Source organism: Saccharomonospora piscinae (assembly GCF_005862235.1).
In the GTDB taxonomy this organism is placed as follows: Bacteria; Actinomycetota; Actinomycetes; order Mycobacteriales; family Pseudonocardiaceae; genus Saccharomonospora; species Saccharomonospora piscinae.
On the sequence record NZ_VCEK01000006.1, the window covers coordinates 170,210 to 218,283 of the forward strand.

At 71.9% G+C, this 48,074-nt stretch carries 25 protein-coding genes (1 of these 25 cut by a window edge); 1 reads left to right on the plus strand and 24 read right to left on the minus strand.

Features of this window, described 5'->3' with window-relative positions; all coding sequences use genetic code 11:
• On the plus strand, window positions 1–146 hold the 3' end of the coding sequence (locus FFT09_RS21445; RefSeq protein WP_138383812.1) for an NAD(P)/FAD-dependent oxidoreductase. The gene continues 1,096 nt to the left of window position 1, outside the view; 146 of the gene's 1,242 nt are visible here — the last part of the coding sequence; its start codon lies off the left edge, out of view; it ends in the stop codon at window positions 144–146.
• A gap of 73 nt (window positions 147–219) precedes the next feature.
• On the opposite strand, the gene FFT09_RS21450 is transcribed toward FFT09_RS21445, so the two are convergent.
• The 24 genes from FFT09_RS21450 to FFT09_RS21565 all read right to left on the minus strand — a co-directional run.
• Complete coding sequence (locus FFT09_RS21450) at window positions 220–1,035, minus strand: hypothetical protein (RefSeq protein WP_138383813.1); 816 nt, start codon at window positions 1,033–1,035, stop codon at window positions 220–222.
• Between the two features lie 534 nt (window positions 1,036–1,569).
• Window positions 1,570–2,892: a lysine N(6)-hydroxylase/L-ornithine N(5)-oxygenase family protein gene (locus tag FFT09_RS21455; RefSeq protein WP_138383814.1), complete on the minus strand. Its 1,323-nt coding sequence runs from the start codon at window positions 2,890–2,892 to the stop codon at window positions 1,570–1,572.
• Window positions 2,892–3,449, minus strand: coding sequence for a GNAT family N-acetyltransferase (locus FFT09_RS21460; RefSeq protein WP_138383815.1), 558 nt, complete (start codon window positions 3,447–3,449; stop codon window positions 2,892–2,894). Before FFT09_RS21460 ends, FFT09_RS21455 begins: the two co-directional genes overlap by 1 nt.
• Window positions 3,446–5,248 carry an IucA/IucC family protein gene (locus FFT09_RS21465; RefSeq protein WP_138383816.1) on the minus strand — a complete coding sequence of 601 codons (1,803 nt, stop codon included), beginning with the start codon at window positions 5,246–5,248 and terminating at the stop codon, window positions 3,446–3,448. The genes FFT09_RS21460 and FFT09_RS21465 overlap by 4 nt, the downstream gene beginning before the upstream one ends.
• Entirely contained in the window at window positions 5,245–6,801 is a 1,557-nt protein-coding gene (locus tag FFT09_RS21470) for a pyridoxal phosphate-dependent decarboxylase family protein (protein ID WP_244231454.1), read from the minus strand. Before FFT09_RS21470 ends, FFT09_RS21465 begins: the two co-directional genes overlap by 4 nt.
• A gap of 53 nt (window positions 6,802–6,854) precedes the next feature.
• A complete protein-coding gene (locus FFT09_RS21475) occupies window positions 6,855–8,705 on the minus strand; it encodes an IucA/IucC family protein (RefSeq protein ID WP_138383818.1) in 1,851 nt (616 codons plus the stop codon).
• 121 nt (window positions 8,706–8,826) lie between these two features.
• Window positions 8,827–10,800 carry an iron ABC transporter permease gene (locus tag FFT09_RS21480; protein WP_138383819.1) on the minus strand — a complete coding sequence of 658 codons (1,974 nt, stop codon included), beginning with the start codon at window positions 10,798–10,800 and terminating at the stop codon, window positions 8,827–8,829.
• A 90-nt stretch (window positions 10,801–10,890) separates the two neighbouring features.
• Window positions 10,891–11,880: an ABC transporter substrate-binding protein gene (locus FFT09_RS21485; protein ID WP_138383820.1), complete on the minus strand. Its 990-nt coding sequence runs from the start codon at window positions 11,878–11,880 to the stop codon at window positions 10,891–10,893.
• Window positions 11,881–11,917: 37 nt separating this feature from the next.
• Window positions 11,918–12,715 (minus strand): ABC transporter ATP-binding protein, encoded by a 798-nt coding sequence (locus FFT09_RS21490; RefSeq protein ID WP_081190481.1) that lies wholly within the window; start codon window positions 12,713–12,715, stop codon window positions 11,918–11,920.
• Between the two features lie 127 nt (window positions 12,716–12,842).
• Window positions 12,843–13,760: a siderophore-interacting protein gene (locus FFT09_RS21495; protein ID WP_138383821.1), complete on the minus strand. Its 918-nt coding sequence runs from the start codon at window positions 13,758–13,760 to the stop codon at window positions 12,843–12,845.
• 576 nt (window positions 13,761–14,336) lie between these two features.
• On the minus strand, window positions 14,337–14,939 hold the full coding sequence (locus FFT09_RS21500; protein WP_244231455.1) for a hypothetical protein: 603 nt from the start codon (window positions 14,937–14,939) through the stop codon (window positions 14,337–14,339).
• 201 nt (window positions 14,940–15,140) lie between these two features.
• Window positions 15,141–15,803 carry a response regulator gene (locus FFT09_RS21505; protein WP_024877355.1) on the minus strand — a complete coding sequence of 221 codons (663 nt, stop codon included), beginning with the start codon at window positions 15,801–15,803 and terminating at the stop codon, window positions 15,141–15,143.
• Window positions 15,803–17,077 carry a sensor histidine kinase gene (locus FFT09_RS21510; RefSeq protein WP_167305423.1) on the minus strand — a complete coding sequence of 425 codons (1,275 nt, stop codon included), beginning with the start codon at window positions 17,075–17,077 and terminating at the stop codon, window positions 15,803–15,805. The genes FFT09_RS21505 and FFT09_RS21510 overlap by 1 nt, the downstream gene beginning before the upstream one ends.
• A 76-nt stretch (window positions 17,078–17,153) precedes the next feature.
• Window positions 17,154–17,888 (minus strand): class I SAM-dependent methyltransferase, encoded by a 735-nt coding sequence (locus tag FFT09_RS21515; RefSeq protein ID WP_138383825.1) that lies wholly within the window; start codon window positions 17,886–17,888, stop codon window positions 17,154–17,156.
• A gap of 127 nt (window positions 17,889–18,015) precedes the next feature.
• Window positions 18,016–19,014 carry a zinc-binding dehydrogenase gene (locus FFT09_RS21520; RefSeq protein WP_138383826.1) on the minus strand — a complete coding sequence of 333 codons (999 nt, stop codon included), beginning with the start codon at window positions 19,012–19,014 and terminating at the stop codon, window positions 18,016–18,018.
• Window positions 19,015–19,022: 8 nt separating this feature from the next.
• Complete coding sequence (locus FFT09_RS21525; protein ID WP_024877351.1) at window positions 19,023–19,886, minus strand: 3-hydroxybutyryl-CoA dehydrogenase; 864 nt, start codon at window positions 19,884–19,886, stop codon at window positions 19,023–19,025.
• Window positions 19,883–20,887: a 3-oxoacyl-ACP synthase III family protein gene (locus FFT09_RS21530; RefSeq protein ID WP_138383827.1), complete on the minus strand. Its 1,005-nt coding sequence runs from the start codon at window positions 20,885–20,887 to the stop codon at window positions 19,883–19,885. Before FFT09_RS21530 ends, FFT09_RS21525 begins: the two co-directional genes overlap by 4 nt.
• The gene (ccrA, locus tag FFT09_RS21535; RefSeq protein WP_024877349.1) at window positions 20,884–22,218 is read right to left on the minus strand and encodes a crotonyl-CoA carboxylase/reductase; all 1,335 of its coding nucleotides are present in this window, start codon (window positions 22,216–22,218) and stop codon (window positions 20,884–20,886) included. Before ccrA ends, FFT09_RS21530 begins: the two co-directional genes overlap by 4 nt.
• A 22-nt stretch (window positions 22,219–22,240) precedes the next feature.
• The gene (locus FFT09_RS21540) at window positions 22,241–23,191 is read right to left on the minus strand and encodes a quinone oxidoreductase family protein (protein WP_081190488.1); all 951 of its coding nucleotides are present in this window, start codon (window positions 23,189–23,191) and stop codon (window positions 22,241–22,243) included.
• 10 nt (window positions 23,192–23,201) lie between these two features.
• Window positions 23,202–24,398 carry an FAD-dependent oxidoreductase gene (locus FFT09_RS21545; RefSeq protein ID WP_138383828.1) on the minus strand — a complete coding sequence of 399 codons (1,197 nt, stop codon included), beginning with the start codon at window positions 24,396–24,398 and terminating at the stop codon, window positions 23,202–23,204.
• A complete protein-coding gene (locus FFT09_RS21550; protein ID WP_138383829.1) occupies window positions 24,395–33,289 on the minus strand; it encodes a type I polyketide synthase in 8,895 nt (2,964 codons plus the stop codon). Before FFT09_RS21550 ends, FFT09_RS21545 begins: the two co-directional genes overlap by 4 nt.
• 22 nt (window positions 33,290–33,311) lie before the next feature.
• Complete coding sequence (locus tag FFT09_RS21555) at window positions 33,312–39,827, minus strand: type I polyketide synthase (RefSeq protein ID WP_138383830.1); 6,516 nt, start codon at window positions 39,825–39,827, stop codon at window positions 33,312–33,314.
• Between the two features lie 26 nt (window positions 39,828–39,853).
• Window positions 39,854–45,112 carry a type I polyketide synthase gene (locus FFT09_RS21560; protein ID WP_138383831.1) on the minus strand — a complete coding sequence of 1,753 codons (5,259 nt, stop codon included), beginning with the start codon at window positions 45,110–45,112 and terminating at the stop codon, window positions 39,854–39,856.
• A partial coding sequence (locus FFT09_RS21565; protein WP_208544490.1) for a type I polyketide synthase occupies window positions 45,109–48,074 on the minus strand: 2,966 nt, incomplete at its 5' end. The genes FFT09_RS21565 and FFT09_RS21560, both read right to left, overlap by 4 nt.

Genomic DNA, 48,074 nt, shown 5'->3' on the forward strand with positions numbered 1-48,074 from the left:
CGGACGCACCCCTGAGCAGGCCGGTGCGCGTGCGGCGCGGTAGTTACGTGTGCGGCGACCACCGCGACACCCCGTCGATCCAGGGCGCACTCGTCTCCGGCCGCCGCGCCGCGCAGGCCGTCCTCGCCGACCTGGCGCGGCGGTGAGGTCAGGAGGACGGCAGGTGCTTCGCGATCTGCCGTGCCAGCTCGCCGAACTGACACCGCACGATGGAGAAGCTCAGCCCAACTCGTCTTTACCTTCGTAGATGACGGGAAGCCATTCCTGTTCGATGACCAGCGCCAAGCGCCGCTTCGTCTCCCACGTCAGATGTTTGCACACGGGGTCCACACAGGATTTAGCCACTGCCTTGTGCCGTTCGGGAGATTTACATGCGAGTATGGCTAAGATCCGCACTACTAAGAGAACGGGTCGAACATCGACGGTCTTAATGAGATCCACGATCGTCTTGCACACACTCTCTGTAGCCGCACATATTACGGCGTCGTCGAGAGCAAGTCGGTGTTTGCTTTGGCGCCATTCGATGATCTGGCCAGATAGCCATTTTGCTACCCGATCAGGGATCAATGTGGACACTTTGCTGAGCGTCCCCAGATATTCGGCAGTGTTGGCCAGCAAGTCACACCAGAAATGGTCCGCGAGAGCCTTCTTTACTTCTCGTGGAACATAGCCCTCGAGCCGATCGGCGACGTCGTCGAGCGCGCATTCGAACGCTGCCACGCCAAACGCCTCGACCTGATCGAGCGTCGATCCCGACCCCATGGCCTTCCGGAGCTCATCGACCGCACGTCTACGGTCGGGTTGCTGGCCAGAAAGCGATGAGTACTCTGAGTCTCCCAGAGACTGGTGGGAGTTCCGACTCTCGGATGAGCCGGGGATTCCGTCCGGTGCACGCTCGAGGAAAAATTCGTCGTCAGCGAAATTCGCACCGGCTACGCCTTCATGGTCATCGCGATCTCGACTCCAGGCCACACCACGATGCCGTTGGTCATCTTCGGCGAGCAGGTCAACGAGGTCCGCAACGGCTGAGTCCATGCTCGCGGCCTTCTTGGGTAAAGTGGCTCTTCCCCTTGTCTTGCACTTCTCAAACGCGGCTCGCCACCTTCTGTCGGCAGTTCCTCGAAGATCTCGACGCCCCTGTGGGTCAGGGTCTCGAGCGAGACTCACCGCTCCGGTCCAGCCGTGCCAAGCACCTCCGCAAACGCCGCATGCACAGCTGCGACTCTCGGCCTTTTCGCAGCTGGCATAGTGCCCGTCGATCGCAGCCATGTTCCCCCTCGTCGTCGACTCTGATCAATCGATGGTCTTGCCCCTTGTCTAGTAATCCGTACCGCTAATGAGGTGAGACGCGCTCTGTAGATCGCGGTGATGAAAGCGATCACCGGCGTGGTCGATTGACCTCGGCGTGTGGGTGACGCTGGTAGCAGTGGCCGCAACCGGCCCTTCCGAACGGGCCGTCAGAGTTCGGTTCGGGTTGCCTTGAGCATGGCTTCCAGCGGCACAGTAGCTAAGAGCACCCACGCTCCGGGCCCGCCGCCCGCCATTCACCGGATCGGGCGACGTCAGCGCCTACCCCTCGGGGGCCGGGGTGGTGAAGCTGGTGAACGCCGTGTTCTTCGGCAGGCGGAAGACCTCCCGGCCCGCGACCGCGTTGAGGACCGTGGCGTTGCGGTAGGCGCCGATGCCGAGGTCCGGCGCTGCGACGCCGTGGCTGTGCAGGTCGGCGTTCGACACGAACATCCGGCCGGAGACGGCGGGGTCGAGTTCCACCGAATGATCACGCCGCACGCGGTACCGGCCCCGCTGGTCCCGGCGCACGAGCGGTTCGAGCCCGGCGAGGAACCCGGGTGTGCGCTGCCGGTATCCGGTGGCCGCGACGACCAGGTCGGTGCGGTGCTCGAACCGGGTCGCTGTGTCCCGCTGGTGACAGGTCAGCACGACCTCGCCGGTGCGGTCGTCGACGGCCGCGTCCTCGACCGCCACCGCGCAGCGCAGCCGGACCGGAGCGGGGCCGTCGTCCAGCTCCCGCCGGTACAGCTCGTCGTGGATCTCCTCCAGCGTCTCCGCCGAGATCCCCTTGTAGTGGCGCCACTGCCGGGCGACCAGCTCGTCACGCACCGGCTCGGGCAGCCCGTGAAAGTAGTCCACATAGGCCGGAGTGGTCATCTCCAGCACCAGTTTCGTGTAGTCCAGCGGGGCGAACGACTCGGTGCGGGTCAGCCAGTCCACGGCCGGGCCCCCGGCCCGGTTGCGCCGCAGCAGATCGAGCGCGACCTCCGCGCCCGACTGACCGGAGCCCACCACCGTCACCCTCCCCGCTTCGGCCACATCGGCGTCGCGGTCCAGGTAGTCGGCGGTGTGCAGCACCCGCTCGGCGGGGAGCTCACCCAGCGCGTCCGGTAGCGCCGGTTCGGTGCCGATCCCGAGCACGACGTTGCGGGCGGCAGCGGTGTGGACGCCGCCATCGGAACACTCGACCCGCACGAGGAACCGCTGCCGCGTGTCATCCCAGGACACCGAGCACACGCGGTGCCCGAACCGGACGGTGTCCAGTCTCGCCGCCGCCCAGCGCAGGTAGTCCTCGTACTCCCGCCGGGTCGGGTGGAACTGCTCGCGCACGTAGAACGGATACATGCGGTCCACGTCCCGCAGGTAACACAGGAACGACAGCGGGTGGGTGGGCTCGACCAGGGTCACCAGGTCGGCGAGGAAGCTCACCTGGAGCCGCGCCTCGTCGAACATCACCCCCGGATGCCAGCGCAGCTCCGACCGCTGCTCGAACACCACGAGGTCGACGTCGTCCACCCCGTCGGCGAGCGCCGCCAGGCCCAGGTTGAACGGCCCGCACCCGACGGCCACCACGTCGTACTCGGTCTCCGGTGCGCCGCGCATCACGGCCTCCTCCGCTCGTAGGTCAGGACGACGGCCGTCTTGTCCGGCAGGACGACCGTCTCGCCCGGGACGAAACCGGCGCGCCGGAACGCGGTCAGCGACGCGCCGTTGCCCGCGTCCGGCTCGGCGACGACCCGCCGGCACGCGGCGTCGGCCGCGAGCAGGCCGTCCGCGAGCGCGGCCAGCAGCGCCGTGCCGTGTCCGCGCCCGGTGCGCCGCTGCTGGCCGATCGCGAGGTGGACGCCGAGGTCGTGGGCGTCGTGCGTGACGTAGTCGGCGAGCCGGTCCCGTGCCACCCGGTAGACCTCGACGTAGGCGAGATCGGCACCGTCGAGCGCGACCAGGCATGGCAGCGAATGCGTTCCGGCCCGCTGCCGCGCGATCTCGTCGCGCCAGCGCGGCAGCGGCCAGTCCTGTCTCCAGTACCGCGCGACGTGCGGCTCGGTCATCCAGCGCTGGATCAGCGGCGCATCGTGCTCGACCGACGCGACGCGCACCGACCAGGGCTCGCCCAGCCTGGGCAGGGGCGGCGGCCCGACCGCGGGGTGGGCGCTCATCGGGCCTCCGTCCACAGTGGGTTGGGCGCGTCCAGATACACCGACTGCGCGTCCAGCGACGCGAGCACCTCGTCGATGCCGTGCAGGCGGGTCAGCAGGTTGCCCTTGCACGGCAGCGAGCGGGCGTGCAGCCAGCGGCGGGCCAGCCGGTCGCCGTCCGGTCCGGCCTCGGCCAGCGCGGGCAGCGCCGCGCGCAGCCGGTCGGCCAGGACGCCGAGCAGGTCGGGCTCGCTCGCCAGGCCGTCCACGGCGAGGCAGCCCACCACCGCGAACGCCTGATTACGCAGCAGGTAGTACGACAGCCGCTCGTCCACGATCTCGTCGGCCACGACCGCCAGCGTCGACGACTCACCACCCAGCAGGGCGCGCACTCGCGGCTCGTGGGAGGCGGCCAGGTAGTAGCCCTGATTGTCCCGGAACGCCGCCCCGGCGACCCCGCCCCGGTCGTCGAGGCGCACCAGCGTGTTCTGCTGGTGCGCCTCCAGCCCGATCCCGGTGGCGGCGTAGAGGTGGAGCATCGGCACGAGCACCCGGTCGGTGTAGTCGGCGACCCAGCGCCGCGCGTCGCCCCAGGTCGCGACCAGTTCGGCGAGCCTGCTGGGGCCCTCGCCCGGTCGCGGCGCGACCAGCCCGGCCAGGCAGCGCAGGGCGCCGATGCCCTCGGGCACCTCCCGCACCGCGACGTCGAGCCCGGTCACGTCCGGCCCCTGCGGGCGGTCGGGCTCGTCCACGGCCAGCCAGGCCGGGTCCGTGGTGATGGTGAAGCCAGGGTGCGCGGTGGCGGTGGCGGTGGCGTAACCGGCGTCGAGCAAGCGGTTGATCTCCAGACCGCGCCGGAGTTCGGTGCGGGTGGACTCCCGTCTGGAGTTCGTCAGCCGCAGCCCGAGTGAGAGCTTGAGCATCACCTCGGCGTCCGGGCGGTACAGCGTGCGCACGCTGGAGGTCGGCCACCATTCCGGGCCGAGCGGACCGAGCGGTTCCAGCAGGCCCGCCCCGACGAGCGCGGCGATGCGGGGCCGGTTCGGCAGCTCCCGGGCCTGCCACGGATGTGCGGGCACGAGCACCCGCCCGTCGTCGGGTCCGTCCTCGGCGAGGCCCGCGAGCAGGCGCACGGTGTCGCGGCCGCCGAGCGCCGGGGCGCCCACGACGGCGTCGTGGGACACGATCGTGGGGTCGGCGGCGAACCAGTGCAGGCGAAACGACCCGCGCCGCTCGGGTGAGTAGAGCGCGGACTCCCGATCGGAGAGGCCGTCGCGGCTCTTCGGCGCCGGGTGGTTCAGGTGGCCGAGGACGAGGGCCTGCTCGGCGTCCAGAAATCCGTCCACTCCCTCGGGTGGGACGGGATGGTCCCGGCGGTGGGCCACGAACGAGGTGACCCGCCGGACCGATTCGGCCGTGCGCTCGACCAGGTCGGCCACCTCACCGGAGGGCACACCGCCGTGCCGGTCACCGACCCCGGACGCCGCCTCGGCGGCCAGCAGGGCGGTGGCGACCACGGGATCGGCCCGCGCGCCGAGCGGCCCGGCGGGGCCCTCGACGGTCACCGGCCCGAACCGGTGCCACCCGGTCGGCGAGCAGTGCCGCACCTCGGTGACCAGCGTGAGACCGGTGGCGGGCAGGGTGAGCCGCAGCGGGCCCGCCTCGATGCGGCACGCGGTCTCGGTGAGCCAGCAGCGCAGCAACGCCTCCAGGTGCGCGTGCTCCGCGGCGACCCGCGCGTCGGAATCGTGCAGCGGATCACCGTCCCGCGCGGCGTGCGGTGCGGGCTCCCGCCGCCGGCCCGTCCCGGTCGCGGTCATCGCGCCTCCTCCTCGGTCTCGCCAGTCCCGCGCCGTCCCGCGCGCAGCACCCGGTCGATCAGCTCGTCGATGTCGCGCGGCGTGGCCGCGGGGTTGAGCAGGGTGAACTTCAGGCAGACCCGCTCGCGGACGGTGGTCCGGCCGATCAGCGCCTCGCCGGATTCGAGCAGCCTGCGCCGCAGCGCGCCGTTGATCCGGTCGAGCCGGTCCTCGCCGACGTCCCCGGCAGCACCACCGCGGTACCGGAACACCACGGTGGTCAGCTCGGCACCGGCGACTAGTTCCAGCTCGGGCTCGGCCGCGATGCGCCGCTGCGCGTGCGTGGCGAGGTCGTGGCAGACCTCGACCATGCGGCCGATCCCGCCGCGGCCGTGCGCGAGCAGGGTCGCCGCGACCTTCACCGCGTCGGGCCGGCGCGTGGTCTGGAGGCTGCGCCCCAGGAGGCCGTCGTAGCCCGCGTCGCTGTCGTCGGCCGGGTTGAGATAGCCGACGGTGCGCTCCAGCGGCTGGAACCCGCCCGCGTCACCCACCAGCAACGCGCTGGCCGAGGCCGGTTGCCAGCCGACCTTGTGCAGGTCGACGGTGATCGAGTCGGCGAGTTCGATCCCGGCAAGCCGGTCGGCCAGCCGGTCGGAGAACAGGGCTCCGAAGCCGTAGGCGGCGTCCACGTGCAGCCACACGCCGTGCTCGGCGGCGATCTCCGCGAGCTGCGGGAGCGGGTCGACCGAGCCGAAGTCGGTGGAGCCCGCGGTCGCGACGATCGCGACGGGCGTGCCCGCACCCCGCGCGGCGCGCAGCGCGGGGTGCAGCGCGTCGGGACGCATGCGGCGGTGGGCGTCCACGGCCACGGGCCGCACGGCCCGCTCGCCGAGGCCGAGCGCCGCGCACGCCCGGTGGACCGAGAAATGTGCCAGCTCGGAGCACAGCACCACGGGGCAGGGCAACGCGGCCACGCCGTCGTCGCGCACGTCCACTCCGTGCGCGCGGGCGGCGCTGTCCCGCGCCAGCAGGAGCCCGAGCAGGTTGGACAGCGAGCCGCCGGGAGTGAGCACGCCGTCGGCGCTGGTTCCCAGCCCGGCCAGCCTGGTCAGGCACCGCACCACCCAGCGCTCGACCGCCAGCGCCGAACCAGCCGAGTCGTAGGTGTCCAGCGAGGCGTTGCCCGCGCTGGCCAGTGCGTCGGCGGCCACCGCGACGGCCAGCGGGGGCGGTTGCAGGTGCGCCGCCGCATGCGGGTGCGAGAGGTCGATCCCGAACTCGGCGAGCAGCGTGGCGAGCCTGCGCAACGCGGCGTCCGTGCCGATCCCGTTCTCGGGAAGCGTTGGGGGCCCGAGCGCACCGGCAGCCTCAGCCAGCACCTCGGCCGGTGTTCCCCGGGGCGCGGGCCCGCCGCTGCGCCGGGCGGCGCGGGCCGAGGCCAGCGCTCCGGCCAGTGCCGCCACGACCTCGGCCGCACCCGGGTCGGCCCCCGCGAGGATCGAGGGAGGAAACGCACCGGGACGGTGCCCGGTCGCATTCGACGCGCTCTGTGCCGTCTCGACGGTCTGGGGCAAGGGAGGTTCTCCTCGTTCCGGGAGAGGGCGGGCAGGATCGGTACCGCACCTGGTCATGCCAGCGGGTTGGGCAGGGTGCCGTTCGGGTGCAGCGCGTGCCGCAGCGCGCGGTCGCCGTAGCGGGTGACGACGATGCGGTCCCGGTTGAGCGCGTAGCGCGGGATCTCCGGTGAGAGCAGGTCGTACTCGCCGAAGCGGTCGGCCAGCTCGGGATGCCTGCGCTGAACGTCGAGGACGGTCCGGCGCGCCAGGGCCCAGAACCGCTGTTCGGGCACGCCGAGCTGTTCGGAGCACAACGGCGCCAGGTAGCGGAAGTGCCCGACGAACACCTGGTCCAGCACGTGCTGGCGGATCACGAAGGGAGGTTTGCGCGGCAGGACGTGGTCGTGCCCGTCGGGTTCGGGACCGCGTTCGGCCACGTCGGTGTCGGACACGCAGACGTCGTCGACGAAGTCCTTGAGGTAGAGCCGCCGGGGCACCTCGCGCTCGTCGAAGCCGAGCAGGGTGTTCTGGCCGTGCGGGTTGAAGGTCACGCCGTAGCGGTAGAGGACGCGCAGGATGGGACTCAGGACCGTGTCGAACAAGTGGTGCAGCCATTCCTCGGCCGGCAGCCCGGAGGCCCGCACGAGCTCGGCCACGAAGGCCGTGCCCTCGTCGTCGACGTGGAGCAGGGACGCGAAGGTGCGGACGCGCTCTGCCTCGTCGGCATAGCCGAGCGCGGACTCGCGCCAAATGCAGCCCAGCGTCTCCAGGTGCTGGTAGGGAACCTCGTCCACTTGCGACAGATAGGGGTGGCGGACGGTCACCGAGGCCACCTCGCCGAGGAACACCGTGCGCCCGTGCTCGGTCAGCACCGGATCGGCGGCCAGCAGGCCGCGCAGCCACTCGCTGACCACCGGAGCGCCCATCGTGCAGTGCGGCGGGATTCCCCGCCACACCAGGGTGTTGAGAATCTTCAGCGGGAGCTTGACGTCGAAGCGGCCGGGCGTGGTGATGTTGGCCATGGTGCGGATCGACTGGCCCGGCAGATACTCGTCGGGGCTCTCGCCCAGCGGGACGATGCGCCGCTGGGCGACGTCGGCCGCGTGCAGGACCTGCACGACGTGGTCCCACTGCCACGGATGCGCGGGCATCCAGACGAACGCGCCGGGATCGAGTCCGTCGGCCCGCAGGGCATCGGCCCAGTCCGCGCGGACGGCGCCGGGCAGTTCGCGGGCCAGCACCTCGTGTTCGGACAGCTCCGAGGTCCCGCGGAACTCGGCGAGCCCGCGATGCACCGCGAGCCACTGAAGCCGGACGGGCGTGCGCGCTTCGGGTGCGTAGCGGCGGGTGTCGCTCGCCGAGAAGCCGACGCGGCCCTTGTTGGCGACGAGCAGCGTGTGCCCGGTCATGCGGGTGTCCAGTTCGGCGTGGGACAGCTCGCGCAGGCTCGCCGACGTCTCCCCGCCTCGGGCGAGGCGCGCGGCGTCCACGGCGAGCGTGGCTTCGAGCTCGGTCAGATACGTCGCCACGGTGGACGGGTCGGTTCCGAGAGTGCCCGCCGCGTCGATCAGGAACTGCAGCGCGTCCCACGCGGGGCGGGCGGACTCGTCGCCGAGCATCCCGGTGGCCGTCCTCGTCACCGAACCGGGCTCCACGCGCAGCCAGCCGAACGCCCCGGCACGCGCGCGGAATCCGTAGCGCACACCGTTGTCCAGCTCGACGCGGTATTCGCCGTCCTCGGTCTCGACGGCCTCCAGCATGTCCTCGAACGTCCACTCCCCGAGGGCCTTCGCCAGCAGCCGCCGGTTGGCCTCCCGCCAGGCCCGCGCACCGACCTCGGGCAGGTCCGGGACCGGGTGCGCGCCGGAAGCGAAGTCGGGGTCGGGCACGTCCGCACGGGGTTCCGTGGCGAGGTCAGGCATGGCTTCTCCGAGTCGTCGACAACGGCAACGCTCAGAGGTTAGGAAAGCCTTGCCTAATTCACAAGCGGCTGACCGGGTTGTTCCACGTTGCGATCATCACGCTCGGCGACGACGGAGCAGGTCACGCCGTCGCGCTGCGGCGCAGCAGCCAGACCAGGTAGGGAGCGCCGACCAGGGCCGTGACCACACCGACCGGGATCTCCAGCGGGGCCAGCAGTGCCCGGCCGAGCCCGTCGGCGGTGACCACCAGGACCGCACCGAGCACGGCGGTCATCGGCACCAGCCTCGCCGTGGCGGACCCCACGATGCGGCGCGCGAGGTGTGGCGCGACCAGGCCGACGAACCCGACCGTGCCGACCGTGGCCGCCGTGCCCGCGGCCAGCACGGCGGCACCGCCGAGCACGAGCAGGCGCGTGCGGCCCAGCGGGAGCCCGAATGCGCGGGGCAGGTCGTCCCCGAGCGCCAGCATGTCGACCGGCCGTGCGGCCACCACCAGGAGCACGGCGACCACGACAGGAGCGACCAGCCAGCCCAGCACCGACAGATCTCGCGCGTAGGTGCTGCCGGACAGCCAGGTCAGCGCGGCGGAGAGGTTCATCTGCGCGCCGACCACCATCAGATGCACCAGTGCCGTTGCGGTGTACGCGCAGCCGAGTCCGACCAGCACGACCCGGGTGGGGTCGAGTCCGGACCCCCGGCGGGCGAGCGCCACCACCAGCCCGAGCGAGAGCACCGCACCGAGGGCGGCGGCCAGCGGCAGCGCGGCGGCGGGCGCGGTCGGCACGACCAGGATCATGAACACCGCACCCACGGCGGAACCCTGCGTGACGCCCAGCAGGCCGGGCTCGGCCAGCGGATTGCGCACCACGGCCTGCACCGCCGCCCCCGCCACCGCGAGGCACGCTCCCGCCACGACGGCGATGAGAATGCGGGGCAGCCGGTAGCCGAGCATGTCCTGCGACAACTGGTCGCCGCCACCGGTCACCACGGCCGCGATCTGCGACCAGCTCACGTCGACGTCGCCGATGCGCAGGCCCACGACGACGGCCGCGACGAGCGCGGCGACCCCGACGGCGAGGGCAGCGGCGTAGCCGCGCCGGCCCAGCGGACGGGACGTGGCCACGGCCGCTCCGACCTCGGCGTCGCCGGTGATGATCCGCCGGGCCAGGAGCACGAACACCGGGCCACCGAGCAGCGCGGTCACCACCCCGACCGGGAGCTCGCCGTAGCCGGCCGAGGGCGGCAGCACGAGTTGTGCCGCCGCGTCGGCCGCGAGCACCAGCACGGCACCGAACGCCCCGGCCAGGGGCAGTCGCGCGGCGTGTCCGCCGACGCCCAGCAACCGCACGGCGACGGCGGCGATCAACCCGACGAAGGCGACCGGACCCGCCACCGTGACCGCGGCGGCCGACAGCACGACGGCCAGCACCAGCGCGGTGAATCGGGTCCGGCCGACCCGCACGCCGAGTGACTGCGCCGTCTCGTCGCCCAGCGAGATCAAATCGATCGGGCGCGACAGCAGTTGCGCCAGCGGCAGCACGCAGAGCACCAGGACGCCGAGCACGACCGGGCGGTCGAGCCCGGTCTGCAACAGCGACCCCTGACCCCAGAAGTACAGGCCGCGCGTGGAGTTCTCGTCGACGATCTGAAGGAACTCCGCGATGGCCATCCCGGCGAGGCCCACCGTGGCACCGGCGAGCAGCACCCGGCCCGGGGTGAGCACTCCGCCCGCCGTGAGCAGGGAGACCACCACCATCGCCGCCAGCCCGCCCGCGAACGCCACCCCGCCGCCGGTGAGCAGGCCGAGGTCGACCCCGGTGAACGCGACCGCGACGACCGCGAGGTAGGCCCCGGCGTTGATGCCGAGCGTGTCGGGCGCGGCGAGCGGGTTGCGGGTGACGCCCTGGATGAGGGTGCCCGCGACACCGAGCGCGATCCCGGTGACGAGACCCGCCAGCGTGCGCGGAAGCCGCGCCCCCCACAGCACGGCCTCCACACGGGGGTCCGCGTCACCGGTCAGTACGCCCGCCAGCTCGGCGAGCCCCACACCGGAGGCGCCGAGCCCGAGATGGACGAGCGCGACCGCAAGCAGCATGACCGCGGTCGCTCCGCCCAGCAGCACACCGGAGGCTCGCGTCCCGGATCGCCTGTCACCTTTGAGCACGCCGAGATTTTTCCGGACCGATCAGGCGTCGAGGGCCTGGGCTGTCTCGTCCAGCAACTGCATGGCCGACAGCGGGCCGCCGAACAGCCACGTGCCCGGGTCGAGCGCGCGAACCCGGTCCTCGGCGACGAACGGCAGTTCCGTCCACACGGGATTGTCGGCGAGCGCACCGGTGAACGGATCGTCCGACTCGAGTGCCACGTAGAGGAAGGTGGCGTCCTCGTCGACTCGGGTCAGCGCCTCCACTCCCACGGTGGTCATACCCCAGTCGTCCGGCTCTCCGCGCCAGCCGTTGGTCAGGCCGGCCGACTCCAGCAGGGACGCGGACAGCGACTCGCTGGTCATCATCCGGATTCCCGGTGCGCCCTCCGTCGTGTAGCCCTGGGCGAGCGCGAAGGGGCGTCCCTCCGCCTCGGCCTCCGCCAGCGACTCGCTCACCGAGTCGATCTTCGCGTCGAGGTCGGCGAGCACGCCGTCGGCCTCGTCCTGCTTGCCGACCGCCTTCGCCAGCTCACCGAAGTTGGTCCGCATGGTCTCCAGCTGCGGCGACTCCGTCGGCTGGAAGGCCAGCACCGGGGCGATGTCGCGCAGCTGGTCGATGTTGGCGCTGAGCCGGTCGACGTCGGAGACGATCAGGTCGGGATCGAGCGACTTGATCTTCTCGATGCTCGGTTCCTGCCGCGACCCGACCTCGGTCACCCCGTCGGGCAGCTGCGCTCCGTCAGCGGTGACCCAGCTGTCGTAGGACTCCCCGTCGGCCACGCCCACCGGCGTCACACCCAGCGCCAGCAGCTCCTCCGTGTACGCCCATTCGAGGGACACGACCTTGGTGGCGGGTTCGCTCAACTCCACGGGACCGTGGGCGGTGGCGACGCTGATCGCACCGTCCGGCGAGGTGGTGTTCTCGGCTCCGGGATCGGCGACCGTGCCTCCGCCGCCGCACCCGGCCAACGCCAGGGCCATCGCGGCGGCGGCGCCGGTCGCCTTGAGCGCGCGTGCGGGACTGTTCATGGAGCTCTCCTCTGCCGGGATCGGTGGGGACGTTCGGTCAGCGCCGCGCCGGGCGCCTGCGGGGGAAGCAGGTCAGGTGCCCCGTCTCCGGGTCGCGCAGCACGTCGACGTCCAGGCCGAAGGCGTGGTGGACGGCGCCGGAGGTCAGCACGTCCTCGGGCGGGCCGGAGCGCAGGACGCGGCCGTCGGCGACGACCACGACCTTGTCGCCGTAGGCGGCGGCGTGCATCAGGTCGTGCAGCACGACCCCGCAGGCGATGTCGTGGTCACGGGCGAGTGTGCGCACCACGTCGAGCACCTCGAACTGGTGCCGCAGGTCCAGGTAGGTCGTCGGCTCGTCGAGCAGCAGGATCTTCGCCCGCTGCGCGAGCACGGTGGCCAGCCACACGCGCTGGCGCTCCCCGCCCGAGAGCTCGTCGAGGCGCTTTCCCGCCAGCGGCTCGGCGTCGGTCACCGACAGGGCCCACGCGATCGCGTCGGCGTCCTCGGCCGTGTGCCGGGCGAACGCGCCGCGATGGGCGTAGCGCCCGTGCCGGACGAGTTCGCGGACCGTGACCCCGGCGGGCACCTGCGACGACTGCGGCAGAAACGCCACCCGCTGCGACAGGGCACGGCGGGACAGCGAGCCGAGGGCCGCGCCGTCGACCGTGATCGACCCGCTGAGAGCGGGCAGCAACCCGGCCACCGTGCGCAACAGGGTCGACTTGCCACAGCCGTTGGGGCCCACGAGTACCGTGACCTCGCCCGCCGCGAGTGTGAGATCCACGTCGGCGAGGACGCGGCGCTTGCCGTATCCGACATCGAGGCCGTCGACCGCCACGCTGATGTCACCCACAGCCGCACACCTCCTGTTCGCCACGGGAAACCGTACCGCATTAGGTAAACCAAACCTAATAAGTTCGGCGAACAAGTTCGTCGTCCCGATCACACCGCCCGGAGACGGCCCTGGGCTCGCGAGCCGGTCACACCGCGTTCGCGCCGCGACGCCAGTACCCCATGAAGGCGACGGTCGACGGGTCCACCCCGAGCTGCCCCACCAGCCGCCTGCGCAGTGTCGTGACGACCCCGGCCTCACCGGCCAGCCAGGTGAAGGTTCCGGTCGGCACCGCGGCACTCGGGTCGGGCACCTCCCAGATCGGGGCGGTGCCGTCGGATTCGTGTGCGATGACGTTGTCCCGCCCCACGCGAAGCACGGGCCTCCGCGCCGCCGCCTCGGACACCGCGGGGATCAGCAGGCTCCCGTGCGCGGCGCCGTGCCGGGCGAGCCAGGTGACCGTCACTCCGGCGGGCGCGACGACAGGACGCACGTCGTCCCGGTGCGGCACTTCGAGCAGGGCCGCTCCCCGCATACCGGACGGCAGGCGCTCCAGGATGTTCACCACGGCCGGAACGGCGGTCTCGTCCCCGGCCAGCAGGACCGTGCTGGTGCCGCTGGGCGGGCGGAAGCCCACACCCCGGTGCTCACCGGGATACCGGGCGTCCGGCCCGACGAGGCCCACCCGGTCGCCGGGAACCGCGGCGGCGGCCCAGCGCGACGCCGTCGCGCTGTCGCCGTGGACGACGAACTCGACATCGACCTCCGCCGAGGCGGGACGGACCGCGCGCACCGTGTACGTGCGCAGCGCGGGGCGTTCCCGCTCCGGCAGAGCGCGCCACCGTTCGTGCCAGTCGGTGCCCCAGGCGAGCTCATCGAGTGTCCGGCCCGGCAGCGGGAACACGACCTTGATCCGTTGGTCGAACCCGTTGTCGGCGAAGGCGTCGAGCTCGGGCCCGGTGAACGTGACACGCACGAAACTCGGACCGAGCCGCACGGCACGCCGCACCTCGACCTGGAACAGCCGATAGGCATGCGTCGCCCGCCGCTCCGTCGTCCGGATCATGCCGCATCCACTCCGTCCCGCGCGAACGTTCCGCCTCTGGATTTAGGTTAGCCTAAACTACAGCAGGCGACACGGCGGGTGCGGCCCGCAGACGCTCGCGGCCGATCCCCAAGCCCGTGAAATCGCGCGCCGGGGCCCGCGTATTACACGCTCGACCTGCGAATTTTCCCACTGGCGTCGCGCTGGTCACGGATGGCATATTGACGGTGCGAACGGGGAACTCCCCCTCGCAAGAGGCGGTACCGGCCTTCCACATCGTGCGAGCGCGGCAGTGCGGGTGTCGGAAAGCCCTTCGGCCTCTCGACAAGACGGGACGACGGCGCGGTACGAAGGGAGGTGTCGTTCATGCAGAAGCTGTATGCCGCGATTCGTCGCTACATCGGTGAGCTCAACCGGGCTCAGGATGTCGCCCGCGGCCTGGCCCAGTTCCGGGGCGAGGTCACCGGCCGCTGAAACCCCCGTCGACACCCATGATGGTCCGGCGACCCCACGCCGCAGTCGTCGCCGAACCACTCAGTTTTCCCGGGTGCCGGTCGCTTTCGCCGACCGGCACCCGGATCTTTTTGTGCCAGTTACTCAGTGAGCGTGAGCTCGCGGATAGCCGATCTCGACGACGTCGTGGGCCAGGTCCGCCAGCCTGACCTCGGCGTTCAACGACGACACGAGTTCCTGATCCAGCGGCCGCAGGGCATACAGGTCCCTGACCGCCTTCAGGTCTACCGGCATCTCGTAGTAGTCCTCGGCGCAGCACTGGAACGCTTCGGGTGAGTTCTCGACCAGTAATCCGAACAGACTCGTCGCCCCATCAGGGTCGGCGTGCTCCGGAGGAAAGTCGATGGCGCCGTGGTGCCATCGATCGTCCGTCGCCTCCCGCCACAAGCAGGCCGTCACGAGGGGGACGCCGTCCTCGTCGGTAAAGGCGGGCTCGTCGACGAGGTGCCTGAAGATCCCGGGAACGTCGTCGACCACTCCCGGCCAGGGTCCGCCGTCGTCGCCGTACGGACTCATCGGCGATTCGTGGTCGAAGCCGCGGACATAGGCCCCGCCCGCCGAGAACACGATGACGTACTCGTCTCCCGCCCCGTTGTCCATCGAAGCCAGCTCCTCGCCGTCTCCCCACCTGGCGTTGAAGAAGTGGTCCCGGTACCCATGGTCAAGGCTCAGAATCGCGTCGAGCATCGCGAGCGAGCGGCACAGATCCCGCAGAGCGGGGACGGTGGGAAGCCGGCGGGCTACGTCATAGGCAGTCACCGGCTCAGTGGACCGGACACCTCCGACAACTTCTCCCAGCCTGCCGATCTGGCGCGAGCCGCCGTGTTGGCCAGGATTTCGACGTCCTCGGCCCGCCGGTGCGGGCTCCAGTACGGCGGGAGGGACGGGTCAGCCCGGTGGCCGGACGAGCCCGACCTCGTAGGCGAAGATGACCGCCTGGGTCCGGTCCCGCAGTCCCAGCTTGCCGAGTATCCGGCTCACGTGTGTCTTCACCGTCTGCTCCGCGATCACCAAGCCGTCGGCCACCTCGGCGTTGGAGTGCCCCCTGGCCAGCAGCGTCAGCACCTCGGTTTCCCGTTCGGTCAGTTCGTCCAGGCGGACGCGCGGCGGAAAGCGGGGCGCGCCGAGCCGGGCGAACTCGGCCACCAGACGCTTCGTCAACGCGGGAGAGAGCATGGCATCCCCCGCCGCGACCACCCGGATGGCGTGCGTGAGCGCGGACGCCGACGAGTCCTTGAGCAGGAACCCGCTCGCACCGGCTCGCAAGGCGTGGAAAACGTACTCGTCGAGGTCGAAGGTGGTCAGCACCAGTACCTTGGTTCCCGTGCCGTTCGCTCCGGTGATCCGCCGGGTGGCCTCGATGCCGTCCAGGTCCGGCATCCGGACGTCCATCAGCACGACATCCGGCCGCAGCTCACCCACCAGCCGCACCGCGTCACGGCCATCGACGGCCTCCCCGGCAACCTCGATATCCGGCTGCGCCGACAGCAGTACCGACAGCCCTTCCCTGACCAGCTCCTGGTCGTCGGCGAGCAGCACGCTCACGGCCATCAGTGCTCGACCCCACCCAGCGGCAACACGGCCTCCATCGCGTACCCACCCGCCGGCGTCGCACCCACCGTCAGATCTCCTTTCAGCATGGCCACCCGTTCCCGCATCCCGACGACTCCGTGGCCCTGTCCGTTCGCCGCGTACCGCCCTGCCCTCACCCGCGCGGGACCGTTGACGACTTCGAGCCGCAACCGCGACGGCCGGTAGTCGAGCTCGACGCGGACGTCGGCGCCCGGCGCGTGTTTCATGACGTTGTTCAGCCCTTCCTGGATGAGCCGGTAGGCGGACAGCTCCAGCCCCGGGGGCAGCACGACGGCGTCTCCGCTCACGACCATGCTCACCCGGAGTCCGGCGTCCCGCGCTCCGGCGACGAGGTCGGGCACCCGGCTCAGGGTCGGCTGTGGTGCGGACCCCGTGTCGTCGTGCTCGGCCCGCAGCACACCGAGCACGCGCCGCAACTCCGTCAGCGCGTCCTGGGCATGACTCTTGATGGTGGCGAAGCTTTCGGTGAGCCGCTCGTGCGGGTCCGGCACCCGGTAGGGCGCGGCTTCGGCCTGGATCGCGATGACCGACATGTGGTGAGCCAGCACGTCGTGCAGCTCACGGGCGATCCGGCTGCGTTCCTCCAGAACAGCACGGCGCTGCTGCTCGACCATCGTGAGCGCCCGCTGCGCCGCCACCTGCCGTGCCGCCACGGACCGTCCGCGCAACGCGCCCACGGCGATCAGGACCACCGCCGAGAGCACACTCATTTCCTCGACGTCCGACAGCTGGTCACCAGGGGGCATGCGGTACGCCAGCACGACCCCTGCGACCAGGGTGAGCACCCACATCGCCGCCAGGACGCGGGGCCGGACACGCAGTCCGGCGACACCGAGGACACACAGGTACGCCACCGTGCTCGTCTCGGCCCACACCGAACCCCCGGCGTGCCCGCGGGCGAACTCGCTCAGCACGGCCTGCCCGACCAGCGCGAGCCACCAGCCGGCGAGTGGGCGGTACAGGCACAGTGCCAGCGATCCCGCGTACACAAGGCCGAACACCACCGCACCGGCGACGGCCGCACCGGGCAGCGCCGTCGCACCCTGTGCGCCGCCGAGCACCGCGAGCGCGACCACACCGCACCCGGCCAGGAACCGGAGCGACCGGGAGAAGCCGCGGGACCGTTCCGCGCCGGGCCACGGCAGCCGGTCCGCCGACAGCGGGTTGAGGTCACGGGGCAACTCCGCCGCGACCGCGAGGCCCCGCGCCCACAGCGGGTGTCGCGGCGGCATCAGAGTTCCTCGTCGGTCGGTGCGGAAGGGATCAGGTGATTGTGCCGCACACGCGGCCACCATCGCCACGTGAACGTCACCGTGCGAGATCAGCCGTCGCGGGCATGCCCCCGGTTCGGAAGAACACCATCGGATCGCGAGTGCCCGAATGCACCGGGTCGACGAGCCCTCGTTTATGCCGGAACTGCGCGATCCGCTCCCGCACCCCGGGAGCCGCCGCGCGGGACGCGGTGAAGTGCCGCAATCGCCGCCGCCGGAGCCACGCCAGCAGTTCCGCTCCCTCGCTGCGCGGGAGCGGCCGACGGAAGCGGTACACGTCGTGCACGCTCACCCGCGTACTGTCCGCCAGGTCGGGCAGTACCTCGGCCAGGTACCACCGGGCGAATCGCCTGCTGTGCTTGGCGTCGATCAACAGGTGGTCCGTACGGGGAACCCAGTCGCCGCCCATCGTCCGCACATCACCCTGCCGGAAGCTCCACCGGTGCCGGAGTTCACGCGGGACCGTGACAGTGGCCGTGTCGCGGAGGTCGATCGTCAGCAACTGCCCCGCGCCGTTGTCCCGCAGAGCGCGCAGAATCCAGGTGGTGGACCAGCCGTGCAGGGCACCGATCTCCACCACGCGCTCCGGGCGGCGTTGCCGGAGCTGGAGATAGAGCAACTCCGCCTCGATGTCGTCGAGCTGAGCGAGCATGCCGCGTTGCCGGAGTTCGCGCTGCTCCTCCCGCGTGCCCCGCAGCGAGTCCAGGTAGGTGTGATAGAGCTGAATAACCGATTCGGTGGTCAGATCGGCGAGATCGTGCAGTTCGGTCATCAGTGCCTCCCCTCCGTACCGTGGAAGCTACGTCGCCGGGATCGTGCCGAGCGACCCACTCCAGAGCTCACTTTCGCCGTAGCTCTCGGGTAGGGGGTGGTCTGCCCAGCCACAGACGGAGCCCGGCTCAGCCGTCCTCGACGACGACGAGAACCTTGCCCGCCGCACCGGATTCCAGTGCCCGGTAAGCGGCGGCGGCCTCGGACAGCGGGAAGCGGGCGGCCACCGGCGTGACGACCTCCGGGCGTCGCACCGCGAGTTCCAGTGCCTCGCGGATGAGCCCGGCCACGTCCGCGAAACCGTCGACATAGGCTCCCGCGTTGAACTTGGTGACGAACGTGCCTCCCGAGGTGAACAGGTCCCCGAGCGCGGCGTTGGTGACCCCGCCCCCGAGTTGCCCGTAATTGATCAGGCAGCCCCGTGGCGCGAGCATCGCGAGGCTGGTGTGGAACGTGGCAGCCGCCACCGGGTCGAACACCGCGTCGACCCCGCGCCCCCCGGTGGCCTCACGCACGTGTTCGGCGACGTCCCCGGCAGTGCGGTCGACCACGTGGGCGGCACCCAGGCGTGCGGGAACAGCCACCCGCTCGCCTCCGGCGATGCCGATCACCTCGGTCCCGTTCCCACTCAGCCGGGTGACCAGCAGCCGCCCCACCGCACCTGCCGCACCCCAGACCGCGGCCCGCCGCCCCTCCAGCGGCCACACCCTGCTCAGGGCCCCCGCCGCCGCTCCCGCGTGCGCGATCGAGGCCGCCTCCGCGAAGCCCAGGTCGTCAGGGATCGGGACGAGCCGCTCGACCGGCACCACGACGTGGTCGGCGCACGACCCCAGCCAGCCGGTGCCGCACACGCGGGTACCCGGAGCGATCGCGGCGCCGTCACCGGCGGCCACCACGGTTCCGGCGGCCTCGACGCCGACAGCCAGGGGAAACGGCATCGTCACGACGTACCCGCCGGAACGGATCAGGCTGTCCGCGTGGTTCAGCCCGGCCGCCGACACCCTGACGAGTGCCTCCCCCGGCCCCGGCTCGGGCAGTGTCTCGACCGCGACTTCGATGACCTCGGGCCCGCCGGCGCGCCGCGCAAGCGCCACCCGGCGTTCGATGGTGGTTCCGGTGCTGTGCATAGTTCCGATCATCCTTGGTAGGAGTGGAAACCTCGGCCCGACTTCTTCCCCAGCAGCCCCCCGTCGACCATGCGGGACAGCAGCGGAGGTGCGGCGTAGAGCGGTTCCTTGAACTCGTCGTAGAGCCCGGCCGCCACCGCGGCGAGCGTGTCCAGGCCGATCAGGTCGGCGAGTCGCAGCGGCCCCATCGGGTGGCCACAGCCCAGCGTCATGCCCCGGTCCACATCCTCGGCCGAGGCGACGCCGGACTCGACCATGCGCATCGCGGCCAGCAGGTAGGGCACGAGCAGCGCGTTGACGACGAAGCCGGCGCGGTCGGGCGAGCGAATGACCTCCTTGTCCAACAGCTTGATCGCGAACCCCTCGACTCGCTCGACGGTGCGCTCCGCCGTGAGCAGCGAGCCGGTCAGCTCGACCAGCGGCATGGCGGGCACGGGATTGAAGAAGTGTGTGCCCACGACCTGCTCCGGCCTGCGGGTCGCCTGGGCCAGTCTCATGACCGGCAACGAGGAGGTGTTGGTGGCGAAGATGGCGTCGGGGTCGGCCACGATCCGGTCCAGCCGGGCGAACAGGTCGAGCTTGATCGCCTCGTCCTCGGTGACCGCCTCGATCACGAGCTCGCGGTCGGCGAGATCGGCCAGCTCCGTGGTGAACGAGATGCGGTCCAGCAGGGCATCGCGTGCCGCTTCGCTGGTCAGTCCCTTGCGCACGGCACGATCCACTGACGCGGTCACACGCTCCCTTCCCCGCCGGGCCGACTCCGGCGAGCTGACAGCCACGATCACGTCCAGCGCGGCCCCGGCACACACCTCGGCCAGCCCCGAGCCCATCGGTCCACATCCGACAATGCCCACCTTGCTGATGTCACTCACGCGGTCACCTCCGTCGTCCATCGCAGCAGGCAGGAACCCACCGCCATTCCCCCGCCGAATCCGGTCAGCAGGACCAGCTCCCCGTCCCCCAGCTCACCGGCGCGGACCGCGTGGTCCAACGTGACGGCCATCGAGGCCGCGCCGGAGTTGCCGTACCGCTGGAGGGTCAGGTGAGTCCTCGCGTTCTCCAGCCCGAGCAGCTCGTCGAGCCTGCCCAGCAACACGCCGTTGGCCTGGTGGGGCACGAAGTGGTCGACTTCCTCGGCCCGGACCCCGGCCCGCGCGAGCAGGCCCTTCACCGACTGCGGCACGGTGCCCAGGGCGAACTCGGTCACCTCGCGCCCGCGCATCCGCAGGACGTGCCCCACCTCGTCGACCGTCTCGTGCGACGCCGGGTTTCTGCTGCCTCCCGCGTCGACGACCAGCAGCTCGGAGTACTCGCCGTGGCCGCTCATCTCGGTCTCGAGGATGCCGTAGGGCTCGGGAACGGGACCGAGCACCGCCGCACCCGCACCGTCGGCGAGCAGCACCGTCGTGCCGCGATCCGCCGGATCGAGGAAACGGGACCACAGATCAGCAGCCACCACGAGGGCGTAGGCACCCGGGCGGCTCGTCACCAGACCGCGCGCGACGGACAGCGCGTAGGCGAACCCGCTGCACGCGATGTTGATGTCGAAGCACGCCGCGTGATGCGCGCCAAGGGCGCGCTGCACCAGGCACGAGGTCGGCGGTAGCGGCGCGTCTCCCGTCGAGGTCGCCACGATCAGGTAGTCGATCCATTCCGGAGGCAGTCCGATCTGATCGAGCGCCGCCGTCGCCGCCGAGACCGCCAGGTCCGACGTCGCCTCCGAGGGCGCCGCGTGCCGTCTCGATCTGATGAGGGTCTTGCGCTCGATCCACTCGGGGGTCACGCCGAACCGCGGAGCGAGGTCGTCGTTGGTGACCTCGCCTTCGGGCACGTACGAGCCGGTGGCGACGATCCCGGCCGCGGAACGAGTCATTGGTGCCCCACCCCCAGCGGGTTGAGCCGGTCCTCGCCGATCCGCGCACGCTTGGCCGGATCGGTCACCCCCAGCCCGCGCTCCGGCGCGGCACAGAGGACACCGATCTTGCCGATATGCTGGTTGCACTGCACCAGCCGCGACGCTTCGCCGATCTCGCTCAGCGGGTACACGGTGGACAGTACCGGCATGATCCGTCCCAGGTCGACCAGCCGGTTGCTCTCCCACTGCTCCTGCAGGTTCGCGGCGTGACTGCCGATCAGCCGCTTCAGCTTCATCCACAGGTACCGGTTGTCGTACTCGTGCCGGTAGCCGGTGCTCGACCCACAGGTCACCACCGCACCGCCCCGGCGCACGACGAACATCGAGATACCGAAGGTGGCGCGGCCGACGTACTCGAAGACGATGTGGGGATCCTCTCCCGTCTCCCTTCGGATGATCTTACCGAGCCGCTTGCCCGCGGCGATGACACTGTCCGGATCGTCGAGGTCGTCACCGATCCCGATCTCCGACCGGTTGATCACCACGTCGCAACCCAGCGCTCGCAGGCGTTCGGCCTTCTCCTCCGAGCCGACCACGCCGACCGGGATGCCGCCGCCCTGCTTGACCAGCTGGGTGGCGTAGACGCCGAGACCGCCCGCGGCGCCCCAGATCAGCACCACGTCACCCTGCTTCATCCGCGCGCCGCGGTCGCTGACCAGCATGCGATACGCCGTGCTGGCGCAGGCGGGCGTACTGGCGGCCTCCTCCCAGGTCAAGTGCCCGGGCTTGGGGATCAGCTGACTCGCTCGCACCACGGCGTAGTGCGCCAGTCCGCCGAAGTTCGTCTCGTAACCCCATGCTTTCTGACCCTCGCCGAGCATGCCGTCGGCGTGCGTGGCCGGTTCCTGGTCGTCCACCTGGATCGGGCTGGCCAGCACGTGGTCACCCGGGCGCCACCGCCGCACACCCACTCCGGTACGCACGATCACCCCGGCGGCGTCGGAACCGAGCACGTGGTACGGCTGGTCGTGCCTGGCCTCCCAGTACCCACGCTTGCCGTACGCCTTCAAGAAGCTGAAGGTCGGCACCGGCTCGAACGTCCCCGACCACACGGTGTTGTAGTTGATCGAGCTGGCCATCACCGCGATCAGGACCTCGTCGGGCGCGAGTTCGGGCATCGGCACCTCCGACACCCGCAGCGACTTGCGCACGTCCTTGTCCTCGACGCCACGGAACATCTCGACGTCCTCGACGCGGGTGTGCGCGGCCAGATAGGTGGCGGGGACGGGGAGACGGTCGAGCTCTTCGGGGCGTGCGCCGCCGAGGGCCGCTTCGGCAAGAGCGTCCATGATTACCTCTTCTCTCGGGAGTTCAGGGAATGACAACAAAGCGGCGGCCGGGAACGTCCCGCCGCCACGCCGCGGCGACATCGGCCAGTGGCACCGTTTCGGTGTCCACTCGCACCACGCCGCTCGCGGCGTGTCCCAGTACGGTCGACTGCAGGTCGCGAAGGAAGTCGATGGGTGGCGGCGCGCCCGCGCCCATCGTCACCCCCGTGCGGCGCAGAGCGTTCGCCCGCAGCGTGATCTCCGTGCCCGCACTGCTGCCCAGCTGGAGATAGCGGATCTCCGAGGTGACCATGAACCGCCGGGGCAGGGCGTCCAGCAACACCTGCGCGGGGCGGCCCCAGAGGTAGTCCAGAACGACGTCGTAGCCGGACTGACCCGCCGCCTCGCGGAACGCGTCCGCGAGACTCTCCTCGGTCTGGTCCAGGGACACGGTGAGGTCGGCGCCGTACTCACCCAGCGTGGTGAGCACCCGCTCGTTCCGGCCCGCGGCCACGACCCGGCCCGCGCCCAGCAGCTTCGCGATCTGTATCGCGGTCTTCCCCGCTACTCCGGTGCCACCCAGCACCAGCACGGTTTCGCCCGGCCGCAGCTTCGCGCCCCAGGACAGCGCACTCCACGCGGACAGACCGGGGTTCATCATCGCGGCCGCGGTCACGTCGTCGACCTCGTCCGGGATGGGCGTGCACAGCCGCGTCGGTGCGATCGCGAACTCCGCCATCGTGCCGAACGGCGGGCGGGTCACCCCGAAGGAGACCCGCGTTCCGTCCTCCAGCCTGCCGATTCCCTCGGTACCGCAGACGAACGGCACTTCCCGGCCACGGCTGAAGTCACGGTCCGAGGCCACCCACCGGGCCAACGGGGTCAGTGCGGCCGCCGTGACCCGCACCAGTGCTTCCCCCTCGCCGGGCTCCGGCTCGGGGAACTCGGCGAACCGGGGGGTTCCACCGAAGTCGTGCAGTACTGCCGCGTGCATCGAGGGCCTCCTAGCCGGTGACCGTGGCGAGGTCGTTGTTGAGGTAGTTGCTCGAGTTCCGGACCTGCGCCTCGTTGAACTTCGTCGCCGGCAGCAGCCTGCCCACACGCCGCAGCAGCCACGGGGGCATCGGCACGGTCTTGCGCCCGAGCGCCCTGGCCGCCTTCTGCATGCCGCGGACCCGCCGGATGCGTGCCCGCTCGTAGGCGCGGAGTCGACCGGCCAGGTCACCGGAGCCCGCGACCGCGCGGCTCAGCACCCAGGCGTCCTCCAGCGCCTGGCTCAAGCCCATGCCGACGCGGGGTGGCACCACGTGCGCCGCGTCGCCGACGAGCGTGACCCTGCCCTCGCCCCACCGCGCCAGTTCCCGGTGGATGATGTGCGGGAAGACGCTGACGTCCTCGTCCCGCATGGCGGTGAGCAGCTCCGGTAAGCCCGGCGCGGTCCACTTCCCGAAGCGGGCCCGCAGGTTGGCCACGGGCGAGCCCGGTTCCCGCAACGAAATGGTGTCCCCTGGCGCGCCCGGCGGAAGCACGTCGCCGTCGGAGAACGGCAGTTCGAAGGCCCAGTAGACGTCGCCGCCGCCCACCGGGTGCATGACGCAGATGCCCTCGTCGCCGAAGACACTGTGCACGGCGTGCCCTTCGGCGAAAGCGCCGGGCAGGTGCGTGATGCCGTGCCAGGTCGCGTCGCCGAGGTAGACCGCGGGGTCCTCGCCGAACAGCGTCGTCCGCACCACCGAACGCTGCCCGTCGGCACCGATCACCAGATCGGCCGTCGTGGCGGTGCCGTCCGCGAAGGACACCGTGACGGGCCCGTCGCCCGTCTGCTCGATCCCGGTACACCGCATGGCCAGCCGTAGCGCGCCCTCGGGAAGGCGCTCGGCCAGCCGTTCGGCCACCCGGCCGCGCGAACCGACCAGCACGGGAGCTCCGTGGCGGTCAGCGATCTTGGACAGTTTCACCCGCAGGGCCGGTGATCCGTCCCGGAACAACCCGTCCACGGAGTCCATCCGGGCGCCCAGGCCGTCGAGCTCCACACCCAGCTCCCGCAGCAGGCCGGTGCCGTTGGGCAGCAGCAGCACGCCGTTGCCGCTGGTGCGCACCCGCGGGGCCTGCTCGTACAGCTCGATCTCGTGCCCCGCTTCGGCCAGCCAGATCGCGGCGGCCATCCCGCCGAAACCGGCGCCGATGATGACGACCCTCATGTGCGCGAACCTCCCGCTCGTGCCGTCCGGTCGGACTCGCGGAGCCAGGTTTCGACCGCCCGAGCCGTGGAGTCGGCGTGCTTCTCCAGAATCGTGAAGTGATCGCCGGGAACATCCACGGCGTCGTGCGGCAGCTCCCAGAAGGAGCGCCAGTCGGTGTGGTGCGGGTTCGCCTCGTCCAGCAGGTCCGGTGAGAACGGGTCCAGCGCACTGAGCAGCACGGTCGGTGTGCCGATCGGCTTCGGCCGCCAGCCGTCGAAGATCCGCGAGTACCCGCCCATCGCCGCGAGCCGGATGTCGCTGAGCAGATCGAATCCGCTCTCCCGGTCGGCCATCGCGCCACCCATCGCGTTGGCCACCCCGGTTTTCGCCATGTGCTCGGGCGAGGAGCTGTCCATCAACATCACCGCGGTCGGCCGCGGTCCGCCTCGGAGTTCCATCTGGTAGGCGATCTCCTGGGCCAGCCAGCCGCTCGCGGACCGTCCGACCAGGACGAATTCGCGGCCCTCGGTTCGGCACCGCACCGCTTCAGCGTGCATCAGCGCGAGCGCCTCGATGGTGTCCGGCAGGCGCTGGCCCTTCATGAAGCCCGGTTGCGGGATGGCCCAGACCTCGTGCGCGGTCTCGAAGCTCGCCGCGAACCGGGCGAACTCGTGTGGACCGGCGACCGGCGCGAAGGAGGGAAAGCAGATGAGCAGCGGCCCGTCGCTGCCCTGCGCGAGCCGGACCGTCGGCGGGGCCTCGTCCAGATCGCCCGCGCCGAACGCCGGGCGCAGCCGCGACGCCGCTTCGAGCAGCTTGACCGACTCTTCGATCTTGCCTAGCTCGCAGGCCTGCCAGTACAGCGCGGCCAGGGGACCGGCCGCGTCGGAGTCCAGCGTCGCCGCAGGCAGGGCGGGTGCGTCCTGGCTCGCCGTGGCGATCCGCTCGGCCAGGTGCCCGGCCAGCGCGGCCGGGCTGGGGAAGTCGAACACCAGAGTGGCGGGCAGCGTGAGACCGGTCGCGGTGGTGAGGTGGTTTCGCAGTTCCATCGCGCTCAGCGAGTCGAAGCCCTGCTCCAGGAAGGCGGTGTCCGGTTCGACCGCGTCACCGGAGGGATGCCCGAGCGCGGTGGCCGCGTGCGAGCGCACCAGGTCCAGCAGCGCGGCCTCGCGGTCCGGGCCGGACAGTGCGGCCAGCTGGTCCACCGTCGACCCGCTCGACTCCGCCGCGGCCGAACGCGCCGCCTTCCGGGTCCGCACCAGCCCGGACAACACCGGTGGCAGGGTGCCCGCCCGTGCCTGCTCACCGAGCACGGTCCGGTCCAGGCGCATCAGCAGCGGCACCGGCTCCGCACCACCGCACGCCAGGCTGAAGGCCGCCAGCGCCTCGTCGGTCTCCCACGGGACAGCGCCGCCACGGGTGATTCTGGCGCGGTCCCTGCCCGCGAGCCGCCCGGTGATTCCGCGCGCTTCGAGCCAGGGTGCCCACGCCAGGGCCGTCGCGGGAAGGCCGAGCTCACGACGGTGCCGCGCGAGAGCCTCGAGCACCGCGTTCGCCGCGGCGTAGTTGCCCTGCCCCGGGCTTCCCACCGTCGCGCCCGCCGAGGAGAACATCACGAACGCGGTCAGGTCGAGATTCAGGGACAGTTCGTGCAGGTTCAGCGCCCCGTCCGCCTTGGCGCGCAGAACGCTGTCGAACTTCTGCGGGGTCAGCGAGGCCAGCAACCCGTCGTCCACCACCCCGGCGAGGTGCACCACCCCGCGCAGCGGGCGGGACGCGGGCACGCCGTCCAGTACCCGTGCGAGTGCGGCGCGGTCGGCGACATCGCAGGCCACCTGCGTGATCTCGGCGTCGAGGTCACCGAAGTCGCCGTCCTCGCCGGTCCTGGAGAGCAGAAGGAGATGGCGAACCCCGTGTTCGGTCACCAGATGCCGGGTCACCTGGCGGCCGAGACCACCGGTCGCCCCCGTGATCAGCACCGTCGCGGCGGGATCGAAGACGGCGGCGGGCTCGGTGACGGCGGTGCGGGCCAGACGCGGGAGGCGCACCTCACCACCCCGCACGACCGACTGGGACTCGACACCGGCGCAGGCGTGCAGCAGGGCTGTCGGCGCCGCGTCGTCCGCCACGTCGACGAGCACGAAGCGGTCCGGGTGTTCCAGTTGCGCCGACCGGACCAGACCGCCGACAGCGGCGCCCACCGGGTCGGTGCTCGCCCCTCGGGTGACCACGACCAGGCGCGAACGAGCGAACCGCTCCTCGGCGACCCAGTCCCGGAGCAGGCGCAGTACCGAGTCCGTCGCCTCGCGAACCGCCGAGCGCACGTCCCCGGATCCCGGACCGCAGGGCGCCACGACCACGTCGGGCACCGGCTCGGGCAGCGCCGGGAGGTCGGCACACGACGCCACCTCCGCACCAGCCGATTCCAGCCCGACGCCGATCTTCAGCTCGTCCGAGCCGATGACGACGAACGTCCGCGGGGCCACGGCGTCGACGTGGCACACGGTCCACTCCACCCGGAGTTGCGATGCCGCCCCCGCTCGATACTCCGGTCGTTCGCCGAGCGTCACCGCGTCGGCGGTGAGCACTGCGGCTCCCGTGCCGTCCCGGAGCACGAGGGAGACCGCGCTGTCGGCCACCCTGCCCACCTGGGCCCGGACCACCCGCGCACCGGTGGAATGCACCGTGACACCACGCCAGGCGACGGGTACCCGGTCACCGTCCAGCGCGGCCACGGCAGCGTCGAGGAGCGCGGGGTGGATGCCGAATCCCTCGGCCGCCGTGTCGTCGGGCAACCGGAACTCCGCGAACACCTCACCGTCGGTCGACCAGGCTTGCTCGGCCCCGTCGACCTCGCACTCCCGGGCGTCCGGCGGCGGCCACTCGAGCGGGTCCGGCGCCACCGAACCGGTCGTGAGCACGCCGGTCCCGTGCCGGGTCCACGGCGCGTCGTCGGACTGCCGCGCGTGCACACTCACCGTTCGCCGCCCGGAGTCCTCAGCGCCCACCAGTACCTGGAACGCCGTGCGCTCCCCCGACGGCAGCAACGGAACGGTGATCGCCAGCGACTCGATCCGGTCGGCGCCGAGCCGCTCCCCCGCCGCCAGGACCAGCTCCGCCACCACCGAGCCGGCGTGGTCGGCCCACCAGGGCTGGGTGCGGGCGGAGAGTTCCCCGGTCAGCACGGCTCCGCCGTCCTCGGCCAGCACGACCGCACCGCCGAGCAGTGGGTGCCCGGAGGCATCCGTCGGGGCCGGTGCGGTGTCTTCCAGCCAGTACCGCTGCCGTTGGAAGGCGTAGGTGGGCAGGTCGGCCCTCCGCGCGCCCGTATGGGCGAACACCGCCGTCCAGTCAGGATCCGATCCGCCGTCGTTGAGGTGAGCGAGCGCGCCGAACACGGTCTCCACCTCGGGCCGCCCGGACCGGCAGACGGGGTAGGTGGCTTCGGCCTCGCATTCCCGCGCCATCGCACTGAGCGCGCCATCCGGTCCCAGCTCGACGAAGCGGTCCGTGCCGTGGTCGAGCAGCCAGCGCATGCCCCGCTCGAAGCGGACCCCGTCCAGGACGTGCCGGACCCAGTGCTCCGCGTCGAAGACCGCGGGCTCACCGGTGAGAGTGGAGACCACCGGGATCATCGGCTCGGCATGGGCCACCGATTCGGCCACCCGGCGAAACGCCTCCGCCATTCCCGTCATCCGGGGTGAGTGGAACGCGTGCGAGACGGGCAGCCGCTTGACCTGGTAGCCCTCGGCACTCATCGCGGTGGCCACCGCGAGTACGGCTGCCTCGTCACCGGAGATGACCGTCGCCGCGGGGCCGTTGACCGCCGCGACGGCGACTCCCTCGCCCAGCAGGGGCAGCACGGCGTCCTCCGCCGCCCTGATCGACACCATCGCCCCGCCGGTGGGCAGTGCCTGCATGAGGCGCCCTCGCGCGGCGACCAGCTTCGCCGCGTCGGCGAGGGTGAGTACCCCGGCGGCGTGCGCGGCCGACAGCTCACCGATCGAGTGGCCCATCAGGTAGTCGGGACGCAGGCCCCAGCTCTCGAACAGCCGGAACAGAGCGACTTCCAGGGCGAACAACCCGGCCTGGGTGTAGACCGTCTCGTCGAGAAGACCGTCGCTTCCGGACCGGCCGAGCACGACCTCACCGACCGGGTGTGCGACATGGCCGTCGAGCTCGGCGTCGAGCATTCCCGTTACGGCGTCGAAGGTGTCGGCGAACACGCTGAACGTCGCGTGGAGTTCGGCGCCCATCCGCACTCGTTGCGACCCCTGCCCGGAGAACAGGTACGCGAGCGTGCCCGCCGCCGGCCTGCTTCCGGCGATCCGGCCTTCGGCCACCGCGTCCAACCCGGCGAGCAGGGTCTCCCGATCACCGGTGAGCGTGGCCCGCAGGGGAAACTGCGCGCGGGTGGTGGCCAGGGAGAAGCCCACGTCGGCGCTGGGCAGGTCGGGGTTGCCCGCCACGTGCTCCCGAAGCCGCGCGGCCTGCGCTCGCAGCGCCTCGGCGGTCTTCGCCGAGAGCGGCCACGGCACCACCGTGGCCACCTCGCGCGAGGCCGGCTCGCGCGAGGCCGACTCGGGTTCGGCGGCCTGCTCCAGCACCACGTGCGCGTTGGTGCCGCTGACGCCGAAGGACGACACCCCCGCCCGGCGGGGACGGGCGAGGTCCGGCCACGGCTGCGCTTCGGTCAGCAGCTCGATCGACCCCGCCGACCAGTCGATGTGCGGGGACGGCTCGTCGACGTGCAGGGTCCTGGGCTGCGTCCCGTGCCGGAGAGCCTGGACCGCCTTGATCACTCCGCCCACCCCGGCCGCACCGAGTGTGTGCCCGATGTTCGACTTGAGCGAGCCCAGCCGTAGCGGCGCCGACCGATCCCGGCCGTAGGTCGCGAGCAGTGCTTGGGCCTCGATCGGGTCACCCAGCGTCGTGCCGGTGCCGTGGGCCTCGACCAGATCCACGTCCTGGGGCGTCAACCGCGCGTTGGCCAGTGCCTGGCGGATCACCCGCTGCTGCGACGGCCCGTTGGGCGCGCTCAGGCCGTTGGACGCGCCGTCGGAGTTGACCGCGGAACCGCGCATGACCGCGAGCACCTGGTGGCCGTGGCGCCGCGCGTCGGAAAGCCGCTCCACCACGAGCACGCCGACTCCCTCGCCCCAGCTCGTGCCATCGGCGGCGGCCGCGAAGGACTTGCAGCGCCCGTCGGCTGCCAGCCCGCGCTGGCGGCTGAACTCGATGAAAGCCGACGGAGTCGACATGATCGTCACCCCACCGGCCAGCGCGAGTTCGCATTCGCCCGCTCGCAGGGCCTGTGCGGCCAGGTGCAGGGCGACCAGTGAGGACGAGCACGCGGTGTCCACGGTCAGCGTCGGGCCTTCAAGGCCAAGGGTGTAGGCGACGCGACCCGAGAGCACGCTGGCGGCGCTGCCGTTGCCGAGATGGCCCGCCAGCTCCTCGGGCACCACGCGCAGCCGGCTCGCGTAGTCGTTGGACACCACGCCCGCGAAGACACCGGTCCGGCTGCCACGCAACGACAACGGGTTCAGGCCGGCCCGCTCGGCCGCCTCCCACGACGCCTCCAGCAACAGCCGCTGCTGCGGGTCCATCGCCAGCGCTTCACGGGGGCCGATGCCGAAGAAGCCGCTGTCGAACTCGGCCGCGTCCAGCACGAATCCGCCGTGGGCGGTGTAGCTCTTCCCCACCGCGTCCGGGTCCGGGTCCACGGCGCCGTCGACGTCCCAGCCCCGGTCGGTGGGGAACTCGGTGATCGCGTCGGTGCCAGTCTCCACCAGCCGCCACAGGTCCTCGGGGGACCGTACGCCGCCCGGGTACCGGCAGCTCATACCGATGATCGCGATCGGCTCGTCGGTCACGGTGGCCGACACCGCCGCGACCTCGTCCTGGTCCCCGGCGAGCAGCGCACGCAGGTGCCGGGCCAGCGCCACCGGGGTCGGGTAGTCGAACACCAGCGTCGCGGGCAGGGCGGCACCGATCGCCTCACTCAGCAGAGAGCGGAACTCCACCGCCGTCATCGAGTCGAAACCGAACTGCTCGAACGGCCGCTCCACGTCGATCTCCGTGGGAGTGTCGTGACCGAGGACGGTGGCGCAGCTGCGCCGGACCAGGTCCACCAGCGCCCGTTCCCGGTCGGCCTCGGGCAGGCTCGCCAGGCCGGGGCCCGGCTCAGGCCGGACCTCCTCAGCCGACTCGGCGGCCTCGATGGCCTCGGTGGCCTCGGTGGCCTCGGTGGCCCGCGACACGGGGGCACCGGGCCAGAACCGCCTGCGCTGGAAGGCGTACGTCGGCAGGTCGACGACCTGGCCGCCGCACTCGGCGAGCACCGCCCGCCAGTCCACCCGGTTGCCGGAGGTGTGCAACCGGCCCAGCGCGGTCAGCAGCGTGGCAGGCTCGTCGCGGTCCCTGCGGCAACCCGGTACCAGCACCGCCGTCTCGTCGGCGTCCCCGAGACAGTCCTCGGCCATCGCGGTGAGGACGGCGTCCGGGCCCACTTCGAGAAAGCTCCGTACGCCGTTGTCCTGTAGCCAGCGCACACCGTCTTGGAACCGCACGGCTTCGCGAAGATGACGCACCCAGTACTCGGCGGTGAACTCCTCGACGGGCTCGCCGGTCAGGTTCGACACGACCGGAATCCGCGGCGTGTGGTGCGAGACGCCCTCGGCGATCCGGCGGAACTCGTCGAGGACGGGGTCCATCAGCTCCGAGTGAAAGGCATGGGAGACCCTGAGCCGCTTGGTCTTGCTGCCCCGCGCGGCACACTGCGCGGCGAAGTCCGTCACGGCGTCCTCCGATCCGGAGACCACCGTCGAGCGAGGCCCGTTCACGGCGGCGATCGACAACGGTCCACTCAGGATCGGAACGACATCGGCCTCGCTCGCCCGGACCGACAGCATGGCCCCGCCCGCGGGCAGGCTCTGCATCAGACGTCCTCGCGCGGCCACCAGTCTCGCGGCGTCGGCGAGGGTGAGCACGCCGGCGACATGAGCTGCGGCCAGCTCCCCGATCGAGTGCCCGAACAGGAAGCCGGGGCGCACGCCCCAGTGCTCAACCAGCCGGTACAGCGCGACCTCGAAGGCGAACAGCCCGGTCTGGGTGTACGCGGTCTGGTCCACGAGGTCGGTGTCGAGCACGGTGTCCAGCGGCTGGTCGAGGTGGTGGTCGAGTGCGGCGCGGACGTCGTCGAAGGCGTCGGCGAACACCGGGAACTCGTCGCACAGCTGACGTCCCATGCCCGCGCGCTGACTTCCCTGGCCGGAGAACAGCAGCGCCAGCCCGCCCGGCCGTGCCCGGCCGAGTGCGAGATTCGGGGCGGTCCGGCCGTGGGCCAGCGCGGTGAGACCGTCCCGGAGCTGGGCTCGTGTGCGGCCGACGACCACAGCACGATGCTCGAAGCTCGTCCGCGTCGTCGCGAGCGACCACGCGACGTCCGCCGTGCCGAGGTCGTCGACGCTCGGCAGTAGCCGCCGCGCCTGCGCCCGCAGGGCCTGTCCGCTGCGGGCGGACAGCAGCCACGGCACGGGACCCGTGGTGTCAGCCGGATCGTGGCCGGGCTCCTCCGGCGCCTGCTCCACGATGACGTGCGCGTTGGTGCCGCTGATGCCGAACCCGGACACCCCCGCCCGGCGAGGCCGTCCGGTCTCCGGCCAGGGCCGCGCTTTCCTCAGCAGTTCCACCGCGCCCGCCGACCAGTCGATGTGGGGCGAGGGCTCGGCCACGTGCAGGGTTCTCGGCAGTGTCCCGTGCCGGAGCGCCTGCACCGTTTTCATCACCCCGGCTACGCCGGCCGCGGCCTGGGCGTGCCCGATGTTCGACTTGAGTGAGCCGAGCCACAGTGGTTCACTCCGGTCGCGGCCGTAGGTCGCGAGCAGGGCGTGCGCCTCGATCGGGTCCCCGAGCGCGGTACCCGTCCCGTGTGCCTCCACCGCGTCCACATCGGCCGCTGACAGCCGCGCGTCCGCCAGTGCCTGACGAATGACCGCCTCCTGCGAGCGCCCGTTCGGCGCGGACAGTCCGTTCGACGCGCCGTCGGAATTGACGGCCGAGCCGCGCACCACCGCGAGTACCCGGTGCCCGTTGCGGCGCGCGTCGGACAACCGTTCCACCAGCAGTACCCCGGCACCCTCGGCGAACCCGGTGCCGTCGGCGCCTGCCGCGAACGCCTTGCAGCGGTAGTCCGGTGCCATGCCGCCCTGCCGCCGGAACGCGGCGAGCCCGTCGGGCATACAGATGACGGACACGCCACCCACCAGGCCCAGCGAGCATTCGCCGGAGCGCAGCGCGCGCACGGCCAGGTGCAGCGCCACGAGCGAGGCCGAGCACGCCGTGTCCACGGTGACGGCCGGGCCCTCGAAACCGAAGGTGTACGCCAGCCTGCCGGACATGATGCTGGCGCTGGTGCTGGTCGCCAGGTAACCGTCGCTCTGCGCCGCACTGGTGAGCAAGCCGAGGTAGTCCTGGCCGTGGGTTCCGACGAACACACCGGTGCGGCTGCCGCGCAGTGTGCCCGGCTCGATGCCCGCCCGCTCCAGCGCCTCCCACGACGTCTCCAGCAACTGCCGCTGCTGCGGGTCCATCGCCAGCGCCTCGCGCGGGCTGATCCCGAAGAAGTCGGCGTCGAACTCGCCGGCGTCGAGCAGGAATCCGCCGCTACCGGGCTCGTCCCAGCCGCGGTCGGCCGGGAATTCCGAGATCGCGTCGGTGCCGGAGTCGACCAGGTGCCACAGGTCCTCCGGCGACCGCACGCCACCGGGGAAGCGGCAGCTCATCCCGATGATCGCGATCGGCTCGGCGGCCGCGTCGGCGAGGCGCTGGTTGCGCGCACGCAGGCGGTCGACCTCCCGTAGCGAGTCTCGCAGCGCCTCGACGACCTGTTCGGCCGGTGCGTTCATGGTGTCCTCCCGGAGACCGTGGTCAGGAGCCGAGGCTCTGTTGCGCCTTGAGCAGAAGTCCCTGCACGTCCAGTTCGTCGACCGCGCCGCCCGCCGCCTCTCCGGCGTCGTCCTCGCCCCCGCCGTCCTGCCTGCCGTCCGTGAGCCGTGCCAGCGCCTCCACCAGCCCTGCCTCCCGGATGCGGCTCACCGGAATCATGGTCAGCAGGCGCTCGATCTCGGCATCGCTGCGTTCGACGGCCCCGGTGTCATTCGTGGCGCTGGCGTCGTTCCCACCGTCACCCGCGTCTGGCACCAGCTCGCTGCCGAGCCGCGCGGCGAGTTCCACCGGCGTCGGATGGTCGAAGATCAACGTCGCCCGCAGGGTCAGTCCCGTGGCCGACGTCAACCGGTTCCGCAACTCGAGCGAGGTGAGGGAGTCGAACCCGAGGTCCTTGAAGGCGCGTTCCGGTTCGATGCCGTCGGCGGAGTGGTGCCCCAGCACGGCCGCCGCGTGCCTGCGTACCAGATCCAGCACCGCCTGTTCGCGTTCCGACGGGGACATCCCCGGCAGCCGGGTGGCCAGCGACCTCTCCTCCGCCACGTCGGCTCCCGCCGCGGTGCGGCGTACTCTGCCCCGGACCAGACCGTGGAACAGGGGCGGCAGCGAGTCGCCCTGAGAACGCATCGCCGCGAGATCCATCCGCACCGGCACCAGCATCGGCTCGTCGTGCCCGAGCGCGGTGTCGAACAGGCCCAGCGCCTCCTCGGTGGACAGTGCGACCGCGCCACCGCGCGTCATCCGGCCCACGTCCGCCTCGTCCAGCCCCGCGGTCAGCCCGCTTCGTTCGGCCCAGAGGCCCCAGGCCAGGGACACCGCGGGCAACCCGAGTGAGCGGCGGTGTGCTGCCAGGGTGTCCAGGAAGGCGTTCGCCGCCGCGTAGTTCCCCTGCCCGGGTGAGCCGAAAGTCGCCGCGCCCGAGGAGAACAACACGAACATCGACAGGTCCAGATCGCGGGTCAGCTCGTGCAGGTTCAGCGCGCCGCGCACCTTCGGCCGCAGCACCCGCTCGACCCGCTCGGGCGTCAGTGAGCCGATCACCGCGTCGTCGAGAACCCCCGCGGCGTGGACCACGCCGGTCAGTGGACGGTCGGCGGGGATCGTCGTGAGCAGCGCGGACAGTGCGTCCCGGTCGGCGACGTCGCAGGCGGCGAAGGTGACCTCGGCCCCCAGCTCGGCCAGTTCTTCCGCCAGTTCCGGGGAACGACGGCCGCCGCGGCTGGCCAGGACGACGTGGCGTGCTCCGTGCGCGGCCACCAGGTGCCGGGCGACCAGCCCGCCCAGAGTGCCCGAGCCGCCGGTGACCAACACCGTGCTGTGCCGGACTTCCCCGGGCACGGTCAGCACCAGTTTGCCCACGTGCCTGGCCTGGCTCAGGAACCGGAAGGCGCCGGGTGCGTCCCGGAGGTCCCACGCCCGCAACGGCAGCGGCTGGAGCACACCTCGCTCGAACAGCGAACACAACTCCCGGAGAATGACCTGAATCCGTTCGAGGCCGGCCTCCTGCAGGTCGTACGCCGTGTAGGCCACCCCAGGGTGCTCCACGGCGACCCGGTCGGGCTCCCGCTTGTCGGTCTTACCCATCTCCAGGAACCGGCCACCCCGCGGCAGCAGGTCCAGCGAGGCATCGACGAACTCACCGGCGAGCGAGTTGAGCACCACGTCGACACCACGGCCACCGGTCACGCCGAGGAACTCGCCGGCGAAGTCGAGCGAACGCGACGAGGCGATGTTCTCGTCCGCGAAACCGGCGGCGTGGAGCACGGGCCACTTCGCCTCGCTGGCGGTCGCGTAGACCTCGGCACCCAGGTGCCGCGCCAGCTGCACGGCCGCCATACCGACCCCGCCCGCCGCGGCGTGCACCAGGACCGACTCCCCCGCTTTCAGACCGGCCAGGTCGACCAGGCCGTAGTAGGCGGTGAGGAAGGCGATGGGCACCGTGGCGGCCTCGGCGAAGCTCAGCCCGGCCGGGATGCGGGCCATCATCCGGGCCTCCGCCACCGCGATCGGCCCGAACGACCCCGCGATGGCACCCATCACCCGGTCGCCGGGCGCGAGTCCGGTGACCCCCGGGCCGATCTCCAGCACCACACCGGCCGCTTCCCCGCCGAAGGATCCCTCTCCCAGAGTGAGACCGAGCCCGTGGAGCACGTCCCGGAAGTTCAGTCCCGCCGCCCTCACCCCGACCCGGACCTGCCCGGGTTCCAGTGGTTCCAGCACGTCGGGGCAGGCCGTGAGGGTCAGGTTGTCGAACGTGCCGGTTTCCGGGATCTCCAGTCGCCACGCGGGCTCCTGCGGCGGGTGGAGGGCGTGCCCCGCACCGGCACCGGCGTCGGCAAGGCGGGCGAGCAGCACCGCTCCCGCGCGGATCGCCAGCTGGGGTTCGCCGGTGGCCACCGCTTCGGCGATCCGCGCGGGTGAGTCCTCGTGCTCATCGACGTCCACCAGGACGAACCGGCCGGGGTTCTCCGACTGGGCCGAGCGCAGCAGCCCCCACAGCGCCCCGTGGACCGGATCCGGCGCACCGTCGTCCGCGGTGGCGGCGACCGCGTTGCGGGTCACCAGGACCAGTCGGGAGCCGGTGACCCGGTCATCGTCGAGCCAGGACTGCGCCAGAGCGAGTACCTCGTTCACCGTCGCCCGCACCGCGGTGTCCCGCTCGTCGGCATCCCACCCGGTGTCCCGGCCGGCGGGGAGGGCGACCACCACCGCATCCGGTGCGGGATCGGTGGGCACGGAAGACAGGTCGGCGACGCGCTCGGCCGCGGCGGGACCGGCTCCCTCCGGACCGGTGAACACGCAGCGGAGCGAGGCCGAACTCCGTGGCGCCGGTGTCCACTCGACCCGGTACACGGCGCCGCCCTCACCCTGGGCGGCGCGGAGCTGAGCACGGGAGACCGGCCGCAGGACCAGGGAGGCCACCGAGGCCACCGGGGCCCCGGTCCGGTCGGCGACGAGCACGGAGATGCCGTCCTGCCCCGCCGGGGACAGCCGCACCCGCAGCGCCGTCGCTCCGGACGCGGCCATGCGCAGGCCCGTCCACGAGAACGGGAGCGGCACTGCGTCCGGGTCCTGCTCGGTGGTGATCAACGAACCGAGACCGAGGCCGTGCAGGGCGGCGTCCAGCAGGGCCGGGTGCAGGCTGTAACCGGCCACCTCGCCCGCGCACGACTCCGGTAGGGCCACCTCGGCGTAGATCTCCCGGCCGAGCCGCCACGCGGCTCGCAGGCCCTGGAACGCCGGTCCGTAGTGGAGCGTGGTGTCGTTGAGCTGGTCGTAGAAGCCCTCGACGTCCAGTGCCTCCGCGTCCGCGGGCGGCCAGGCCACCAGGTCACCGGCCGGTGCCGCCGCCGACCGGGTGAGCCTCCCGGCGGCGTGCCGGGTCCACGGCCGCGCGCCGGAGTCCGGGCGGGCGTGGACACTCACCTCGCGGGCGCCCGTCTCGTCCGCCCCGCCGACCAGCACCTGCACCGCGACGCCGCCGCGATCAGGCAGCACGAGGGGCGCTTCGACGACCAGTTCGTCCACCATCTCGCAGCCGACCTCGTCCGCGGCGCGCGAGGCCATCTCCAACAACGCCGTTCCGGGCAGGATCACCGTGCCCGACACCGCGTGGTCGGCGAGCCACGGATGCGTGTGCTGTGACAGCCTTCCGGTCAGCAGGAAGCCGCCGGTGTCCGGCACGTCCACCGCCGCACCGAGCAGCGCGTGCTCGGTCACGGCCAGGCCCAGGCTCGCGGCGTCGGCCGTGTCGCCGGTCGGCCCGGTCCAGTACCGCTCCCGCTGGAAGGCGTAGGTGGGCAGCTCCACTCGGCGCGGCGTGGAATCAGCGAACACCGCGGCCCAGTCCGGGCGCACGCCGTGCACCTGCGCCTCGCCGAGGGACAGCAGAAACCTCTCCAGGCCGCCCTCCCCCCGGCGCACGGTGCCCGCCGCACGGACCCGGGCACCGCGCTGCTCAGCCGTCGCCGTGATCCCCATGGTGAGCACCGGATGCGCGCTGATCTCGAGGAACACCTCGTGGTCCTGGTCCAGCAACTCGGCGACGGCGGACTCGAACCACACCGTCTCGCGCAAGTTCCGGTACCAGTACGTCCCGTCCAGGTCGCTGCCGTCCCTCCACCGGGCGTCCGTGGCGGAGTAGAAGGGGATGTCGGCGGGGCCGGGCCGTACCGGGGCCAGGACGTCGTGCAGCGCGTCGGCGAGCGCCTCGATCTGGACCGAGTGCGCGGGAAAGTCCACGCCGGGGATCTGCCAGCGAAGGGCACCTTCGGCGGACAGCGTGCGCCCGAACTCGGCGAGCGCGTCCACGGCACCGGAGACCACCACGGAGGTGGGACCGTTGACCGCCGCGATCGACAAGCGGTCCCGCCACGGTTGCAACCACGCGGTGACCTCGTCGGCGGTCCGCTCCACCGAGACCATGCCGCCCTGCCCGGCCAGCGCCAGGAGTTCGCGGCTGCGCAGGGCGACGATGCGGCAGGCGTCGGCCAGATCCAGTGCCCCGGCCACGTGCGCGGCGGCGATCTCGCCCTGGGAGTGCCCGACCACCGCATCCGGCCGGACACCACAGGACTCCCACAGCCGCGCCAGGGAGACCATCATCGCGAACGACGTCGGTTGCAGCACGTCCACCCGCTCCATCGGCGGAGCACCCGGCTCGTCGCGCAGCACCGCCAGCAGGTCCCACTCGGTGAACCGGGACAGTTCCCGCGCGCAGGCTTCGATCGACTCGGCGAAAACGGGGGACGTTCGCAGCAGTTCGGCCGCCATGCCGGCCCAGTGGGTGCCCTGGCCGGGGAACACGAAGACGACTCGTGGGTCTCCCGACGCGACGCCCTCGACCAGCCCGGCCGCCGGCTCTCCCCCGGCAAGCGCGGCCAGCGCGGACCGGAGCTGGTCCCGGTCCCGCCCGACCATCGCGGCACGGTGCTCGAAGGGCGTGCGTGTGGTGGCCAGTGCACGGCCAAGAGCCGCCGGGTCCAGCTCGGGTTCGTCGTCCACGACGGACAGCAGGCGGGCAGCCTGCGCCCGCAGCGCGTCCCTGCTCCGGCCCGACACGGTCCACAACGCGGGTCCCTCGGCGGGCGCCTCCGGCTCGGGCGCCACCTCGGCCGGGGGCTGTTCCAGGATGACATGCGCGTTCGTACCGCTGATACCGAACGAGGACACCCCGGCCCTGCGCGGCTGCCCGGTCTCCGGCCATGGCCTGGATTCGGTGAGCAGTTCGACCGCACCGGAGGACCAGTCGATCTTCGGTGACGGCCGGTCGACGTGCAGGGTCCGCGGCAGCGTCCCGTGGCGCATCGCCTGCACCATTTTGATCACACCGGCGACCCCGGCCGCGGCCTGTGCGTGCGCGATGTTCGACTTGATCGTACCCAGCCACAGTGGGCGCCCGTGACCTCGATCGCGCCCGTAGGTCGACAGCAGGGCGTGCGCCTCGATCGGGTCACCGAGCGGGGTTCCGGTGCCGTGCGCCTCCACCGCGTCGATGTCCTTCGTGGTCAGTCGCGCCGCGGCGAGCGCCTGGCGGATCACCCGCTCCTGTGACGGACCGTTCGGCGCGGTGAACCCGTTGCTCGCACCGTCGGAGTTCACCGCGGTGCCCCGCACCACGGCGAGTACCCGGTGCCCGTTCCGTTCGGCGTCGGCGAGCCGCTCCAGCAGCACCAGTCCCACGCCCTCGGAGAAGCCCGCCCCGTCGGTGCCGTCCCCGAACGCCTTGCACCGCCCGTCCGCGGCGACGCCGCGCTGTCTGCTCAGCTCGACGAACAACCAGGGCGTCGACATCACCGTGACGCCACCGGCCAGCGCGAGCGCACACTCGTCCGAGCGCAGCGCCTGCGCGGCCAGGTGCATCGCCACCAGCGAGGACGAGCACGCCGTGTCCACGGTGACCGTGGGCCCTTCGAGCCCGAGCGAGTAGGCGATCCGCCCGGACGCCGCGCTGCCGACACTGTCGTTGCTCAGGTAGCGCCCCGGTCCCTTGGGCACGGGATCGAGCCGGACGCCGTAATCGTGGTACATCGCCCCGGCGAAGACACCGGTCCGCGAGCCACGCAACGTGGCCGGGTCGAGTCCGGCGTGCTCACACGCCTCCCACGCGGACTCCAGCAGGAGCCGGTGCTGCGGGTCCATGGCCTGCGCCTCGCGCGGGCTGATGCCGAAGAAACCGGCGTCGAAGTCACCCGCATCGTCGAGGAAACCGCCGTCCCGGGCGTACGTCGTGCCCGGGTGCTCAGGGTCGGGGTCGTACAGGCCCTCGACGTCCCACCCTCGGTCGTCCGGGAACGGGCCCACCGCGTCCCTGCCCTCGGCGACGAGGTCCCACAGGTCGTCGGGCGTTCGCACACCGCCGGGGAACCGGCAGCTCATTCCGACGATCGCGATCGGTTCGGTGACGCGCTCCTCGGCCTCACGCAGCCGCGTCTTCGTGTCGTGCAGTTCGGCCGACACCCGCCGCAGGTAATCGCGGAGCCTGTCCTCGTTCGACATCCAGCTACCCTTCAGCTTTGCGGTGGTCAGACACCGAGTTCACGGTCGATGAAGGCGAACATCTCGTCGTCGGTGGCGGAGGCGAGCCCCGACGTCGCCTCGCCGTCGCCGGGTCCGCCGGTGCGGGCGGCGAGCGCTTCGAGCCTGGTGGCGACCCGCCCGCGCCCCGTCTCGTCCAGCTCCGCGAGCCGCTCCTCGATCCCGTCCAGCTCTGCCATGATCGAGTCCGTCCCGCTCTCGCGTTCGTCGAAGAACGTGTCGAGGTGCGCGGCCATCGTCACGGGCGACGGGTGGTCGAAGACGAGAGTGGCACGCAGCCTCAGCCCGGTCGCCGTGCTGAGCCGGTTACGCAGTTCGACCGCGGTGAGCGAGTCGAACCCGAGTTCCTTGAACGCCTGGTCCGGCTGGACGGCCTCGGCGTTCTCGTGCCCGAGCACGGTCGCGGAATGTGTCCGGACCAGCGCCAGCAGCCGCCGGAGCCGCTCCGGTCCTGCCAGGGCGGACAGGTCCTCGCCCTCGGCCGTGCCGGTGCGGGCCGGCGTGCGCACCAGGCCGCGCAACAACGCGGGGAGTGTCCCGGACGTGGCCTGTTCACGCAGTGCCCGGGGGTCCAGGTGCACCGGCACCAGCACCGGCGAGGCGGCGGTGAGCGCGGCGTCGAACAGCGCGAGCGCGTCCTCCGTGTTCATGGCCGCGGATCCGCTGCGCGCCATCCTGGCCACATCGTGCTCGGACAGATCGCGGGTCAGCCCGCTGCGCTCCGCCCACAGTCCCCAGGCCAGCGAGAGTCCGGGCAGCCCCCGGTCCCTCCGGCGCTGCGCGAGCGCGTCGAGCCAGGCGTTGGCCGCGGCGTAGTTTCCCTGTCCCGGTGACCCGAACGTGGTGGCGCCCGAGGAGAACAGCACGAACGCCGACAGGTTCAGGTCCGCGGTGAGTTCGTCGAGAACGCGGGCTCCGTCCACCTTCGGCCGGAGCACCCGGTCGAACCGGCCCGCGTCCAGCGATTCCACGGTCGCGTCATCGAGCACGCCGGCCGTGTGCACCACACCGGTCAGCGGGTGTTCCGGTGGGACCGTGTCGAGCAGCCGCGCGACCGCCTCCCGATCGGCCACATCGCACGCGACCGGCAGGATGTCGGCGGGCAGGCCGTCCGTCACCGGATCGGCACCACCGCTGCGGCTCGCCAGCACGATCCGCCGCACGCCGTGGGTAGTCACCAGGTGCCGGGCGACCAACCCGGCCAGCGTGCCGGAACCGCCGGTCACCAGCACGGTGCCCCGGGAGTCGAACACCGGCTCGCCGACCGGCTCCGCGCTCGCCCGGACCAGCCTCGGTGCGGAGTACCTGCCGTCCCGTACGGCGTACTGCGGCTCCGGACCATCCGGCAGTGGTGCACCGGGCCGGTCCACGTCGATCAGGACGAACCGGCCGGGGTGCTCCGACTGCGCGCTGCGCACGAGTCCCCACACCGCGGCCTGGTCGGGATTCGCCGGTGCCCGCTCCTCGCCCACCGCCACGGCGCCCGTGGTCACCAGCGCGAGCCGCTCCGCGCGGTCCTCGGCCAGCCAGGACCGCAGGAGGGTCACCACGTCGGCCAGGGTCTCGCGGAGTTCTCCCGTGTCCGGGCAGGGCACCGCGACCATGCCGGTGCCCTGCCCGGCCGTGACCGGTTCCCAGCCCAGCCGGAACAGCGAGTCGCGGTACGGGGCGGTGCCGAGCTGGCTCCGCGACACCGGCCGCAGGGCCAGCGAGTCCACGGTGAGCACCGGGTTCCCGAGTTCGTCCCAGGCGGTCAGGGACAACGTGTCCGCACCCGCGTCGGACACCCGGACTCGCAGCACCCGCGCCCCGGGGCGGTGCACCCGTACCCCTCGCCAGCTGAACGGCAGGCGAGCGCCGTCGTCCTCGCGTTCGAGCACCGGATCGGCCGGGTGGAGGGCCGCGTCGAGCAGGGCCGGGTGGATTCCGTAACCGGACCCGTCCACGGATTCGAGCAGGTGTACCTCGGCGAACACCGCGTCCTCGGTCAGCCACGCCCGCCGCAGGCCCTGGAACACCGGCCCGTAGGCGATTCCGGCGTCGTGGAGCCTCGCGTAGACCTCGTCCGGGTCCAGTGCGGTCCCGCCCGGTGGCCAGTCGACGCCGCCGGCGGGCGCGGCCTCCGCCGCGGTCAGCGTGCCGGTGGCATGCCGGAGCCAGGACTCGCCGTCCTGGCAGGAGTGCACGCTCACCGGCCTGCTACCGGAGTCGTCGAGCGCACCGACCACCACCTGCACCTGGACGACGTCGTCCTCGGGCAGCACCAGCGGCGCTTCCAGGATCAGCTCGTCGATCCGGGTCAGTCCGGCCTCGGCCCCCGCTCGTAACACGAGTTCCACAAACGCGGTGCCCGGCAGTAGCACGCTTCCCAGCACGGCGTGCTCGGCCAGCCACGGCTGGGCCCGCAACGAGATCCCACCGGTCAGCAGGGAGCTGTCCGAACCGGGAAGCGGCACCGCGGCACCGGCCAGCGGGTGACCGGTCGCCGACATCCCCACCGACGCGACGTCGCCGGCCTGCTCCGGCGCCTGCTCCGGCCAGAACCGGCTGTGCTGGAACGCGTAGGTCGGCAGGTCCACGGGACGGGCGGAGGCGCCGAACACCGCACGCCAGTCCGGGTCGACACCGTTCGCGCAGAGTTCGCCGAGGGAGAGCAGAAACCGGGTCAGCCCGCCCTCGTCCCGCCGCAGCGTCCCAAGGGCGACGGCGTCCTCCGCGGTCTCCTCGACGGCCACGGTCAGCACCGGATGCGGGCTGTTCTCCACGAAGATTCCGAAGCCCTGGTCGGCCAGTGCCGCGATGGCGGCGTCGAAACCGACGGTCTCGCGCAGATTCGTGTACCAGTAGGACGCGTCGAGCGTGGTCGTGTCGCGCCAGTCTCCGGTGACCGTCGAGAAGAACGGTACCGTGCCCCTGACCGGAGTCAGGTCGTCCAGCGCGGCCACCAGCCGATCCCGGATCTTTTCGATCTGGGCCGAATGCGAGGCGTAGTCCACCGGAACTCGCTTGGTCCGCACGCCGTCCCGACGACACTCGGCCAGGAACTCGTCCAGGGCGGCGGGTTCGCCGGACACCACGACCGAGGCCGGGCTGTTGACCGCGGCGACGGAAAGCCGTCCGTCCCAGGCTCCGATGCGGGCCACGACGTCGGCGGGCGGTGAGGCGACCGACGCCATTCCCCCGCGACCGGACAGGACCTCGGCGATCAGCCGGGACCGCACCGCCACCACGCGCGCCGCGTCCGGCAGCGACAGCGCCCCCGCGACGCAGGCGGCGGCGATCTCCCCCTGCGAGTGGCCGACCACCGCCGCGGGCTCGATCCCGTACGAACGCCACAGCTGCGCGAGTGACACGAGTACCGCGAACAGGACCGGCTGCACCACGTCCACGCGGTCCAGACCGGGGGCGTCGACCCCGTCGCGGAGCACGTCGATCACGTCGAAATCGACGTGCGGTGCGAGCGCGGCGGCGCAGTCGGCCAGCGTGGCCGCGAACACCGGCGAGGCCCTGCTGAGTTCGGCCGCCATTCCGGCCCACTGCGAGCCCTGGCCGGGGAAAACGAAGACGACCCTGTCTCCCGCGCCCACCGTGCCTCGCACGACGTTCGCGGCCTGCTCGTCGGCTGCCAGACAACGCACCCCGGCGACCAGCTCCTCCTCGCTTGCGCCGACGATGACCGCACGGTGGTCCAGAGCGGTTCTGGTGGTCGCCAGAGAGAAACCGAGATCCTCGCTGCCGAGGTCCGGTCTCCGCTCCACGTGTGCCAGCAGGCGCCGAGCCTGCGCGCGCAACGCCGCGGTGGTCCTGCCGGAGAGCAGCCACGGGACCGGCCCGCCGTCCGAGGCGCGCGGCTCGGCACCGTCACCGTCCAGGGCCTGTTCCAGGATCACGTGCGCGTTCGTGCCACTGATGCCGAACGAGGACACCCCGGCACGGCGGGGCCGGTCCAGCCGGGGCCAGTCCGTCGCCTCGGTGAGCAGCCGAATGTCACCGAGTGACCAGTCCACGTGCGACGACGGCTCGTCGACGTGCAGCGACGGCGGCAGCACACCGTGGCGCAGCGACTCGACCATCTTGATCACTCCGGCGACGCCGGCCGCCGCCTGGGTGTGCGCGATGTTGGACTTGACCGAGCCGAGCCACAGCGGCCGGTCCCGCCGTGCGCCGTAGGTCGCCAGGAGCGCGTGCGCCTCGATCGGGTCGCCGAGCGTGGTGCCGGTACCGTGCGCCTCCACGGCATCGACATCGGACGTGATGAGGCGGGCGTCCGCCAGTGCCTGGCGGATGACGTTCTCCTGCGACGGCCCGTTCGGAGCGCTGAAGCCGCCACTGGCGCCATCGGAGTTGACCGCCGAACCGCGGAGTACCGCGAGCACCGGATGGCCCTTCTCCCGCGCCACCGACAGCCGCTCCACCAGCAGCACACCGACCCCTTCGGCCAGGCTGAAGCCGTCCGCGGCGGCGGCGAAGGGCTTGCACCGGCCGTCGCGGGCCAGGCCGCGCTGCCTGCTGAACGTCACGAAAGGATCCGGCACCGACATCACCGTGACGCCTCCGGCCAGCGCCAGCGCACATTCGTTCGAGCGCAGTGCCGTGGCCGCCAGGTGCAGTGACACCAGGGACGACGAGCAGGCGGTGTCCACGGTGATGGCCGGACCTTCCAGCCCGAGGGTGTAGGCGATCCGGCCGGAGACCAGACTCCCGCCGGTGCTCATCGAGAGCGTGCCGTCGCGCCCGCCTGGGGCCTGGGCCAGCGCGGCGCCGTAGTCCATTCCGCTCATCCCGGCGAACACCCCGGTGCGCGAACCACGCAGCGACGCGGGGTCGAGGCCCGCACGCTCGATGGCCTCCCACGACACCTCCAGCAGCAGGCGCTGTTGCGGATCCATGGCCAGCGCTTCGCGCGGCGAGATCCCGAAGAAGCCGGGATCGAAGTCTCCCGCCTCGGGCAGGAAGCCACCCTCCCGCACGTAGGTGGTGCCCGGGCGATCCGGGTCCGGGTCGAACAGCCCGTCGGTGTCCCAGCCGCGATCCTCCGGGAAGCGGGACACGCCGTCACCGCCCGTCAGCACCAGCTGCCAGAGATCGTCCGGGGAGGCCACGCCACCCGGGAACCGGCACGCCATGCCGACGATCGCGATCGGCTCGTGCTCGGCGTCCTCGCGTTCCCGCAACCGCGCCCGGGTCTCGCGGGCGTCGTTGATCGCCCGTTTCAGGTACTCGCGAAGTTTGCTCTCCTCGGTCACGCGGTCTCCACTCCGTGTTCGAACTCGTCGTCGACCAGTGCGAACAGCTCGTCGTCGGTGGCGGATTCGAGGTCGCCGCCCGCGGCGGCGGAGGGACCGCACAGCTGCAGGAGCTCCCGCAGCCGCTCGGCCACCCGGCGCCGGGATGCGGTGTCGGAGACCGCGGCGGGCAACGCGGCGCCCACGCGTTCGAGCTCGGCCAGCACCGTGTCCGAGTCGGCTGCCGGGCTCGCTCCGGGTTCGGCGGCCAGGTCGAGCTGGTCCAGCAGGTGCCCCGCCAGCCGCGCCGGGGTCGGGAAGTCGAAGATCAGCGTCGCCCTGAGCCGGGCTCCGGTGACCCGCGTCATCCGGTTGCGCAGCTCCACCGCCGTCAGCGAGTCGAATCCCGACTCCAGGAAGGACCGCTCCGGGTCGACCCCCGCGGCCGAGGAGTGACCCAGCACCGCCGCGGCGTTGGCGCGGACCGCGTCCAGCAGCGTTCGCCTGCGATCGTCCTCGGTGAGTCCGGCGAGCGTGCGCAGGAGCGCGGCGCTGTCCTCCGCCGCCGCCTGCCGACCCGGTGGGGGAACGAGCTCGCGGAACATCGGTGGCAGGGAGCCGGCCTGGCCGCGCAGGGCCGCGAGGTCGAGGCGGACCGGGACGAGTGCCGCGTGGTCGAGGCCGTGCGTGGCATCGAACAACGCCAGCCCTTCGGCCACGGACAGCGGCAACGCTCCGTTTCTCGCCATGCGCGCGAGTGCCGTCTCGTCCAGCCTGCTGCCCATGCCGTTCGACTCGGCCCACATTCCCCACGCCAGCGAGGTCGCGCTGAGGTCGTGCGCCCGGCGGAATCCGGCGAGCGCGTCGAGAAACGCGTTGGCCGCGGCGTAGGCACCCTGCCCGGGGCCTCCGAAGGTGGTGGCTCCCGACGAGAACACGATGAAGGCCCGCAGGTCCAGCTGCCTGGTCAACGTGTGCAGGTGCCACGCACCGCACACCTTGGGGCGCAGCACCCGATCGATCTGGTCCATGCTCAGCGACTCGACCAACCCGTCGTCCACCACACCCGCGGTGTGCACCACCCCGGCCAGCGGGCGGTCTGCCGGAATGTCGTCGAGTACCCGGGCGACGGCGGCGGCGTCGGCCACGTCGCACGCGGCGAAGGTGACCTCCGCGCCCAGCTCGGTGAGGTCGGCGGCCAGTTCCCCGGCTCCCTCGGCCTGCCTCCCGCGCCTGGACAGCAGCACCAGGTGCCGCACCCCGTGAGTCTCGGCCAGGTGCCGTGCCACGATCCGGCCGAGACCACCGGAGGCACCGGTGATCAGCACGGTCTCGTGGTCACCGAACCCGAACCCGGGTTCGGCAGCAGGCTCGACCCGCACCAGCCGGGGCGCGAACAGCCTGCCTGCACGGATCGCGAGCTGCGGTTCGCCGCTGCGCATGGCGGCCGGGAGCAGGCTGACGTCGGAGGTATCGTCCTCGATGTCGACCAGGACGATCCGGTCCGGATGCTCCGACTGGGCGCTGCGCAGCAACCCCCAGACCGACGCGGCGGGCAGGTCCGGTTCGGCCGAGGGGTCGACGGGCATCGCGCGCCGGGTCACTACGACGAGACGGGTGTCCGCGAACCTGTCGTCGTGCAGCCAGGACTGTGCGGTGTCGAGCAGGCTCGACAGCGTGCCGCTCACCGCGGCGGGAATGTCCTCACCGGCCACTGCGGGCACGGTGGTGACGACGAACTCGGGTGGCTCGGCCGAGCCGTCCGCCACGGCCTCGGCCAGCGCGCGGGGCGTCGGGAACACGCCGCTGTGCTCGCCGCTGTCCAACCACGGAGCCCAGTCCCAGCAATCCGCGCCGACAAGCGCGATCCGGCAGTGCTCACCGGACGGTAGCGGCTGCTCCGGCCAGTCGAGCCGGAACAGCGAGTTCCTCGATACGCGCCCGGCGCCGCCGAGCTGATCGGCCGAGACCGGCCGCATGACGAGGGCCTCGACCGAGGCCACCGGCACGCCCGCCGCGTCGGAGATCTCCACGGCGACCGCGTTCTCGCCCGCCGGAGTGAGGCGGACCCGGACCGCCGTGGCACCCGAGGCGTCGTAGGTCACCCCGCTCCAGCTGAACGCCACGCTCCCACCGGAGCCGGATTCGTCGGGGCCGCTGAACACCGACCCCAGCCCCATACCGTGCAATGCCGCGTCGAGCAGGGCGGGGTGCAGACCGTAGTGTCCCGCGTCCACCGTCTCGCTCTCGGGCAGCCGGACCTCGGCCAGGATCTCCCCGTCGTGCTCCCAGGCCGCACGCAGACCGCGGAAAGCCGGTCCGTAGTCGATACCCGAGTCGGCCAACCGCTGGTAGAGGTCCTCCGCGGGCAGCGGGGTGGCGCCGTGCGGCGGCCACGGCCCGGCCAGCCCTGTCCGAGCCGGTCCTCTCTCCGGGTTCAGGATCCCGCCGGCGTGCCGGGTCCAGCTCTCCTCCTCCGCTCCGGCAGGCCGGGAGTGGATGCTCACCTCGAGGTCCTCGGTCACGGCGACCTGGAGGTCGTAGGCGGTGTCACCGTCGAGTACCAGCGGTGTTTCCAGTGTCAGCTCGTCGAGCCGGTCGCAGCCGAGGTCGCGGCCCGCGCGCAGCGCGAGCTCCACGAAGACGGAACCAGGAACGATCACGGTGCCGAGCACGGAATGGCCAGTGAGCCAGGGTTGGGCCGTGGCCGACAGCGAGCCGGTCAGCAGCAGGCCGGTCCCGGCCGCGGGATGCACGGTGGCGCCGAGCAACGGGTGGCCCGCGGCGATCTGCCCGAGCCCGGCGGGATCTCCCGCGCGGCCGGTCGACCGCGGCCAGAACCGGGTGTGCTGAAAGGCGTAGGTGGGCAACGAGACGGCGGGACGGTCGGTTCCGGGCAGGACGGTCTTCCAGTCGATGTGGACACCGCGCACGTGTGCCTCACCCAGCGAACGCAAGAACCGATCCAAACCACCCTCACCCC

Bases quoted from the DNA above. Each gene is read 5' to 3' on its own strand.
- FFT09_RS21520 (WP_138383826.1), bottom strand. From the start codon at position 19,014: ATGCACAGCACCGGAACCACCATCGAACGCCGGGTGGCGCTTGCGCGG.
- FFT09_RS21475 (WP_138383818.1), bottom strand. From the start codon at position 8,705: ATGCCTGACCTCGCCACGGAACCCCGTGCGGACGTGCCCGACCCCGAC.
- FFT09_RS21555 (WP_138383830.1), bottom strand. From the start codon at position 39,827: ATGTCGAACGAGGACAGGCTCCGCGATTACCTGCGGCGGGTGTCGGCC.
- FFT09_RS21495 (WP_138383821.1), bottom strand. From the start codon at position 13,760: ATGATCCGGACGACGGAGCGGCGGGCGACGCATGCCTATCGGCTGTTC.
- FFT09_RS21450 (WP_138383813.1), bottom strand. From the start codon at position 1,035: ATGGACTCAGCCGTTGCGGACCTCGTTGACCTGCTCGCCGAAGATGAC.
- FFT09_RS21455 (WP_138383814.1), bottom strand. From the start codon at position 2,892: ATGCGCGGCGCACCGGAGACCGAGTACGACGTGGTGGCCGTCGGGTGC.
- FFT09_RS21485 (WP_138383820.1), bottom strand. From the start codon at position 11,880: ATGAACAGTCCCGCACGCGCGCTCAAGGCGACCGGCGCCGCCGCCGCG.
- FFT09_RS21500 (WP_244231455.1), bottom strand. From the start codon at position 14,939: ATGCTCGACGCGATTCTGAGCCTTGACCATGGGTACCGGGACCACTTC.
- FFT09_RS21465 (WP_138383816.1), bottom strand. From the start codon at position 5,248: ATGACCGCGACCGGGACGGGCCGGCGGCGGGAGCCCGCACCGCACGCC.
- FFT09_RS21460 (WP_138383815.1), bottom strand. From the start codon at position 3,449: ATGAGCGCCCACCCCGCGGTCGGGCCGCCGCCCCTGCCCAGGCTGGGC.
- FFT09_RS21530 (WP_138383827.1), bottom strand. From the start codon at position 20,887: ATGACTCGTTCCGCGGCCGGGATCGTCGCCACCGGCTCGTACGTGCCC.
- FFT09_RS21550 (WP_138383829.1), bottom strand. From the start codon at position 33,289: ATGAACGCACCGGCCGAACAGGTCGTCGAGGCGCTGCGAGACTCGCTA.
- ccrA (WP_024877349.1), bottom strand. From the start codon at position 22,218: ATGGACGCTCTTGCCGAAGCGGCCCTCGGCGGCGCACGCCCCGAAGAG.
- FFT09_RS21540 (WP_081190488.1), bottom strand. From the start codon at position 23,191: ATGCACGCGGCAGTACTGCACGACTTCGGTGGAACCCCCCGGTTCGCC.
- FFT09_RS21515 (WP_138383825.1), bottom strand. From the start codon at position 17,888: ATGACCGAACTGCACGATCTCGCCGATCTGACCACCGAATCGGTTATT.
- FFT09_RS21480 (WP_138383819.1), bottom strand. From the start codon at position 10,800: ATGCTGCTTGCGGTCGCGCTCGTCCATCTCGGGCTCGGCGCCTCCGGT.
- FFT09_RS21545 (WP_138383828.1), bottom strand. From the start codon at position 24,398: ATGAGGGTCGTCATCATCGGCGCCGGTTTCGGCGGGATGGCCGCCGCG.
- FFT09_RS21510 (WP_167305423.1), bottom strand. From the start codon at position 17,077: ATGCCGCCGCGACACCCGCTGTGGGCGCGGGGCCTCGCGGTCGCGGCG.
- FFT09_RS21505 (WP_024877355.1), bottom strand. From the start codon at position 15,803: ATGGCCGTGAGCGTGCTGCTCGCCGACGACCAGGAGCTGGTCAGGGAA.